This window comes from Pseudoalteromonas pernae (assembly GCF_039831865.1).
In the GTDB taxonomy this organism is placed as follows: Bacteria; Pseudomonadota; Gammaproteobacteria; order Enterobacterales; family Alteromonadaceae; genus Pseudoalteromonas; species Pseudoalteromonas pernae.
The window spans coordinates 57,672-115,342 of record NZ_JBDODM010000001.1; the positions used below are offsets into that span (position 1 = coordinate 57,672).

A 57,671-nucleotide genomic window follows, 5' to 3' on the forward strand; every position below is an offset into this window, starting at 1 on the left:
TGTAGGGCTCCAACTTGGCGACGATACGTAGCGTTTGTGCATTGCCCTCAAAACCACCGTGTTCACGCATCATGTAATTGAGTGCGATTTCCCCACCGTGTCCAAACGGTGGATGACCGATATCGTGTGCTAGGCACAGCGTCTCGAGCAAAGATTCGTCGGGTAAACACGTGACATCGGGGTGTTGCCTCAAGAGGTGACGCAACAAACCACTGCCGATTTGCGAGACTTCGAGAGAATGGGTTAAGCGAGTGCGGTGAAAATCATTGAGGCCAATACCCATAATTTGAGTCTTGGCTTGTAAGCGCCGAAACGCAGCAGCATGGATGATCCTAGAGCGGTCGATTTGCCAAGACGAGCGGTTATCATTGGGTCGAAATTTGTCTTCCCCAGTGCGTCGTTGTTGCCAAATATCACTCATAAACTGCCCACCTTCCACTTTGTGCTTTTAACAGTGTAAACAATAAATAAATCATTGTCTTGTCGACAAGGATTGATTTAGGAACAAGACATTTCTCAAAGTGGCTTGTTCGCGATATAATACCGCGTTTAGTTGACTGCCAAGTGCTCTGGTGGAGGCATTATGATGAAAAAATTAGGACTGTTGTTTGTTGTCGTCCTAAGTGTAACCGCTTTGCTTTACCCTTTTATTTGGGGCCAAGTAGATGTGGCTCAAACATCTGAAAAAGTGAAGGTGGTACCGCTTAAAAAGAAGGTTGTAGAGAAGCCGTTACATAACGTGGATCTTCCTCAATTTGCAAAAATTAAAGACGTAAAAGAAAAGAAAAGTCGATTCTTTGACTTTATTCGTGGACCTGTGGAACGCGCTAATGCGCGCGTTCGAGAGCAAAGAGCGAGCTTGGAAATTGCGCTAATGATGGTGCAAAATCAACAGCCGTTGACACAAACGCAACAAGATAAAGTTGTCGATATCTTTGCGGATTATGGGCTGGAAGATGAAGAAATCAGTGAGTTGTCATTGATTCATGCTTTGCGTCGAGTTGATGTCATTCCCAAAGAGTTGGTAATGATGCAGGCCGCAAACGAATCTGCCTGGGGCACATCACGATTCGCGCGTATTGGTTTGAACTTTTTTGGTCAATGGTGCTTCAGCGAAGGCTGTGGTCTTGTGCCAAATAGACGAAATGACGGCGCAAAACACGAGGTTGCTGTGTACCAATCGGTGCAAGAAGCCGTCGATTCGTATTTCTACAATATAAACACTCATAACGCCTATCGTGAGTTGCGAGATATCCGCGCGTCGTTGCGCGAAGCGCAGCAGCCGTTAAGTGCAAAAGAACTGGCGTATGGCTTGATGTCTTATTCAGAGCGCGGGGAAGCGTATATTGAAGAATTACATGCAATGATGGATCACAATGAGGCTTATTTTGAAGAGTAAATTTTTAGCGCTGTTGGCATTGAGTGCCTCTTTCGGTGCCTTTGCCGAGCCAGTAGTAATGTCTTATGACGGTTTTTATGATCGCATGGAAGTGATCAACGAGGGTGATTATCAATACGCTCGTGTCGGCTTTTATTTAAAAACCTTCGAAAGCGCTAAGGAATGCGAACTGGCTGATGGAAAAATCATGACTGAAAAGCAAACCTATCCGCTGACATACAATGAACGTGGGCAGTTGTTTCTACCGTTTGATAAAGAATTAGACACCCACAAAGCGGTTGTGGTGGCTACGCCTAAATATGCCAGTGGTTGTCAGCTAAGTATGCAGATTGAAGCGAAAATGCCACAGCAGCCAATCACAGCTGCTCAGCTATATAAAGTGCATCAAGAATTTGAAGAGTTGCTGCCTGATCTTTCAGGTTTCTTTGTTGGCAAGTTGATGTCATTTTTATTGCCAGATCAACACGGTATTCAACTGCATTTTAACACTGCAGTACCGACAGATGTTCCTTCTGACTGGCAGTGTGTTGAGATGCGCTGCAAAGTTAAAATTGATGATACGTGGCAAGCAAATGAGCGTAAGTTAGTCGACGGCAACAAACTCGCCCGTATCACACCTTGGATAGCTAAATAAGGCTTCAAAAGGTTTAAGAAAAGGCGCCGATTGGCGCCTTTTTTAGTTCAATTCTATTGCTTGGATATTAACTACCTTGTTTGCGTCATCCTCGTCAATTGCAGGCGCGCTGAATTCAGGTTTATCCATGGCAATATCGCCGCCGTCAATTACTTCACCGGTTTGTAGGTCTGCAAAGTTAAACAATTGCGTGTCAGCAAGGTGTGAAGGCACCACGTTTTGCATCGCGGTAAAAATACTCTCGATGCGGCCAGGATGCTGCTTATGCCATTGTTGTAACATCGCTTTCACACTTTGGCGTTGCAGGTTTTCTTGTGAACCGCACAAGTTACATGGAATAATTGGGAATTCCTTTTGCATGGCGTACGCTTCAATATCCGCTTCTTTACAGTAAGCAAGTGGGCGAATAACCATGTGTTGACCGTCATCGCTCATCAACTTAGCTGGCATACCTTTTAATTTACCGCCATGGAACATGTTTAGAAACATGGTTTCAATCATGTCATCACGGTGATGACCTAATGCAATCTTTGTCGCACCCATTTCTTTTGCAGTGCGATACAAAATCCCGCGGCGAAGGCGTGAACACAGCGAACACGTTGTTTTGCCCTCAGGGATTTTATCTTTAACGATAGAGTAGGTATCTTCTTCGACGATTTTGTACTCGATACCCAATGAGTCCAAGTACTCAGGCAGAATATGCTCGGGGAACCCCGGCTGTTTTTGATCCAAGTTAACAGCAAATAGCTCAAAACTTACAGGTGCTGAACGTTGCAGGTTCTGCAATATGTCGAGCATGGTATAGCTGTCTTTGCCGCCTGATAAGCACACCATAATGCGATCGCCTTCTTCGATCATATTAAAATCGGCAATAGCTTGGCCTGTGTTACGGCGCAAACGCTTTTGCAGTTTATTGAAGTTGTATTGCGCTTTGGCTTGAACTGAATGCGACACCTGGGCACCTATGTTACGGCTAAATTAAAGGCGCGTATTATAGGCGTACATGCTAATAGCATCAAGAAAAAGGCAGCACAGGCTGCCTTTCGTTAGGGGAAATATTGAGATCTAGCTTAATTATCGAGAGGGCTCTTATAACCGTCGGGCTTCAGCGCCAGTACATCACAATCTAGTCGGTCAATAACATGCTCTGCGGTGTTACCCATCAATGCTGCACTCAGACCTGTGCGTCCTACTGTGCCTATGACCACCAACTCACTGTCGAGTTTTTTCGCAATTCGCGGCAACACATCTTCAGGAAGACCTTCCTCTACGTGGAGGTGGTCTTGATTAATACCAAATTGCTCACCCAGTTGATGTGTGGAGGTAATGTGATGATCTCGCACCGTTTCATTGTATTGCGTTGGATTAAACTCAGGTATCTCAATAGCAATATTAACAGGTGTAGCAGGGTAGGCATTGACTAAATGTAAGTCGCCGTGGGCCATTTTGGCGATAAACTTAGCATCTTTAATAATACGTTGGCTCAGAGCTTGATGTTGCTCATCGTCACTTGAGGCATTAACAGCCGCTATGATTGCACCGCCTTCTAACCATTTATGATCTTTGACCAATAACAATGGAGTCGGGCATTTGCGGATAAGGTGCCAGTCTGTGGGAGTAAAAATGACCGACTTCAAGGTATCATGCTGGTGTGTACCCTTGATTACGATATCGTACTTGTCGTTGAGCACTTCACGAATGATGGCTTCAAATGGGCGATTATGCCACACCACTTTGGTATCAAATTCAATGTTATCCGCACCCTTCGCCAGTGAGGCAAGCCATTTTTCTTTGTCTGACAGCACGGCTTTACGCATTGCTTCTCGCTCATCAGCACTGAGCATGGTCGTCATTTCATAAGAAAAGTCGTAAATGGATAGGAAAGCGGTGATTTTCGCCCCCGTCGCACTGGCAATTTCAATTGCCCGTGAAAGGCTTTGCTGCTCTTGTGCAGATGGGTCGATAACCGCGAGTATTCGTTTGATTTTATCCATGATGCGCCTCCATGTTACCTGTAGTGAGAGTATAGATTACACTTTTGAGTGTAACCTATATCTTTGATACTTAAAGGCGCATTTAATTAAAGTTTGAGTGAGATCAAGAGGTTGGCAAAGACATTGCAGCAGCTTGTGCGAGTTCTTCGTGGTTGTTAATAGTAATGAATTTACCATCTACGCTAATAAAGCCTGCTTTTTGGAAGCGGCTCAATAAACGACTAATGGTTTCAACGGTCAAACCTAGGTAATTACCAATCTCGCCCCGAGTCATGGTGAGACGGAATTCACGCGCAGAAAAACCGCGTTCGCTAAAGCGACGAGAGAGGGAGAACAAAAACGAAGCAAGGCGTTGCTCAGCTGTTTTTTTGTTCAATAACAGTAACATCTCTTGATCGTAATTGATTTCATTGCTCATCAAGCGCATGATTTGTTGACGCAGCTTAGGTAAACGCCCGGCAAGCTCATCAAGTGTTTCAAATGGAATTTCACACACCATTGAGGTTTCCATCGCCTGTGCGAAACTTTGGTGCTGTAGATTGTGAATGCCATCAAAGCCCACTAAATCACCCGCTAAATGAAAGCCCGTGATCTGCTCTTCGCCTTGTTCGGATAATGTAAATGACTTAAACGAACCGCTGCGCACAGCGAAAATCGATTTAAGTTTATTGCCCGACTCGAATAGGTAGTCGCCTTTGTGCAGAGGCTTTTTGCGCTCGATGATTTCATCAAGGCGGTCCATTTCATCGCCGTTTAAGCTATAAGGCAGGCATAACTGAGAGATAGAGCAGTTGGTGCAGCTGATAGTGCAATTTGATTTGCCTGCAAATTTACCAGAAAGTTTTGTTTTTACGTCCATCGTACATTCCAAGGTAAGCAATGAATGGGGTTAAATCTACGTGTTTAGGGACACAGTTGCAATAACTAAACTATACAGGCCATACCAAAGTAATAGATTGCCAAGCACCAGCCTGACCCATGGATAGTTCATTGTTCGTTTAACCGCGTTAACGCCCAGTCCCAGAGCGAGTAAAGCGGGCATTGTTCCCAATGCGAATAGTGCCATAAATAGCGCGCCTTGTGCAGCACTCTGACTTAGTATTGACCAAGTTAGGGCACTGTAAACGAGGCCACATGGTAACCAACCCCATAACGCACCATATAGAACTGCTTTGGGGTAAGAATTAACAGGCATTAAGTGCTTATTTAGTTTTACTAGGTGACGCCAGATTGCCCAATTTCCGAGCTTTTCTACTTTGGCTAAGGTGTTAAACACGCGCATGACATATAGCCCAACGAGAATCATAAACACCGCACTGACAATACTGAGACTCTGGCTGATGATAGTGCTTTGTTTAGCAAACACAGCACTGAGACCACCAACAAGCGCGCCAGCGATGACATAACTCGTCAGTCGTCCGATATTGTAGGAAAGGGCACCACCAATGGGAGATAATTCCTTACTGGCGAGCTGAAAACTACCGGCTATACCACCACACATAGCCACACAGTGACCGCTACCAGCGAGCCCCATCAACAAGGCTGCAACAAAATTAATCTCGTTCATTGCTCTTATCGTGTTCCTCTTTGTCATCTTCAAAGAGAATGCTGTGACCTTGCTTTTCTAAGTCAGAAAATTGCTCACTACGGACCGCCCAAAAAAAGATACCTATGGCGATGAGTACAAACAAAATAGCAATTGGGATCAGAACAAAGATGATACTCATATGCGCAACAACCTTAGTGAATTCGTGATAACGATAATCGAGCTGGCAGACATACCAATTACTGCCATCCAAGGTGCAACCCAACCCATTGCTGCCAATGGTAAAATTGCACCGTTATAGCATAAGGATAACGCTAAGTTCTGGCGAATGATACGACGAGTTTGTTTGGCAACATTGATCAATTGCGATACTGAACGTAAATCGCTGTTAAGCAAGACCACATCGGCAGTGTTTTTGGAGATATCTGCGCCACTATCCATTGCAATCGACAGGTGCGCGGCGTTAAATACTGGGCTGTCGTTGACGCCATCTCCAACCATTGCACACACTTCACCTTGGTCATGCCACTGTTGCATCAAGCGGAGTTTGTCTTGGGGAAGTAGCGCTGTGTGATATGCGTCAAGTGAAAGCTCTCCAGCGAGTTTTTCACCAGCCTGAGACGGATCGCCCGTTAACATGATGCGTTTTAGACCTTGAGAGCGCAACGATGTTTGTAGTTCTTGGGCATGGTCACGAACTTGGTCTTGCAGATAGAACGCACACACGGGTTTTTCATCGATAAATAAAACGGCTTGCGCATTAAGGTTTAAATCGTTGGCAAACCAAGTAGCCTTGCCAATGTGCACAGTATGATTTTGCCACGTACCAGTAACGCCAAACCCTGTGATTACCTCGACATTCTCAGGCAATGGATGAATTTGGGTGATATCCATGAATGCTTTGGCGATTGGATGCTCTGAATACCGCTCTAAGCTTGCAGCAAGGCTGGTCATTTGCTCGATATCAAAGTCATCATTGAGCAGCTCTTTGTGACTGATAGCGAAGCGACCGAGCGTCAAGGTTCCAGTTTTATCAAAACCAACGGTGGTGAGTTTGGTCGCTGTCTCGAGGACGTGCGCTTCTTTGATTAGGACACCCCGTTTAGTGAGATTTGCAACAGCGCAAGTTAGCGCCGTAGGGATCGCCAAACTCAGCGCGCAAGGACAGGTAGCCACAAGCACAGCAATGGTGATCCAAAATGCATGTTCAGGGTCGATTTGATACCAAGATAGGGCGGTAATAGATGCAAAAACTAATAAGCAGGCAACGAACCACTGTGCGACTTTGTCGGTGATTTGTGCGATGCGAGGGCGTTTACTCAGTGCGTTGTGCTGCAGACGGATAATTTGGTTTACCAGCGTGTTCTGGCCGACTTTGTTAACGCGAATGGTAAGCACGCCGTCGTGATTGACTGTGCCGGCATGAACTTGTGAGCCAACTACCTTGCCAACCGGGTGATGTTCACCCGTCATCATCGACTCATCAACGCTTGAGCGACCCTCAATCACCTCTCCATCTGCCGCGATTGTTTCTCCGGCTTTGATGCGCACCACATCATCTAGTTTTAATAGCTTGGCGCTGACTAGTTGCTCTTCCCCGGAGCTTACAACTCTTGCGGTTAAAGGCAGAAGTTGTTGTAAGTTAGCTGTGAATTCACTGGCTTTAAGACGAGCTCTGAACTCCAAGTATTTACCGAGTAACAGCAAAAAGGTAAACATACAAATAGATTCAAAATACACTTCGCCGGTGCCTGTTAAAGTGGCATAGCAACTGGCGAAGTAGGCGCCAAATATCGCTAGAGAAACAGGCACATCCATATTTAGCTGTTTAGCTTTTAAACCGGTGATGGCGTTACTTAAAAATGGTAATGCTGAATAGAATATAACGGGGGTTGCAAGGGTGAGACTGATCCATCTGAAATACTCTTCAAATCCCTCTTCCATCCCCGAGAACATGCCAAAATACATGGCAAAGGCAAACATCATGACCTGCATGGTCATCAAACCCGCCACACCTAAGCGACGGATGAAACTCTTTGCTTTAACTTGCTTTTGCGCAGCTTCGTTATCAGCTTGAAAGGGGTAGCTCTTGTAGCCAATTTCAGCCAAGCTTTGAATTAAAGCACTGAGTTTTACTCGTGCGTCATCCCAAACAATCATGGCGCGGTGAGTGGAAGTATTCACGTCAACTCGTTTGACGCCACTATGAGCTAGTAACTGTTTCTCTATAAGCCAAGCACAGGCTGCGCAGCTTATACCTTCTACGCTCAGCAGCACTTCTTTATCATCACCATGGTGAGAGATAAATTCTTGTTGAATGGTTTCGTTATCATAGCTCTTAATTAGTGCAAGTTGCTCTGGAACGAGTTGTTGCACTTTGCCAGCCGATTCAGTGCGATACTTGTAATAGTCGCTCATACCTTGAGCAATGATAGTCTCAGCGACGGCTTGGCAGCCAATACAGCAAACGGGTTGCGCGTTGTTATTAAATTCTACAACTTCATTGAAGCCAGTGGGGACTGGCTCCAAACAATGAAAGCACTGCTTATTGCTCATTTATTTGTACTCAGGGCTCACTTTTACAAGGCTAGAAAGCGGAAGCTGAATATTTTCTTTTAACTTCCATGCGTCATCAAAAGGAGTAATGAATACAGTGTACGCACCAACAGGCACGGGCTCATCAAGAAGGGTAGTAAATTGACCTCGTGCATTTTTGGTCAAGCGAAAAGCGATGTCTTTATCACTAATTGTACGGTGATATAAGCCAATGTTTAATGCAGCAACAGCTGATGCATCACCTTTTGTGAAAGTGAAGCTGATACGCTCGTCGGTAATTTCTAAATCGCCATGTAGATAAAGCGCCTTGGCTTTGTTGAACTTGGTCAGTTCAAGGTTGATAGCTTTACCTTTTTTGTAATAGTCGTCGACGACCATGTCTGGGCCATTGCCAACAGCTAAAGTGATTAAACCGACACAGGCAATGATTGTTGCCAAAGGGAAGAAAATAAGAAACCAGGGCCAAAACTGCTTATACCAGGGAGTTGCGTTCATAATACCAATTAAATTGCCGTAGTGTGGGCGACATTTTACGGCATTGAGGAACAAAAACCTAAAAAAAAGCCTCCAAATAGGAGGCTTTTTTGATTTCGATTAAAATCGAGCGATTACTTGTCTTGAGACAGGCTATAAACGTACGCAGTTAGGATGTGAACTTTGTCTTCACCTAAGATGTCTTTCCATGCAGGCATTACACCAGCACGGCCATTACGTAACGTTTCTTCAACCGCACGCGCTGAACCACTGCCATATAACCAGATGTTATCGGTCAGGTTAGGCGCACCGAATGGTAGGTTATGAGCCAGTGAACCTTTACCATCCATACCGTGACATGCTGCACACATCGCGAATTTAGCTTTACCTGCTTCAGCATCACGCTGGTTAACTGTACGACCTGACAGGCTTAGGACATAAGCTGTCATTTCTTCGATACCTTGGTCACCCAACGCAGCTTCCCAGCTTGGCATCGCTGCGATACGACCGTGAAGTAATGTTTCCTTGATTTTGTCTGGTGTACCACCGTACAACCAGTCTTTATCAGTTAGGTTAGGGAAGCCATCACCACCACGTGCATCTGAGCCGTGACATTGTGCACAGTTTTGAAGGAACAAACGTTGACCAATTTCAAGCGCTTGTTCGTCAGATGCTAGGTCTAGCACGTCACGTTTAGCGAATGATTCGAAGATTGGACCAAACTTTTCTTCTGCAGCGCGGTATTCACCATCCAACTGGATGCGGTAACCGTTAGCATGCATCTCTTCTACTGCTTTTTTAGACTCTTCCAAAGATGTTACACCTTGGTTAGAGCTTTTCCATTTCAAGAACCCTTCAAAGTTACCTAAACCAGGATACATGGCAAGGTAATATACAGCCCAAACAAATGTTGCTAGGAACATGTATGTCCACCACTTAGGTAGCGGGTTATTTACTTCTTCAATGCCATCAAATTCGTGGCCACAGCTCTCGCCTTCTTTAACACCAACGTAGTTCTTTAAGTTCCACATTAGTAGGCCGAAGATCAGAACTAGACAGGCCAAAGTTAAGACGATGACCCAAATACTCCAAAAGCTAGTCATTTCTCAGACTCCTTTTCCTCATTAGTGATCGTGTTTTGGTGTTTGTTTTCGTCTTCAAACACAGCATTTGCGGCGTCGTCGAAGCGCTTTTTGCTACGCTTGCTGAATGCCCACAACACAATCACGATAAAAAGTACCATTATTACCAGAGTCAAAATGCCTCTGAATGTGCCGTAATCCATAATAATTACTTCAAGTGTGTACCAAGTTGCTGCAAATACGCGATAAGCGCTTCCATTTCAGTCTTACCTTTAACCGACTCTTGGGCACCTTGGATTTGTTCGTCCGTATAAGGTACGCCGAAGTCGCGGAAGACTTCCATTTTCTTAGCAGTTAACTCGCCATCAAGTACGTTTTCATCCAACCAAGGAAAAGCTGGCATGTTTGACTCTGGAACCACAGCTCGTGGGTCCATTAAGTGGGCGTAATGCCAATCGTCAGAATAACGTTCGCCAACACGTGCTAGGTCAGGACCAGTACGCTTAGAACCCCACTGGAATGGGTGATCCCATACACTTTCACCTGCTACAGAGTAGTGACCGTAACGTTCAACTTCGTCACGGAAAGGACGAATCATTTGTGAGTGACAGTTGTAACAACCTTCACGCACGTAGATATCGCGACCTTCAAGCTCTAGTGCTGTAAGAGGGCGTAGGCCATCTACAGGCTCAGTCGTGTCTTTTTGGAACATCAACGGAGTGATTTCCACAAGTGCACCGAAGCTAATAGCGAACACTGTTAGAATGGCCATTAGGCCAACGTTCTTTTCTACAATTTCGTGTTTATTAGTAGAGTTATTATTGCTCATCATCCTACTCCTTACGCTACTTGTGCTTGTGCATCGTCAGCAATTGAGCCTTTTTTAGCTGCAATAGTGCGATAGGTGTTGTAAGCCATTACAAGCATACCCGCTACGATGAATACACCGCCTAGGAAACGCATGATGTAGAAAGGATGTGAAGCTTCTAGTGACTGTACGAAGCTGTACATTAACGTACCGTCTTCGTTTACTGCACGCCACATTAGACCTTGCATAACACCAGAGATCCACATAGCAACGATGTACAGTACAACACCCACAGTGTGTAGCCAGAAGTGTGTGTTAACTAGTTTAACGCTGTACATACGGCTGTGACCGAATAGAGCAGGGATTAAGTGGTATGTTGCACCGATAGAAATCATCGCAACCCAACCTAGCGCACCTGAGTGTACGTGACCAACAGTCCAGTCAGTGTAATGTGAAAGCGCGTTTACTGACTTGATAGCCATCATCGGGCCTTCGAACGTAGACATACCGTAGAACGATAATGATACAACTAGGAAACGAAGTACTGGGTCAGTACGTAGTTTGTGCCATGCGCCTGATAGCGTCATGATACCGTTGATCATACCACCCCAAGAAGGTACGAATAGGATCACTGACATAACCATACCCAGAGACTGAGTCCAATCAGGTAGAGCTGTGTAGTGTAGGTGGTGAGGACCAGCCCAAATATAAAGAGAAACAAGCGCCCAGAAGTGAACCACTGACAAACGGTATGAATAAACCGGACGACCTGCTTGCTTCGGTACGAAGTAGTACATCATACCAAGGAAACCAGCTGTAAGTAGGAAACCTACTGCGTTGTGGCCGTACCACCACTGAACCATCGCATCAACTGCACCCGCGTAGATAGAGTAAGACTTGGTCATCGACACAGGCACTGCCATGCTGTTCACAATGTGTAGTACAGCAACGGTAATGATGAAACCCGCGTAGAACCAGTTTGCTACGTAGATGTGTGACACTTTACGCTTAATTAATGTGCCAAAAAATACTACAGCGTAAGAAACCCACACGACGGCGATTAAGATATCGATTGGCCACTCAAGCTCTGCGTATTCTTTAGAGGTAGTGATACCCATAGGCAGAGTAATGGCGGCTAATACGATAACAAGTTGCCAGCCCCAGAAGGTAAATGCTGCAAGTTTATCGGAGAAAAGGCGCGTTTGGCAGGTGCGCTGTACAACGTAGTAAGACGTTGCAAATAAGGCACTAGTACCGAATGCGAAGATAACTGCGTTCGTGTGTAACGGACGTAGTCGAGAGTAAGTCAGCCATGGGGTATCGAAGTTCAATGCTGGCCAGGCTAGCTGGGCAGCAATCAAAACACCAACACTCATGCCAACGATGCCCCAAATCACTGTCATAATAGCGAATTGGCGAACAACTTTATAGTTGTACTCAGTTTGTGATGCTACTGTTTGGCTCATTGTCAGGTTTCCGCTGCATTATTATGCGATTAGAAATGAAATACCTATTCATACGAATAGGGCCTACTGATGGTGCAAAAGCCGGCTACCTAAAACTCTCATATGACTAAGCGTTTCAGAAAGCAAACTCCATACACTCTTATTATTTGCGGTCGAAATGATAAAATTTTTGACCTTAAAAAGATAGCGCAAATGGCTAAAATAATGACTTCAATCAAATTATCAGCCGAAGTTGGAGATTTTTTAACTAATGCCTAGCCAGCTATCCAGCCATCCGTTAAGATCGGCCTTCACTAAACGCTCAATAATCAATCATGTTTCAGTTCAAACATACTCGCTTAGCTGTTAAATCCATACCTTATTTAACCGTGGCGTTTTTACTATCTGCTTGTGACGACGCAGCCATGAGTATAGACGATAATATGGCCAATGCGTGTTGCACGTATCATACCCAAAGCGATGAAAATGCAGTGTTTGCGTTGAGTGAGCAAACAGTTCACCCAGAGACTCCCTTCGTTGTTTCACTGAGTATCCCCCAAGACGCCAAGGTGGTTAGCGCTAAAATGAGCGGCGTAACAATGTATATGGGCACAATTCCTGTTATGTTTGAACAGCGTACTGCGACTAAATGGGTCGCCCAAATCATGCTCGGTAGTTGTTCAGAGCCGACCATGGTTTGGCATCTAGACGTTGCAGTCGTTAACCGAGACATCACCTCCCACTATGTGTATCCGGTCTCTGTAACTCATCCTTAATATCCGTAATCAATCGCTTCTCACTTCATTAAGCATCGGTTAGAGCTGATGAGTGCCGCGGCTCCCTTCTTTAGATTGGCTTTAATACATTCGCTATCGCCACCTGGCGGAGGCGCATGTGCATTACTCAAAGCGAATATAAATTCATCAATCTGATTATTAATTAATCTCAACTTGGTCTTTCTTGGGTTTGTTGGGGATCTCTAAAAATCCATAACCTATTAATTTATCCTGTGTATTTTTAAATGCATCACTAACCACCTGTGTATAAGTTGTAAATTTTCGATTAAGTAAATTCGCTAACGCATGATTACGTTTGATTACAAATATCGACACTATGGTTTCATGTATCAATTTGTGTGACATTTTTTGTCCCCATAGTCCCTATTTGTAAGTGTTGTAGGGTGAAACATTTATTACATCTATTTACATAAAATGGCTTTATACCCAATGGAATAATGCGCTGCTTGAATAGTGTTCTGTCATTCAGTTTTCATTCAGTTAATTCCGCCTAAGTTGCTGGTCGTTATGCAGAAGCTTCATATAAAAATGAACTGCATACCTACCTAAATAGGGTAAAAATTCAACAAGTAGGGTTTATTATGAAAAAGACACAACTAGGGTTAGCTGTATTAGCAGCGTTGCCTATGTTCTCAAGTGTTCAAGCAATCGCAGCAGATTCTTCAGCTGAAGCGATTGAAAAAATTCAAGTAACTGGTTCACGCATCAAGCGTGCAGACATGGAAACTGCAAGCCCAGTAACTTTGATCGGTGCAGACGACATCAAAGCGATGGGCGCAACAAGTATCGACAGCGTACTACAAAAAATGACTGCTACTGGCGGTGCGATGACCAACCCTGGTATCAACAACGGTTCTGGCGGTAACGCGCGTATCGACCTACGTGGTCTTGGTGCTCAGCGTACGCTAGTTCTTGTTAACGGCCGTCGTATGATCAACTCAGGTACTGGTGCAGCAGCAACAGTTGACCTTAACACTATCCCTGTTTCTATGATCAAGCAGGTTGAAGTACTTAAAGACGGCGCATCAGCTGTATACGGTACTGACGCGGTTGCGGGTGTTGTTAACATCATCCTTAAAGACGACTTCGAAGGTCTAGACATGAACCTTAACACGGCTATGTCTGGCGAAGGTGATGCAGAAGAAAGTTCATTCGACATCACTCTTGGTAGCTCTTTTGACCGTGGTAACGTAGTTATCGGTCTTCAGTACACTGACCGTGGCGACGCGTCTCAAGCAGACCGTGATTTCTCTAAATGTCCTCTAGCTGAAGGCGCAAATGGCCTTTACTGTGCAGGTTCTGCATACTCTGCAGGCGGCCACATCTGGAATGCAAACACCGGTACAGTTTTAGTTGACGGTGAAGAGGCGACTAAAGGTCTTGCTGTTGATGGCGGTATCTCAGGTCTAGGTGGCGAATACCACCGTTTCACTAACGCTGACCGTTACAACTACGCAGAAACTAGTTACCTATTCACTCCTATGGAGCGTATCAACCTAACTGGTCTTGCGAACTTCGAAATCAACAACTCAACTAACCTATTCTCTGAATTCACGTACACTAAGCGTTGGTCAGAGCAGCAGATGGCTCCACAGCCAGTATGGTTTGATTTCACATACACTGACGGCATGGACTCTTCACTACTGAGCCAAACATACGACCGTGGTGTTGACGTAGATGGCGACGGTTACGTTGACCTAGATGCTGATGGCAACTTCGTTCAAACTGAAACTGTAAACTACGCTTACGGTGATTCAATCTCATACGGTCGTCGTATGACTGACACTGGTACTCGTAACTTCTCACAAACTGTTGATACAGTACGTGCAGTTATCGGTGTTGAAGGTTTCGTAGGCGACTACGCTTGGGACGTTTCTGCAAACTTCGGTCGTAACGACTCTGTAGACCGTCTTGAAAACCTACACAACATGGGTTCAATCCAAGATGCAATCACTGCTGGTACTTTTGATCCAGTAGCTCAGTCTTCTTGGCAGTACGACAACATGCAAGAATTCCTATACACTGAGCAAAACTCAGGTGGTAGCCAATTATTCATTCTTGCAGCTTCACTTTCTGGTGAAATGTTCGAAATGCCAGCTGGTTACGCAGGTTTCGCAGTAGGTGTTGAGCGTCGTCAAGAAAAAGCATGGTACATTCCTGATTCACTAACAGCTCAAGGTCTTGCTAACGACCCTAAAGTTGAGCCTACTTCAGGTGGCTTTGACGTAAACGAAGCGTATGTAGAATTCGCAATTCCTCTACTAGCTGACGCGCCATTTGCACAAAACGTAGACCTAAGCGCTGCAATCCGTGCATTTGACTACAGCACGTTCGGTTCAGACGAGACTTGGAAAGTAGGTCTTACTTGGAAAGCAAACGACGAACTAATGTTCCGTAGCGTAGTTTCAACTGCGTTCCGTGCACCAACTGTTGACGAGCTTTACTCAGGTAACTCACCATCTTTCGAGCAAGTTACTTTCCCTGGTGCACAAGACCAAGCAGAAGTAACTGTTGGTGGTAACCAACTTCTTACTCCAGAAGAAGCTGACACGTTCACAGCTGGTATCGTATACGAGCCAGAGTGGTTCGAAGGCTTCAGCATGACTGTTGACTACTACGACATCGAAATCGAGAATGCGATTGCTTCTGTAAACGAGCAGTACATTGTTGACCAGTGTCTTGCTACTTCAGCAAACTCAGGTTCAGTTCTATGTCAATCAGCTAACATCAGCATGGACACAACTGGTCGTATCAAGTTCAACAACCAGCTTCAGAACATCGGTGCTGAGCAAACTTCAGGCGTAGATATTAACCTAGCTTACACATTCGAAGCAGCTGGCCTTAACTGGAGAACTGGTCTTGATACTACTTACCTAGATGAGTACGTAGTAACTGTACTAGACGATACAACTGACTACGCAGGCCTTATCACTGCTGGTATCGGTGGTTACGCTGATATCAAGTCTAACTTCACGCTAAACGTTGCAGGCGAGAAGTGGGATGCACAGTACCAAGCGCGTTACATCGCGGGTATGGATAGCTACAACTGTGTTGGTAGCTCAAGCTGCCTAGCTCCTACAACGCCAAGCGTTGTTTACCATGACCTAAGTGGCTCTTACATCATCAATGACGCAGTGTCACTAACTGGTGGTGTGAACAACTTGTTTGACAAGCAGCCTCCTTACTACTCAGGTAACAATGACTCAAACACTGACCCGTACACATACGATGTACTAGGTCGTCGCTTCTTCGCAGGCGTGAACGTTAAGTTCTAATTTATGCTTTAGCAAAAGTGTTAAAAAGCCCATCAGTTTACTGATGGGCTTTTTTTTTATCGCTACGAATGAGTTATACTTTTATTATCAACAAAATAAAGGACATCATTTTTGCACGAAATTGCCACGCTCAGAATCGACGAAGGCTTAAGATTGGCATTGAGTCAGTCTCTCTTACCCAAATCTCACACGCGTACAGAATTGTACTTTTGCATACCCAACGAAATGGGAATAAACCCAAATACTCTATCTGAAGAGCACTTTTACTTTAATCATATTAAAAGTCGTTTGGCGTACAACGCCAGTGGAATTCATTTACCGCTAGTGCGCAGCCGTTATGTAAGTAAAGTACGCGGTGATGAACAGGAATACCGACAAAACCTCAATTTATACTGTTACCAAGTACGTTTAGCAATGGATGCGGATGTTGCCGAAGCGATGCAAATAAAAGAGGATGATGCATTTTATGTTCGCGCATCTGCATTAATGCAAGAAGCGCAGCGGTTATTGAAGCGATTACGACGTTATAAACCTAAGCAAGAAAAGCTTGAATCATTTTTTCAAAACGCAGACAACTTTCTAAGCTGGCACACGGAGCAGGCGGTGTTACGTTTGCTGGACAAAGCCCCGAAATCATCCAGTTTTTCATTAGAGCGTAATCAGTTACTTGAATTTTGTGAGAATGAAAACGAGTACCGCAAAGAAAAACGCTATAACTCAGCGTCAACGCTAGACGACCCGAATCGTTTGGCAAATAAAATGCATTTGTTACAGAGGCTTATAGAGTATGGTGTCGTGCTTAAGAAAGACACCAAAAACCTCAACAGTGTGTTGAAGCGCTTTGTTAAAGGTTTGGTTACTGCGATTATCATGGCATTTGTGATGCTTCTTGTCTTAAACGCCCGCACTAATTTTACGCAAGTCACCGTCGGCCTCGTGGCTTTGCTCGGTACTATTTATGGCTTACGAGAAATATTCAAAGAAGATATAACCCGTTTTATTTGGCGGCGAATAATACGTGGACGGGCAAAATGGCAACACGTGTATTCAAATGCCACTAACCGCACACGCGTTGCCAAAGAAAAAATATGGTTGGAATATATTCACCCCAAGCGTATTCCAAAAGATATTGCCGCTATATTTTCACAACGACGCCAGCAAAATCGACAAGCTGCTCAGTGGCTGCACTTAAAGTTTGACAATGATGTGCTGGTCAACGCTTTCTTACCCGGTTACGACGCTTTGAATCTAACGAATAGCATCAGTATGGCACCGATGGTTCGTTATCTGCGTAAGGGTGAGGGCAGGGTGTATGAGTACACAGGCAAGAAAATACGTAAACACAGTGTCGAGCGTCGGTATCAAATCAACGTGGTGTTGGTGAGTTATACCAGTGTCGGGAATAAAAGTGCGCAGCGCTATAAGATTACACTTAATCGTTCACAAATTGTGGCCTTGGAACCAATTGGTGAAGTGCAGCAGTTATAGCAAAATGACTGAGGGGAACTATTCACTGAGCGGTGGATAGATACGAAAGGGTAAGCACTAAGCTTACCCTTTTGCGTGGTTATAAACCTTTTTCAGAATAAAGTGTCACTTTATCTGAAACCAGCGTTACCTGAATATTTTTGCTGTCAGAGCCCCATACACAGTTAGTATGAAGAGTTTTTTCTTCACATGCTGAAGGACTACCTAATAACGCTTCTACTTCAGCACGGTCCATGCCTACTTCAAGTTGCTCATAGTTTTCTAAGGTAACTTTTGAGCAAGCAGTTAACGTAAGTGCTGCAGCAATACCAACAAAAAGTGACTTTTTCATATTTTATAATTCCGTTAGTGATTAAAACGTCTAATTTGCACCAGCATACCGATTTGCGGGTGATCGAAATAATGGATTTCACCTGATATTACACGGCGAAATTGAGAAAACTCTGAGCTGACCCCTGTGTCTGTGTCTCCAGAATGCCGAGTGATTAGGTTCGATGTAATGTACAAATAGTGATTTAAATGCACCTTTAAAAAACCATCTAGTTCCCACACAGGATTATACGTAGTTTGATTGTTTTCAAAAAAGGTATTTTGAGTATTAAATTCGTGTGCAACTATATCTTTACTGGTTTGTTCAGTTAAATTTGACTGTAGTGTGTCGTCCATCTGTGCGCTTAGCGCGACTGAATTACCGCCAAAAAGTCGGTAGCTTGGTGCATTTCGTTTCGACTCACCAGGGAAGCGCCAACCAGTATGAAGAATAACTGTCCTACCATTACGCGCAAGATCAGCACGTTTATCTGTAAATTGTAACTGACTCGGGCTGAGTAAATAGGGGGTATCAGTGTGTTCTTGCTCTGGCACGTTAACTTCTATTGGTAAGCGCGATTCCTTTGCTAAATCAGACACAGAGAAGTCACAGGTGTTTGAGTGAGGAATCGTATTGTCTGTAAAAATACCTAAAGACTCTCGTTGTGGCGCCGTGATTTCTCCACTTAAACAACGTTCTGTGTAAGTTGATAGGTAAGCGGGCGTGAGTAAATCTTTAGTAAAAGCATATTTGCTTAAGTCCGCCTCTTCATTACGTAATGTTTCTGTTGAGCCATCAGCAGGTTGATTGAACACGATCACTTCAATCTCAAACCATCGTCCATCGGCGTAACTGTTGCAACTCAATACTGCTGCCAACATTACTAGTATTGTTCTTATCATTAACTTCCTACCTTGGTTTCGAATTCTTTGATCATTGCGGTTACGAGTTTTAAGCGCTCTTTACCATTGGCTTCACTTATCATGAAGCGTAACCGATTAGCGCCTTCCATTCTATAGTGTTGTGGGTCTGCTTGGATTAACCCGATGATAAACATTGGGCTGACTTTAGTAGACTCACTGAATTCAAAGTAACCACCCTTGGGGTTGGCTTCGATTTTCGCAATACCGATAGCGCCCGCACGAATTTTCAATTGTTGTAGTGCAAAAAGGTGTTTAGTCGCGTCGGGTAAAAGCCCAAACCGGTCTATCAATTCAACTTGCAACTCATCTAAGGTTTCAAAATCATTGGCACTGGCGATACGCTTGTATAAACCCAATCGTAAATTAACGTCATTAATGTAGTCGTTGGGCAGCAGAGCGGGTATTTTTAGATCAACTTCTGTGTGTGATTTAAGAAGTTTATCCAGCGTGGGTTCTTGGCCATTTTTGAGCGCTTCAACGGCTTGTTCAAGCATGTCCATGTACATGCTAAAACCTATGGTTTGGATTTGTCCGCTTTGTTCATCGCCTAGTAGCTCACCTGCACCTCGAATTTCTAGGTCGTGTGTTGCAAGGGTAAAGCCTGCGCCTAAGTCTTCTAAAGATTCGATAGCTTCTAGGCGCTTTTGCGCGTCCTTCGACATCGCCTTTGGTCCGGGTGTCAACAAATACGCATAGGCTTGGTGGTGGCTTCGGCCAACTCGACCGCGTAACTGGTGAAGCTGTGCAAGTCCGAGTTTATCCGCTCTGTCCATGATAATGGTATTGGCACTGGGTATATCGATACCCGTTTCAATAATGGTAGTACACACCAATACATTGAAGCGCTGATGATAAAAATCACTCATCAAGCTTTCAAGCTCACGCTCGCGCATTTGCCCGTGCGCTACTGCAACTGTTGCTTCAGGGACGATAGTTCGAATATCTTCGGCGGTACGCTCAATGGTCTCAACATTGTTGTGTAAGAAGTAAACTTGTCCACCACGCTTAATTTCACGCAGCACAGCTTCACGTATCATGTCATCATCGCGTTGGCGAACGAAGGTTTTCACTGCGAGGCGCTTCGCTGGCGGCGTGGCGATGATGGACAAATCACGCATCCCGCTCATGGCCATATTTAACGTTCGTGGAATAGGCGTGGCGGTTAAGGTAAGGATATCTACATCAGCACGCAGCGATTTAATTTTCTCTTTTTGGCGTACGCCAAAGCGGTGCTCTTCATCAACAATAAGCAGTCCCAGGTCAGCAAATTCAATATTCTCTTGTAGTAGCTTGTGAGTACCGATGACGATATCCACTTGGCCTTCTTTAATTTGTGCCAGCGTGTGATTTTGCTCTTTGGTGGATTTGAATCGCGAGAGCACATCGACGGTCACAGGAAAATCTGCAAAGCGGTCTCGGAAATTCTCAAAATGCTGTTGAGCGAGCAGGGTAGTTGGTACTAAGACGGCAACCTGCTTGCCATCCGCCACGGCCACATAGGCTGCGCGCATAGCGACTTCGGTTTTACCAAAGCCAACGTCACCACACACTAAGCGGTCCATGGCGTTTTTGCTTTGCATGTCATAAAGCACAGCATTAATCGCGTTTTGTTGGTCTTCTGTTTCTTCAAATACGAAATGGTCGCTAAACTGGCGGTAACCGGCATCATCAAGTGCAAATTTATAGCCAGGTTTCGCTTGGCGTTTGGCGTAGATATCGAGTAGTTCGGCGGCTACATCCCTAACTTTTTCAGCGGCGCGTTTTTTCGCCTTTTCCCATGCGTCAGAGCCCAGTTTGTGTAGTGGCGCGCTTGCTTCTTCCCCACCTGAGTATCGGCTAAGCATGTGCAGTGCTGCTACAGGGACATAAAGTTTCGCGTCGTTAGCATACATAATGGTAACGAACTCAGTGGCTACACCAGCAGCATCAAGGGTTTCTAAGCCGATATAACGACCTACGCCATGATCTAAGTGAACAATGGGTTGGCCTTCTTTGAGCTCAGCTAAATTGCGGATCAGTGCATCGCCGCTGGCTTGGTGCTTGTGCTTCCTACGTCGTCGTTGGGACACACGAATACCGAGTAACTCTTGTTCGGTGATTAAGCTCACGCGGCCTTTAGCGGTTAACACCACGCTTTGCTCAAATGGCGCAACGATTAAAGCAACGTCGGCTGAGCCGCACAGCGCCTTCTCGAGATTATCAAACTGAGTAATCTTTAGGCCACTTGGTTTGAGCAAGGTTAATAGTGCTTCACGGCGGCCATCAGATTCAACGCTCAGGACAATGCGTGCCTTTTGTTGTTTTTGCTCCAATGCGTAAGCTAAAAATGCGTCGAACGGAGGTTGCTTTGCATGGTCAATACGCACTTCAGGCAGTAATTCACAGGCTAAGTTATAGTGGCCGGCCTTAGTAGGCAGCGTCGCTTGAGACAACTCGATACGAGGGTAGTGTTTGAAGTGACTGTTTAGTTCTTCGATTGGTAAGTACAATCGATTCGGTTCCAACAGTGGTCGCAATGGATCAACACGGCGGTTTTCATAACGTGCATGTACATCATCTAAAAATCGTTGGGCGCTGTGTTGTAAGTCACCAATATTCATGAACACTGCATCAGATGGCAGATAATCAAACAAGGTGTCGAGGGTGTCGAAAAACAGCGGTAGATAATACTCAATACCTGGTGGTAAAGAGCCTTTACTTACCTGCATGTAGATTGAGTCTTGCTCGCTGGATGCACCAAAGGCTTCGCGATATTGGATACGGAATCGTTCAATGTCCGCGTCTGTGGTACCAAACTCATGGGCCGGTAACAGGTTAATTTGTTCTATTTTATCAGTGGAGCGTTGGCTATCGACATCAAAATGACTCATGGTATCGATTTCATCATCAAACAAGTCGAATCTGACCGGCGCATTTTGCCCCATCGCAAATAAATCAACGACAGAGCCACGAACAGCATACTCACCGTGCGCCATTACTTGTTGGGTGTGAATGTAGCCCGCGTCATCAAGTTGCTTTCGAAGTTTATCGATGTTGAGCGTGTCGCCAACATTATAGACAATGGCATTGCCGTAGATAAATTGCTTAGGCGCTGCACGCAGCATGAGCGTAGCCACTGGAACAATGAGTACGCCGTGCTGTGATTCTTTTAGACGACTAAGCGTACTTAAACGGGTGGAGACAATATCTTGGTGCGGGGAGAAGTGATCGTAAGGGAGTGTTTCCCAGTCGGGAAACACCATCACGTCTTTACGCGGCAGTAGCGCATGAAGTTCATGTTCAAGCTTGAGTGCGCTTGGGGTATCAGGTGTCACCAATACAACAAGTTGTTGGTGTTGGTTGATTGCTTCACCTACCGCGAGTGTCATCGCACTCCCGCTAAGTTGGCCCCATTTAATTTTATCTTGTTGCGTCTTTACCCAAGGCAATTCAAGGAACTGCGCTAACTGCATGGAAATCTCCGTATTAATCGCGATAAAGTTTAGTTAAGTCGCCGTAGTGGTCGATACGACGGTCGCGCAAGTATGGCCAGATGCGGCGAACATTCTCACCCCGTGCTAAATCAAGCGTCGCGCTTAGCACTTCCACTTCGTCATTGCTTGCCTTTGCAAGGAATTCACCTTGTGGCCCGGCAATAAATGAGTGGCCCCAAAACTGAATACCTGCACTGTGACCAGTTGGATCGCTTTCAAAGCCAGTGCGGTTGGCACTGATCACGTACACACCATTAGCTACGGCATGAGCACGTTGTGAAATCACCCACGCATCTTGCTGACGGGCTTGTTCATCCGCATCGTCATTCGGATCCCAGCCGATAGCAGTTGGGTAGATAAGGATTTCCGCACCTTTAGTTGCCATCAGGCGAGCTGCTTCAGGAAACCACTGATCCCAACATACCAACACGCCTAAGGTGCCGACTGAGGTTTTGATTGGTTCAAAGCCAAGGTCGCCAGGTGTGAAATAAAATTTCTCGTAAAAACCAGGGTCGTCTGGGATATGCATTTTGCGGTATTTACCCGCAATGCTACCGTCACATTCAAGTACAACTGCTGTGTTGTGATACAAACCCGCAGCGCGGCGCTCAAACAAAGACGCCACTATCACAATACTTAACTCTTTGGCGAGGGCGCCCAGCGTGTCTGTGCTCGGGCCTGGGATTGTTTCTGCCAAATCAAATTGGTTTACATCTTCACTTTGGCAAAAGTACAAACCGGTATGTAGTTCTTGCAACACAACCAGTTTTGCACCGTTTGCTACTGCTTCGCGAATACCTTTAATGGAATTTGTAAGGTTGTAGTCGCGATCGTCTGTATTTTTCTGTTGAACAAGTGCAACAGGAAGCGATTTGTTTTGAGCAGACATTATCAATTCTCCAAAAAGCCTTGCGGCAATTGCATCGTAATGCAATGTAAACTACCAAATTGTTCGATTAGTGCGCGGCAATCAACACCAATAATTTCGCGCCCAGGATACGCTTTCGCGACTTGGCTCAGAGCTACTTGATCGTGCTCGTCGTTATACGTAGGCACCAACACAGCATCATTAATAATCAAATAGTTGGCATAGGTTGCTGGGAGGCGATCGCCTTCGTCGTTATACGCAGCTTTTGGCCAAGGCAGGGCAATAAGTTCATATGCTTCACCTTGTGTACCGCGCAGTGTCACCAGCTCATCAGCCATTTTGCCAAGCTCTTGGTAATGCTCGTCTTCAGGGTCATCACAGCGAACGTACACAAGGGTGTTGTTTGGTGCAAAACGCACCAGTGTATCAATGTGTGAATCGGTATCATCGCCAGCAAGGTAACCGTGGTTCAACCATAAGATTTTCTGGGCGCCCAGTAGTGATGCTAGAGTCGAGTCTATTTCGTCAGCGCTCAGCTCGTTGTTACGGTTTTTGTTATGAACGCAGGCGCGGGTGCTTAATAATACGCCATGTTCATTGATTTCAATCGCGCCGCCTTCTAGGATGAAATCACTTTTAGCTGTCAGGGCATTCTTGTTCAATGCTTGGGCAAACAAATGGCCATTGATGGCATTGTCTTTGTCTGCTTGGTATTTGCCGCCCCACGCCGTGAATTGGCAATCAAGGGCTTTTAGTTGCTCACCGTTACTTAATGTCAGTGGGCCATGGTCTCGTGCCCATGTATCGTTACACGGTGCATCTACAAAAATGATGTTGTCTAAGTTTGCTTCGTGCTGAGTTAAGCGCTCTTTAATTGCTTGTTTAAGTGATTCGTTGTCAGCAACGATCACAAGCTTTTGGCGTTTACTAATGAGTTGGCTTAACTCCACATAAACGTTTTCAACAGCACTTAAATTAGGCGCCCAATCGGTGTCTTTGTGAGGCCAAGTTAGCATCACGGCATCTTGTTGATGCCACTCTGGAAGTAATCTAAAAGTCATCGTAGATAATCACTGAAAAACAAGCCGCTAGTTTAGCATTAATGAATTGAATGTCAGCTAAATATGCCCGCTTTAATGCATCCACAGTACTATTTACTGAGGAAAAAAGGTTACGATGTGGTGTTGTCGCCTTGTTGCTTTTCATGGCGCTTTTTAAGTTGGCGTGTTTGCGCATGCAAACTCGAACGTACTAACAACTCTTGGTCTTGGTCGCGAAGTACTGAAAACAAGAGTTTATGGCTGAACTTGTCATCCTTAGGGGTCACTTCAATCACTTCTGCGTAGCAATAAATAGCTGCGGCTTCTTGTTGTAAGAACAGTTTACAGCGCGCAAATTCACCTTTGTCCAACGCTTGCTCGCGCACAAGCGTAAAACCTGAACCACCATAACTTTGTGTTTTTTCAGTAGGTTGTTCAGTGTTTTCTTGCATGAGGATATGACTCAAAATGAGGTCAATTTTGCGCGATTGCAGCGATAAATAGTGGGCTAGTTCACTGGCTGTTTCGCCTAAGAGACGCAATGGTCGTAACGCACTTTGCTCAAGCGTGTTGACTTCATTTGCTAGTTTATAAAGAGCCGGGATATCTTGTTCAAGCTCCTCAGCACTAGCAGGAACTGCGTCTTTCGAGACTGGTTCTACAATGACACTGACACTTTCTTGAATCTGAAAAAATTCACCGAATAACTCTTCTTTATTCCTAGCCATACATATCTCTTAAACTGCTGATTTTTCAATATTAGCTGCCATCTTCTGATATTAAAAGGGTTTTGCTATTTTTAGCAGACATAAAAAAGGCGACAAAGGCGCCTTTTAAATCACTGTGGATATGAGAAGGAGTTAAACAATCCCTTCTTTGCAATCAACGTTCTCTTTTTTGTGATGTTCAGCTATTTCATCGGCAAGCTCTTTGCGAGAGCGTGACTCGCCTAATCGACGTTGTGTCAGCCAATAGAAGAACAGCGGCACAAAGAACACAGCCAAGAAGGTTGCTGCCATCATTCCGCCCATGACACCCGTACCTACGCTGTGACGCGCACCGGCACCGGCTCCTGAACTTAGCACCAAAGGCACCACGCCAAGAATGAATGCTAAGGATGTCATAATGATCGGACGAAAACGCAGACGTGCTGCTTCGAGTGCTGCAGTTGCTGCACTCCAACCTTGTTGGTGCTTCAGCAGTGCATATTCAACAATCAGGATGGCATTTTTACCCGCAAGACCCAGTAGGGTGACCAGACCAATTTGGAAGTAAACGTCATTGGTAAGACCTGCAATCCAAATTGAAATAAGCGCGCCAAAGGTACCAAACGGTAAAGCGAGCATGACAGATAATGGCAATGACCAACGCTCATACAGTGCAGCTAGAATCAAAAATACCATGACTACCGCAAGGCCAAGTGCCATGCCCGTTGTGCCCGAGCTACGCTTTTCTTGGAACGCAGTGCCAGTCCAATCGTAGGTCATGTCTGCTGGCAGTACTTGCTTGGCGATGCGTTCGATTTCTGCAATCGCTTGACCAGAACTATAGCCTGGCGCTGCTTCACCCAACAATTTCACCGCTGGCAAGTTGTTGTAACGTGACAAGCTGTCAGGGCCACGCGTAAATTTTACCGTGGTAAATGCTGACATAGGCACCATTTCACCGCTGCTGCTTTTCACATAGATACGGCCGATATCTTGAGGTTGCATTCGATACTGTGCCTCAGCAGACATCAACACCTGCCATGCGCGACCAAATTTGTTGAAATCATTCACATAGTAGGTACCTAAAGTGCCCGCCAAGGTATTGAATGCGTCGTTGATGTTCACACCCATAGCTCGCGCTTGTTCCCGGTCAATATCAACCTTAAGCTGCGGCGCATCTGGTCGCCATAGCGTTTGTACGCTACCCACAATCGGGCTCTTTTGCGCTTCGGCCATGACCAATTGCATACCTTGTTGCAGTTTTTCAGGGCCACCAGCGCCTTTGTTCTGGATGTAGAATTCAAAACCACCTGTGCTGCCTAAACCAAAGATAGCGGGTGGGTTGAATGCCAGAACCAAAGCTTCATTAATGTGCGCCGTTTTACCAAATAATTCGCCTACAAGGGCTTTGGTATCGACTTCACGCTCATCCCAATGCTTCTGGGTTACAAACAAGGTTGCAGCGTTGTTTTTGAAGCCACCACCGATGAAATCAAAACCGGTGAAGGCAGCAACTGCCTCGTTCGCAGGGTTCGATTTAACTGCAGCAACGACTTCATCAACGACCTCTGCTGTGCGCTCAAGAGATGCACCGTCCGGTAAGAAAATGGCAGTGATGTAGAAGCCCTGGTCTTCATCTGGCACTAAAGAGCTGGGGGTCTTCTGCCAAATACCTACAGTAGCGCTGACCATGGCAATCATCAAAATAAGTCCTAGTGCGCCACGGCGAACCATAAAGCCAACTGCACCTACGTACTTGTAAGTGATAGTTTCGAAGAACTTATTGAACCACACGAAGAAGCGGGCGGTTTGTTTGTGTTCATGCTTTAGAATCATCACACATAGTGCTGGTGTCATGGTTAAGGCAACCACACCCGACAAGCTCACAGCAATCGAAATGGTAATAGCAAATTGACGGAATAGTTCACCCGTTAGGCCACCTAAGAACGCAATTGGTACGAATACTGAACACAATACAAGAACAATCGCGACCACAGGGCCAGATACTTCTTCCATCGCTTTTATCGCAGCTTCACGGGCACTTACGTGCTCTTCATGCATGATACGTTCAACGTTTTCTAACACCACGATGGCGTCATCAACAACAATACCAATGGACAGCACCATACCGAACAAAGTGAGAGTATTAATTGAATAACCAAGCATGTACATGCCGGCGAATGTGCCCAGTAGTGATACTGGAACTGCAAGCGTAGGAATAAGCGTTGCACGCCAGTTTTGCAAGAATAAGTACACAACCAAGAACACTAATACCATGGCTTCACCTAGAGTAATCAGTACTTCACGAATCGATACTTCAACAAAGCGTGTTGTGTCGTAAGAGACAACGTGCTCTAAACCTGCAGGGAACTGGGGTTTAAATTCGTCCATAACCGCACCGACTTCTTCAGCCACTTCCAGTGCGTTAGCACCTGGCTGTAAGAAAATCCCCATAAGTACAGCTTCTTTGCCGTTGAAGCTACCTTCAAAGTTGTAGTTCTGTGAACCAAGTTCCACGCGAGCTACATCTTTGAGGCGCAATGAACTGCCGTCTGCGTTGGCGCGGATAATGATATTTTGAAACTCTTCAGGCTCAGACATGCGCCCACGGGCCGTGACGCTGTAAACCAATGACTGTGGTGACTCCAGCGTCGGAGTAGCGCCGATGTTACCAGCGGCATATTGCGAGTTTTGCTCACGAATCGCGCTGGTGATTTCATTAACGGTAACACCCAACTGGCTCATCAAATCTGGGCGCAGCCAAATACGCATGGCGTAATCTTTAGCACCAAAGATTTGTACGTTCGTGGTACCCGGAATACGCTTGATGCGGTCTAAGATGTTCAACGTTACATAGTTTGACGTCCACAGTGCTGAGCGGGTGTCATCAGGAGAATAGAAGGCGTGTACTTGCAAGAAGCTCGAAGAACCTTTTTGTACTACTACGCCTTGGCGTCTTGTTTCTTCAGGTAAACGCGCTTCTACCTGCTTAACGCGGTTGTTTACATCCACAGCAGCTTGGTCGGCATCCGTACCAATTTCGAACGTGACTTCGATGGTGGTGGAACCGGCGCTGCTTGATGTTGATGACATGTACATCATGCCTTCAACACCAGTGATAGCGTTTTCCAAAGGCGCTGCAACGGTTTGTTCAAGTACCTGTGCGGATGCACCTGGGTAGCTTGCTGTTACCTGCACCACAGGCGGCGCAATCTCAGGGTATTGTGCAATTGGCAGGGCACGCATTGCTGCCAGACCTGCAAGTACAATAACAATTGAGATCACGAACGCGAATATTGGTCTATCTATAAAATAGCGAGAAAACATAATGCGCTTATCCCTTCGCGTTGTTCACAGTAACAGGCATTCCTGGGAAGAAAATACGGGCCATGCCTTCAACGATTACTTGGTCGCCTTCTTGCAAACCACTGCGAATGATCCATAAATTTTCAACAGTGTCGCCGTCTTGTTTGCGGTACCATTCACCCACTTCCACGGGCGCTGGACGAGCAATCGTCATGCCTTGCTCATTTTGACCAACCACGTATACGAACTTACCTGTACCATTGTCCAACACTGCGCGTTGTGGAACGGCAAACGTACCTTTGCGTACTGCACCGATCAGCTCTACTTGCACAAATTGACCCGGGCGAAGGCTAAAATCAGGGTTTGGCACAATCGCCTGGAATTCAGAAGTGCCTGTGTTGGCATTGATACGCACGTCAGTAAAGTTCACCTCACCGATGTGTTCGTAGGCTGAACCATCTTGCAAGCGCAGCTGTGTTTGCCATTTACCATCTGCTGGCAGCGTTAACAGACCACGCTTTTGCTCTTGGCGCATAGTCAGCTGTTCGCGTTCTGACAAACCAAAACGCACACGTACTGGGTCAAACGCAGTCATTTGTGTAAGCAACACTTCTGGGCCTGACACATAAGTACCTTCTGATACCTGCTCACGACCCATGATACCGCTTACTGGAGCTTTTACCTGTGCATAGTCCAGGTTCAGCTTGGCTTCACGCAATTGTGATTCACTGGCGCTCAAATCAGCTTTGGCGATATCGACGCTCGAAAGTGCGTTGTCATAATCACGCTGTGATACAGATTTATCTTCACGAAGTTTGGCAAGACGTTTGCTGTCTCGCTGCGCCTGCTCTAAACGTGCTTGTGCCGCTTTTACTGCTGCTTGAGCTTGCTCATAAGCCAGTTGGTAAGGGGCTAAATCAATCGTGAATAAAGATTCACCTGCTGCAACTTTTTGACCTTCTGAGAAGTTACGCGATTCTATAACGCCGCTTACTCGGGCACGGATCTCAACCTCTTTTGAGCCCGACACAGTGGCAGGTAATGAAATAACGAACGGAGCGTCAACAGGTGTTGCTTCGAGGATTTCTACTTGTGCAGGGGGCATTGATTGTCCCTGCTGGGGGGCTTGCTCGGAACACGCACTTAGGGTAAGTGCACCCAGTAAGGTGACTAGGGTAGTGCGAGAAGACAAGTTGAATAAGTTACGGCGCATAATATAAGCGTTTCCCTGAGCTAATTAAGTCGTATTGTAGCCATAACGGCTGGCCCTGCTGATGTCATAGGGGGTAGCCGTGCTTGTTCTAGGGCGTAATGTTTTTTGCGTTAAGTGAAGTGATTACCACAAAAATCAACACGCTCTAGTATAGATTACAAGACTCAGTGTGGTTAGGAAGGTGGGTAACTGTGTAATCAATGTAACCCAACTGTCACTGAGTAAACGATAGTGTATACTTATTTTTAAAATAGGTATACTTTTTCGTTTACCTCGTGTCATTTTTTTTGACTTTCGTTATACTTCATCGTGTTAGCAAAGAGGCAAGAAATGAGCAGTTCTAAACAACAAGCAATTATGGTCGCGGCGATCGCCTTGTTTGCCCAACGCGGGTTAGCAGGCACAACGATGGAAGCCGTTGCCACTAAAGCGAAAGTGTCAAAGCGCACTTTGTACAAATATTACAGTGCTAAAGAGCAACTTTTTGATGGCGTTGTTGATTTGTTGTTGGAGCGTATTCGACCGCTGCATGACAACCCTTATTGTCCAACGACACCAATCAAAGAACAGTTACAAAAACTTGCTGATACCTCTTTAAAACTGACTCAGGATAAAGACTATTTAACTTTGTCACGCATCATTATTATTGAATCACTGCGCTCTAAAAAGCGTGCAGGTTTGCTCGAAGAGCGCTTTAAAAACTGCGAGCAAGGGATCAATAATTGGTTTGATGAAGCGCATGCAGCAGGGGCGCTGCATGATGTGCCTGCTGATATTGCCGCGGCGGTATTCTTTGGCAGTTTGAAAAAACTGGCATTTTGGGAGCAGCTCATCAAATGGCAACAACCAGCGGACAAAGAAAAGCTGGATCAACTTGTTGAATTGACGAGCCGCATGTTTACTCAGGCGCCATTAAAGTAATCAGGTGTGCCGTGGGCTTCAATGGCGTTACTTAAACGCTCCAAAGCAACGGCATAAACCGCATCACGAAAATCCAAACCTTTTTCTTGAACTAAAGTGTTTGCGCGTTTGAAGGCATTGCTCATGACTTCTTTGAGCTCTTCACGCACTTTTGTTTCGCTCCAGCGATAACCTGTTCGATTTTGCACCCACTCGAAATAACTCACAGTAACACCCCCTGCGTTGGCGAGAATATCCGGGATCACGATGACGCCTTTATCCTTCAAAACTGCATCCGCGTCGCTGGTTATGGGGCCGTTGGCGATTTCGACGATGTAACGTGCTTGGATATCTGATGCATTATCGCAGGTGATTACGCTATCCAATGCAGCAGGGATAAGAATGTCTACGTCTTTTGTGAGTAACTCAGAGTTTGACAAGGTGTCGTGGTCCACTGTTTCACATACAGAGCCATCACAATACACCGCCTTTAGTTCTCTATGGTCTTGTTTTTGTTGATATACACTTTTTACATCTAGCCCTTGTTGGCGATAAATACCGCCTTGCGAGTCACTAATAGCAACAACTTTGTAGCCATCATTCGCTAGTAAGCGTGCGACATGATAACCGCCATTACCAAAGCCTTGAACGGCAACTGTGGTTTCTTCTGGAGTAAGGCAATCCCGTTGTTCAAGCGCTTTAATACACAAATAGGCGCCGCGACCTGTCGCATCATCACGACCTAAACTGCCTCCAAGAGCGATGGGTTTACCGGTGATCACCGCCGGATTTTTCACTCGAGTAATCTTTTCATACTCGTCCATCATCCAACCCATAATACGCGCGTTGGTGTACACATCTGGTGCTGGAATGTCGCGCTCTGGACCAATAAAATCAGCCATTGCGCGCACGTATGATCTACTCAGGCGCTCAAGTTCCATTGGGGATAGCGCTTTAGGGTCGACACTGACGCCGCCTTTAGCACCACCAAATGGAATATCCACAACCGCACATTTTAATGTCATCCACAATGCCAAAGCTTGCACTTCCTGCGCACCCACATCGGGATGAAAGCGAATACCGCCTTTAGTTGGGCCAAGAATATTATTGTGTTGGCATCGATATCCGGGGAAATAACGGGTGTGGCCATCATCCATGCGCACTTCCACATGGACTTTGAGCATGGCATTGGCATGACTGAGGGCATCAATCACCAACTTGGAGCATCCCGTTTGCTCACCAATACGGCTTAGTCGGTTAACTGCGTCGTCAAATACTGTGCTACTCATCTGTCCTCCATTTCCTCAAACAGTGTCATGTTTAAGGTGAGATATTATGCTAGGGCGTGTTGACCTTTGCTGTGTGTTTTTGAACAAAATTCATACCTCAAAGGTCAACACGCCCAAGGGTGAGATATTTGTTACGTAAGGAATTGAAATTTAGTTTTTTGTACACATATAGAATAGGGTATATTGAACTTGGTTGTGTGTTTGTGCAGCTGTTATAGTTTTTTACTGGGGAATGGATCAGTGCGATTTTGGCTTATAGCTATGGTAGCGGTACTCACTGTACTTTGTGGCAGTGCAAGTGCTTATGCGCCCAAAACCAGCGCAAGCCACATGCAAATTTGCCATGTTCAATCCCCCGCTGATCAACTAGGTTGTGTTAGTTCAGACATAAACGTGCAGGGCGCGCAAAAGCATCACGCCCCGACGCCAAAGCCAGTGCAATTGCCAGAACGGGCAATGCGAACACATCCAAGCTATTTTATGCACCCTGAACAGCAACCTATGTATTTGCTTGCGTATACGTTGGCGCAAGACGCTCCTTTGTGTGAGCTTAGTCCTAAAGGTGAGCAAATTCGTGCTCAGGTCCCGTGGTTTATGGTTAATTCACAGCCTAACTCTGGGCTAATTGATAACTGTCAGCCAGCCAATCTTACCTACCGAAGTCGCCTGACTTACGAGCTTTTCCTGCTTAATCACACCGCTTAACTCTTCATTTCAGCGGTAAATCGCAAATTGTCAGTTTGTTGCCAGCACTTTGATGTGTTTGGCGTAGTTTGCGCGCTCGTGTCTGCGAGCGCTAAGTAGGAATTATGGAAAACAAAAAAATAGCGGCGCCTTTGATTACGTCGTCAACGCGACCAGATAAACAGAGTAAAAACCGTGGCTCATCGGTCTTAAAAATAGGTAGTGTGATAGTACTTATCATCGCACTGGCCATCAGCGCCTTAGGTAATCTTTACCCCAATACCAATGTGATTACATTGACGAAATTTAACGAGCACATTGCGGTTGCCGAGCTGCAACACACGCTGACTGCCAGTGGGTATAGCGTGCAAAGCATCTCGCAATCTGGCGGTGCGGATATGGTGGTGCAGCTCAACAGTCCCTCATTGAGTGCGCCCGCTGCTAGCTTGTTGCGGCAAACATATCCGCTAGGGGAAGTAAAAGTCACAAAGCAAGCGACCACACCGCTTTGGATGCAGCGTCTGGCTATTGCGCCTATCGATTTAGGACTGGATCTCGGTGGTGGAGTGCTTTTTGTATTGCAAGTCGACACCCAAAAGGCATTAGAAAACAGAGTGGGTAGTGTTTTTGAGCAAGTGAATAGCTTGCGCATCGAAAAGCGCTTGCGCGGCGTTAGCGTTCATAAAGAACAACATGGCGTGATCATTCGTGCTCAAGGGGCATACAAAGATAACGCTGCAGCGTTAAGTGATGAATTAAAAACGCTTTTTCCAGATATCTCTGCAAACCAAGAAACCAACAGTGCACTGTATCAGCAGCGGCTTTTTTACACTAACCAGCAGCAACAGCAATTTGCAAAAGCCGATATGGAGCAAGCCTTGTCAACACTTAGGCAGCGTATTGAAGAGTTAGGGATCACAGAAGCAATCGTGCAGCGTCAGGGGGAATTTGGTATTCGCATCGAATTACCAGGGGTCCAAGACCCAAGCGAAGCGAAACGAATCATAGGTGCTACGGCGAGTTTATCCTTTCATGGTTTGAGCGATATAGGTGGTAAAAGAGTAGTCAGCGAAGACGGTGGTGCGATTAATATCGACATCAAGGTTATCTTCACAGGAAACGATATCACTGGTGCACAGGCAGGGCGCGATGAAATGGGACAACCTATGGTGCAATTGCAGTTGTCGTCATTTGGCGGTGAGAAAATCAATCGCTTTTCGCGCACCCATATTGGCGAACCCATGGCGACCTTATACAGTGAATACGTGACTGATGCCCGTGGCGATGTACAGATGCAAGAGCGAGTCATATCAGTCGCTACAATCAATGAAGCATTAGGCACCCGTTTCAGTATTACTGGATTAGGAAGCTGGCAACGCGCACAAGATTTAGCGTTAATTTTACGAGCAGGCTCCTTAGAAGCGCCAATTAAAATTATCAAAGAGCAAACGATTACTCCGACACTAGGTGCACAAAACATCACCAATGGCTTTCAGGCTTTGTTATTGGGCCTATCAATAACGTTAGGCTTTATGTTGTTGTGGTATCGACGTTTAGGAGTTGTGGCTAACTTAGCACTGGCAATTAATCTGGTGTGTTTGCTTGGTTTGATGTCTTTGTTACCCGGTGTGGTACTAACCTTGCCAGGGATCGCAGGGTTAGTATTAACTATAGGCATGGCAGTGGATACCAATGTGATTATCTTTGAGCGCGTAAAGGACGAAATACGCTTGGGGAGAACACGCCTTCAGGCCTTACAACGGGGTTACAAACAAGCGATGAGCAGCATTATTGATGCGAACCTCACCACCTTTATTTGTGCGCTTGTACTCATTGGTATTGGCTATGGGCCGGTTAAGGGCTTCGCAATTACTTTAGCGCTGGGGATCATGACCAGCGTGTTTAGCGGTGTGATTGTGTCGTCCTATCTTTCTTCTTGGCTTTTCAAGGCTACTAAGGAGGTGGGCCATGCCTAATTCAATGAATGTCGTTCGTCGTATCGGTCTTATGTTGAGTGTGTTGCTTATACTAGTGAGCACCAGTGTCATTGTGATTGATGGCGTTAAGCTCGGGCAAGATTTTACGGGCGGCTATGTTAGTGAATTTTCTGTGATGCAGCCTATTTCGCACAACGAGCTCAAGGAGCGACTCAATGACTATATTCATAGCCCTTACAGCTTGCATGAACGCGCGCATAATCAATGGCAAGTATACCAAACGCCTGAAAATGGTCAGGCAGATGTTGATTGGTTTGAGCAATGGTTAGCGCAAACAAATGCGGTTAAACTCGATAGTAGTTTCTTGGGCGCAGCGGCAGGTGAGGAACTCATTGAGCAGGGCAGTATGGCTCTGTTGTTTGCAACGTTAGCCGTTATGTTTTATCTCGCGGTGCGTTTTGAGTGGCGATTAAGCCTTGCTGCGACACTGGCATTGGTTCACGACGTACTGTTAACGCTTGCGGTATTGAGCTTCTTCGATATTGAATTTACCCTCACCGTACTCGCTGCCATCTTGGCAATAATAGGGTATTCATTGAATGACTCTATTGTTATCGGCGATAAGATCAGGGAGTTAATTCAAGCTCAACCCAAGCGTAAAGTTGCGCAGTTGATCAATGAGGCACTAGCAGCATCCATGAGCCGTACGCTCATTACTTCTTTGACGACCTTAGGCACCATTGTCAGTATCTGGTGGCTTGCAGGCGCACCGCTGCGCGGTTTTGCGATTACCTTGTTTACTGGGGTGTTGGTGGGCACGTGGTCGTCCATTTTTATCAGCGCAACCTTGCCGCAATTTTTGGGTCTCAGTAGCCAAAACTACACTCGGGATGACTCTGAAGAGGTTAAGCGTCAGTTAGCCGAGCCATAAACTTGATAAAGAAAAGGGAGCCTGCTGGCTCTCTTGTTATTGCTATTGGTCATCTGACTTTACTTTTGCACCCAGCATACGAGCGAGGGTGCCATCTTTATCGAAAAACTGATGTTTCAATGCACCGATAACATGCAGCAATATGGCTGCAATTAACACCCAAGCTGCAGGCCCATGAATGTCGTGGCCTAAATTCCCCACCCATTCGATTTTGTCGGCTTTTGCGAAAATCTCGAAACCGAATACTGACAAGCCATGACCACCGCCCACGCTCATCATGATCCCTGAAATCGGCATCAGCAAGGTACCGATCAGTAGCAACATATGCGTACCTTTGGCGAGCATGTCTTGCCATGGCGTTAACTTAGCAACATGAGAAATTTCGCCCTCGAATAATCGCCAAAACAAACGCATGAGTGCAATAACCAAAACCGTAAAACCAAATGACTTATGCAGCGCTAACATTTCAAACTTTTCTGGGCCGCGTGGCATTTCTTCGACATACAAACCAAATGCCAAAACGCCAATAAATAACAGCCCTGTAAGCCAGTGCAGAATAATGGTTGGTTTCGAAAGTGACTTATCCATTGGCTAACTCCATATTTCTATATTAGGAACCAGTATGCGCAATCCCGACGGTAATTTCGAGATATAAAACAGTAAAGAAATGCAAATTTCTATGTGGAAATATGTGTCAGGCATGCTCTATGGGTGATTGGAATCATCTCCATTTGAGCACGCACAACGGACTTATTTGCTCAGTTGTTTTTTGCCAGAGAGGTCTCTCAAGCACAGTAAAATGATGACCGCGAAGAGATTAAAGAGAAGGGCTAGCACAAGCCACAATGCAGGGCGGCGGCCTTTGCCTTGTGCCAACAATGCACAAAAGCAGGCAAGAAAGATGATTGTCAAAGTCGTCAGTTCTTTGCTCTCTATTATTAAATTAATGGTTTTATTGCCATTATTCATGGCGTTTCCGCACACCTTTGTCGGTGGAAGCGATGTCATATTATCGTAACTATCCGCATCATTGTGCGCCTGTGCATCATGGCTAAATGGCAACAATAGCAGCGCTAATAAGAGTAAAAGTCTCTTCATTACTTCCCTCCTTTATTTGCGACCCACGAATGCACGCTCAAAACAACGAACATAAACCCAAAAACAAACAGTGGGCGATAATAGTCATAGGTGTGTGTACTTAAAAAGAGTACTTGGTAACAGGCGATGCCAACGCTTGTTAATAGAGCGAGCTTGAGATTACTGCGAGTAGAGTTAGTAGGGGGCATTTGTTTGTTCCTTCAAAGCAAATGTATTCTATTGGGTACAAAAGAAAGAGTAATAAAATGTCGGGTAATTAGCAATAAAAAAGCCGTGAAGAAGATTCACGGCTTTATAGACAATGAGATTAAACCAACTCCTCGTTCTCGACGCGGATCCAGTCTTTTTCATCCACCCAGTTTTGTTTGCCATCACCAAGTGTTCGAATCGGTACTATGTAATCACAGCTAATTTGTGGCTTCACCGAGGCAAATATCGGCACAAAACCAAAGCTCAGTGCGGTTTCGATAATCGCTTGCTGGTTTTGTGGGTCGATATCAGCCGCTTCATCGATGTATAGCGGCACACGGTACTGGCTCTTTTCTTTGTCTGATAACAGATGGCGAATAAACAACATGCCACACAGTAGTTTAATGGTGATACGCGTACCATTTGAGCCAGCGGAATCGATTTTATCGAAGTACTCAGTCTCGCCCGCGCGATTAATGACTTCAAAGCGAATATCAAACAGGTCGCTTAGCGTTAAGCCCGCTTTTTCTGAGGCCAATTTAATTAGCTGGTCCTTGGCGTCATTCACTTCGCTTTCACGTACGTCTTGCTCAGCAAGCAAATCAAGTGAGTCACCTTGTTCGTACAAATCAGACGTAGCCAAGATGGTATCTATGCTTTGCACCAACATATGGCGTGGCACAACATCAATCTTAAAGCCTTGTAAGTTAGAGATTTTATGCTCGCCAATGCCGTTGTTAAAGAGGCGCATTTCAGATGTGAGGCGGTTTAAATCTTGGCGTAAGCCCTTAATCGTCGCGGCAACATCGGTCAATGCCACACGGGCTTGACGGTTGACCGCCTCACGCTCGTTATCAATGTTGTGATATGCGCTGATCAGCTTTTGGTATTTGCTGAGTTCATCGTTTTCATTATCAAACTTGGTAATACCCGCATTGTAGATATGCAAATAGGTATTGCGGACGTTGATATCGAAGTTACGCAACTCTTGGCAGTCTTTATTGAAGCTGTGAATGGTGTCGGCAAGGGCATCCAAATCGAAATTGATATCGATAAGATACGGTGTCACCTTGCCCGAAATGAAATCTAGCGTGTGGTCCAAACGCTCGCTCTTAACCTGCGCTAGACGGGCTTTTTGGCGCTCTAATGCATCTTTTTTAGAGTTGATGATTGCACGTCTGTCAGCAATGCCTGCGGCATTTTGTTGCACTTCATTCAGGTGCGCGTCCACTTCTTCTTGTTCGCCTACAAGCGATTCTTGCAGGGCTTGCTGAGCATCAACACTGCGTTGCATCACCTGATATTGCTCAAAGCGTTTCAACGCCGCTTCTTGGCTCATCAATTGATCGTACAAGGCATCACGTTCAGCTTGTTTGCCAGCAACATCCGCAGCCACATCGCGCTGCGCTTTTAAGTCCTCTAATGAACGTTCGAGCGACTGCAATTGCTCGCTCAGTTGTGCTTTATCTGCGCCGCTTTGCATTTGCACCACAGGCAGTTTCTTTAACGAAATGGTTGCACCTGGCAACACGAGTTCTGCACCGCGAACCGCTTGGCTTAGCAAAGAGAGGAAATCACCAAAAGCGTCTTCATCGTCGATAGTAATTTCACCACCGCTGGTGGTCGCAAATGACAGCAAATCAGGATTGAGAATACGGGAAATCTCTTCCACTTCCTTGAGCGACAAGTCTTCACGCATGCGAGTGAAGAGGTTGTACTCTAGGTTCTTCAATTGCAGTTTTAGGCTCTTAATCTGCTTTTGCGTTTCTTTGATACGAAAATCAAGGGTATGCAGGCTTTGCCCTTCGGCACTTTTGAGTGAGTGCGTCAGCGTTTCATATTCATGTTTAAGCGCTTTGAGTTCACTTTGCAAGGTCGCTGCGTCAGCAAGTTCAAACTCATGGTGAAGAGCATCGAAATCGGTAAACCAGGCATTGAGCTCAGTTAGTTTACGCTCAATGTCGCGTGATTGTTGCACATACAAACGTTGCTTTTGTTCAAACTCTTCTTTCTCAGCGCTTATCTCTTCAAGTTGCTCGTGGAGCGTCGCATTTTGGTCATCGTAATAAGCGTCAAAATCGGCGAGGGCCAAGTCGATTTTCGGTGCAAATGCGCCTAGTTTCCCTTTTAGTGCACTTTGGTGTTCCAACATGCTCTCAAGTGCGGCGATAGGCTCTTGCATGGTTTCGAGGGCATTGAGTTCACGACGTGCTCGATTAACCTTATCAAACGCACGTTGCCACACTTCATAGAAATCAACGTTGGCATTAGACATATGGCGCTCAAACACGCGTAACATAAAGCGTTTTACATCTGATGCACCGAGCTTATGCAGGTTCAACATGCGTCGGAAAATTTCTTTATAAGTAGGTGCATCGCTCACATTGTTGAGCGGGATCATGCGCAAATTAATATCGCCATCAAATGGCGTTGCACCGCCAATGAGTAGGGCATTGAGTTCTTGCGCTTTGAGCTCAATCGGGTTGAAGCCTTTGTCTTTTAAGTGGTTAAACAAGCGCGTAAATTTAACGATGCGCTTGTTGTCGGTGAAATCTTCTAGATTTAAAGCACCGTTGTAACAAAAGAACTGATGGCCGTAACCAGCAATTTTGCCAAGCCCGGCAACCCCAATTACCACCTTACCATGAGGTAAATCGGCCTCAAGCAGGATGTATGACTGGTCAGAATTGAAATAAAACTTGCGCGTTTCTTCTAAATCATGGCCATCCCATTCAGTAAGACGTAGGTCATTGATAAGCGGAAATTGCAGGGCATTAATCACCGAGCTTTTGCCGGTGTTATTCGGCGCACAAATCGAGCTGCTTTTATCAAGCGGGATCACGCATTTTGCATAACCTGCAGTATTTAACAGCGCGAGCTTACTCAGTCCATGTAACTGTTGCATTTATACTTCCTCCGCGCTTTCAAAAGCGTCATCGTTAACTTCCAGTAGTGCGTCTAAATAGCGATGAATGGGTGCAAGAAGGCGAAATGCGCTGTCTTTATCCTTCGCTTTGGCCATACCCAAACGCACCATACGCATCAGCACATCTTTGCGTAAGTCCGAGCCTGAGAAAATCTCCAATTGATCAAACAACGCCTTGTTATTGAGCACGAGTTCTTGGCAAATTTCTAAATCAACGTCTTTGTCGAACAGCGCGCGCATTGGGTCTTGGCCTTTATTCGCGTAATGTTCGATAAGGGTGTAGATAAACAGGGCGATAGCGCGGGAGATTTTCCCCATATTGGCTGTCCCTTCGTCGGTAGCGAAATAGAAAAAGCCACGAGCGTCATGCACTAGGGCGTTACCCAAGGCACTAAATAAGGCGTCATATTGCTCTTGAAGTTGGTCCAGCTCCTGCCATGCAAGGTTATCTTGCTCACTGATGTGATAGCCGCTAACTAGTTTTTTATTGATGTATTGCAGCTGCGTGAGCTGAGTTAAATCGATTGTGCTCATAGCGCGTTGTTACTCTTATTTTGTTTACTGTCACTGGCATCAACGAAGGGGTATAAGGAGAATCGTTTACCAGCTAAGGTTTTATACACTGGTGCGTCGCTTTGTGACAACGTCATTGTTGGGTCATTGATAAGTTTTTGATAAAGATACAATAACTCATCTGATTCAAGGTCAGGGTAGTGGTCATTGAGCACGTCAATCACTTGCTGCTTCGCGGCTTTCCCCTTGGTTTTACTTGATTTAAATAGTGCGCGAACATCCTTAAAGCTTGGAATATGTGGCGCGTGATAAGGCTCAGCGGCGTCGGCATCGGGCATTTCAAATTCATGTTCTTCAAATTCACTCAAGCCCGCCATATAAGACACAAGCTGAGCATTGCTGCCAAGTTGGTGGTGCTGTGGCTCAGAGACAAAGAAAGGTTGATGCGCGCTCATCACGTTATCCAAGCCGCGTTTGCGAATTAAGCTGAGTACCTTTGCCGCTTGGCGAGTGATGAGAGTGTTTTGTCTTAGCTCTTCTCGCAACGGCATGAGCATGTCGGCGCTTTGGCGCAAGCTTTCGCGGCCAATATGGTGCATATCTAAAATACGAGTACGAAGCTGCTCAAGCATACGAATGGTGGTGCTACTTCGGCCCGTTTGTTTAAGCTCAATCAGGTGCTCAGTGAGCCTTGCCTCAATGCTATCAAAGCAGACTTGGAACGCGCCGTTGATGGCCAGCATTTCCAGCATTGGCTCAATATACTCATCGAATGCCTCAATAACAGCTTTATAACGTTTAGCCAGTGACATGCTGGAGTTATTCGATTTGGCTTGTTCTACTAGGTTGTAGATGGCGTTTTCGTTGTGTTGATAAAGTTTAACGATTTTTCGCACCCGTTCATCCATAATGCGGCTGTAACGGCTGATATCGCCATAGTCGTTATCCTCAACGGCGTCTTCTAGCTTGTTGCTCAAGCGCTCTAGGTCATCAACAAGCACATTTATTTCACCAGCAACCCCTAAACTTTCATCTTGAAGTAGGTAAGCGGCAAAGTCGCTAATTGCGCGATTGATTTCTAACTGTGACGATTTCGCAAGGGGAACCAGAATATCTTGGTTCATAAGGCGATTCGTTTCTTTGTATATTTGTGCGCCAGAATAATGAGGAAAATGCTGTTTAATTACGCTTTGCACTTCCTTGATGCTGAAATCCCCCATTTTAAAGCGTTTTATCAGTGTTTCTAACACTGGCCACAGCTCGTTGAGGGTATTAAGCACGCGTTTCGCTATTATCATTATGTTAGTTCTTTGTGCTTGGCAATAGGGCACGATTATAACGAAAGGGACAAGGTGGTAAAATAGCTTTTCAGTTGTTGCCTGAGCTTTACACTGCAAATGTAAAAAAAATGTCATTTACCACGAATGGGGAATAGCCGCGACGACCATGTGGTGATAGAATTCGCGCCGCTTGCAGGCTGTAACGGTCTGTTAATAACTCATGGTGCCACTAAGTTTGTTATTTGTACACCTGTGTGTGTTCGGGTGCGGTCAATAAACTTAGCTGTACATTTTTAGTTCGCTCGTCGCAAGGAATTTAACCCAAAATGGTCAGTGCGCTCATATTGACGCTCATTGCCGTGGCATTCGTGCTTATTGTTGTGGAAGACGTCATCCATGTAAATAAAGCCAAAACCACGCTGTTTTTCGGTACTCTGTGCTGGATTATCCTCTTTATCTCGCCGCTCCACGGTCATTCTGTTGACCACATCAAGCATGAATTGAATGAAAACATATTAGAAATAGCGACATTGTGGCTATTTTTAATGGCTGCAATGACTTTTGTTGCCTACCTCAACTCAAAAGGCTTTATCCAAAACTTGGTGCAGCGCGTACTACCTAGTGCGATAAGTGAACGTAAGCTCATGTTCCTCATCGCTGGCTTTGCTTTCTTGTTCTCTTCAATTTCCGACAATATCACGGCGACCTTAGTGTCTTTAGCGGTTGTGATGTCATTAAAGTTGGACGGCAGAAAGCTGGTTAAATATGCCACATTGATCATATTTGCGGTTAACTCGGGTGGGGTGTCGTTGATCACCGGTGATGTAACAACCTTGATGATCTTCCTTGCGGATAAAGTAACCATTGGCAACTTGTTGTTATTAGTCGCACCCGCCGCGTTTAGTGTACTGATTCTTGCGACTTTACTGTCGATGAAGATGAATGGCACAGTGACGTTCTCGTTGGGTGAGAAAAAGCGCATCGAGAAAACGGATATCACCATTGCTGCCATTTTTCTATCGACCATTGTGGGCACGTTAACGTTAAGTGTGATGTATCAAATTCCACCTTTGCTTACCTTTTTGTTTGGTTTGTCGTTGATGTTCCTTACAGCGCAGTTTTTAATGCGCAAAAAAGACGTGAACAAGAAGATCATCGACTTCATCCGTGAGATTGAGTACGACACCTTGTTATTCTTCGTTGGCGTACTCTTGCTTGTTGGCGCCCTAAAGGAAGTGGGTGTACTTGCGCAATTTACCCACTTGTATGAAGTGTTGGCGCCGAACCAAGCAAACTATTTGATGGGCTTGCTTTCTGCCGCTGTAGATAACGTGCCATTGACTGCGGCGTTGCTAAAAGCCGACATTCAAATGGATACACAAAACTGGCTGGCATTTACCTACGCAACGGGTGTTGGCGGTTCCATGTTAGTGATTGGTTCTGCTGCGGGTATTATCGCAATGAGCAAAGTACGCGACCTAACATTTGGCAGCTACTTACGTAATACCTTTTACTTGCTGATTGCTTATTCAGTCGGTTATGTAGGTTCTTACGCGATGGGCTCATTTGTGTAACTAAACACTATTCATTATCAATTTAAAAAGCCACTGAAGCCGTTCGGTTTCAGTGGCTTTTTACGTTTAAATGCAAAATAGTCGCTAACTGGCATTGCGTCATAGTTCACCTTTGCGCAATATTAAAGACACTAAGTTTCTAATAAGTATAAAGATATGCGTATAGCAGTATTTGGTGCAGGCTCAACAGGATGCTACTTGGCGGCATTACTCAGTGTCGCCAAACTATCAACGTCGATTGTGTGCAGAGAGCGAATAAAAAACGCTATTGAAGACAACGAAGGTATTCACATTACCGACTACCAAGGGTTTGATAAAAGAGTTATGCCCAACGCCTTACTGACTGATACGACAGGTCAACAGTTTGATGTGGTGTTTGTTACCGTTAAGTGTCACCAATTGCCTGAGGTAGCTCAGCAGTTATTAAATATCACGCATGCTCAATCAGAACTGATTTTTATGCAAAATGGGTTAGGCAGTTTCGATGCTATTGAGACGCAAATGGCGCAGCGTAGGTGTTTGTTTGGAATAACCCCCTTTAACGTGTTGCAAAATGGCGCGCATTTTCATAAGGGAACGCAAGGGGAGTTTTGCTTTGAGCAAAGTGATAACACGCAATTCATTGCTCAGAAACTTCAAGACAGTGGTTTTGGCTGTCATATATACGACGACATGAAACCTGTTGTGTTCGGCAAGCTGCTTTTAAATCTCAATAATGCGCTTAACGCCATAGCCGATATGCCGATTAAAGCTGAGCTTGAGAATCACGCGATTCGCCGCACCCTTGCAGGCGCGATGCGCGAATGGATTGCAGTAGCAAAGGCGATGGATTGTGAATTAGCGCAGTTTACCAAGGTGAAGCCTGCAAAAGTGCGGGTGATTTTAAGCTTACCTAATTGGCTATTTAAACGGGTGGCATCAGCGATGCTAGACATAGACCCCAAAGCGCGCTCATCGATGTGGGAAGATATCCAAGCGGGCAGAAAAACAGAAGTTGAGTTCCTCAATGGTGCGGTGGTTAAACTTGGCGCTCAGCATAATGTGCCCACTCCAATCAACCAAGCTATTGTTCAGAGCATCCATAAGCTAGAGCGCGGCGAAACTGTAGATATAACGCGACTCGCTGTTATGAAATCGTAACAAATAAGTTCATGACAAGTGCATTTGCACAATTGACATCCAGCCATCCAAACGTTACATTGCATGCTCGTTCTGGCGCATGATCGCTAGAGTGCTGTGCCAATGCTCTCAACTGTATTGGTATCAACAGAAGAGGTGCGATAGCTAGGTAGTAAACGCGAGGCAGACGAAGGCCGATGACCGTTTATGAGGGAGACTATCGCCGAGGGAGTCCATTGCTCGTCACAATGGCTCTCGGTTCTTGAGGCTGAATCCTCGGAACTGTCACCTGTTTTTTGGGTGGAGGGCTTCTGGCAATGGACACACTTCTTTTATCCTCTTGCCAAGTTCTCCTGATTGTATTTGAAAAATAAGCTATTTTTCATCTCGGAGAGAAAATGAATCAGGAATTTTCCGTCGCTAAGTTTGGCGGCACTTCAGTTGCAGATCATCAAGCAATGATGCGTTGCGCAGACATTGTGGCAGCTGACAACCAGGTACGTATTGTTGTAGTGAGCGCCAGTGCCGGCGTCACTAACCACCTAGTGGCGCTTTGCCAAAGCAATATTGATGATGAAACCCGTGAGCAACACATTGATGGTGTTGTTGCCATTCAATTGAATATCCTTGAATACCTCAGCCTAGATGCTGATTTGGCGCACGGCTTTGAAAATACCCTCAATGCTTTTCGTAGCGCAGCGATGAAGCCAATTCAAACTAATGCACAACGTGACGAATTGCTGAGTTTTGGTGAGCGTTTATCTTCTTACTTATTTACGCAAGTGCTCCGTGATAAAGGCGTTTCGTCGACGCGCTTTGATGTGCGTTCAGTACTTAAAACCGACAGCCAATTTTCCAAAGCATCACCGGATGTAGCGCAAACACGTACCCGCGCTCAAGCCGAGCTGGTGCCACTACTTAATGATTATGTGGTTGTGACGCAGGGCTTTATTGGTAGTGACGAATACGGTGATACCACAACGCTTGGTCGTGGTGGATCAGATTACAGTGCAGCATTAATTGCTGAGGCAACAGGCGCAAATAGCATTTATATTTGGACGGATGTGGTTGGTATTTACAGCACCGATCCGCGTGTGTGTGAAAAGGCCCGTCCGATTGCTCATCTCACGTTCGATGAAGCGGCCGAAATGGCGACCTTCGGCGCCAAAGTCTTGCACCCTGCGACTATTCTTCCTGCGGCGCGCAGCAGTATTGGCGTATTTGTGGGTTCAAGTAAAGACCCCGAAGGCGGTGGTACCTGGATTGAAAAAGTACCGAGCGCAGAAATTATCGCTGGGGTACGAGCCGTCACCCAACGTAAAAACCAAATTTTATTAACACTCAAAAGCCCTGAAATGCTGTTAGCCAGTGGTTTCTTAGCACGTGTATTCACCATTTTGAGCGAATATAAGATTTCCGTTGATTTGGTCACTACGTCTGAAATCAGTGTTGCTGTAACGTTGGACAACGCGCCCAATGCAAGCCGCCCAGAGCTTGACCAAGAGGCGCTCGATAGACTCGGCGAGTTCTGCCATGTAACGGTTGAAAATAACTTGGCATTAGTAGGGCTAATTGGCTCAGAAATTCAACTGCGCCAAAGCGAATTGAATCTGATGAAAGTGCTTTCTGGTTTTGATATCCGCCTCATTTGTCATGGTGCGTCAAAACACAACTTGTGCTTCTTGGTGGACCAATCGCAATCTGACGACGTGGTTAAAGCGATTCACCAACAGTTGTTGGAGCAAGGTCAATAAGTTGAACCTGCTCAGTGGCAGTGATTAACGACACATCGAATTGCTGCCGTTGTTCGCATAACACCTGCGCTTGTAGGTTGTTTAACAAGGGCAAAATTGGTTGGCTAAGTAGGGTGCTAATACTTTGCTTAGCCGCTTTAGCATAGGCTTCTTTAAGCGTCCATACGCGAAAGAAAGTGTCTACTTCATCACCAATCGCACTCGTTTCTTGCTGTGGGTAAAAGTGCGCTGCGAGCTTTTGAAACGGGCGTTTCTCGTCAATTTTTTCTATGTCTAAGCCCAACACAGTTTGCGCGTTCAAAGTTGCCGCAACGCCCACATGCTGCTGTGAGTGGCTAATGACTACGTTGATATCCAGTAGCCGTTCATTAGCATAGACCTGAAGCTGTTTCAGTTGTTCGTTAAAGCGTGTTTCAAACTGATTGTGGGGCAGCGACGCGTATTCCGGTTTTAGTATTTTAACCAATTCTTTGATACACCAACGACTTACCAAATATTCTTGCTTCGCTTTAGGTTGTTTTCGACGCGCTAGCACGGCTAATTCGTTCTCATGCAAATGGCTGTTATGCATGTCTTTCGCCTGCGTCAGGGTCAATAAAGTGGTGCCGGTCTTGAGTGACTGGCTCTTAATACTTTGACCGATTGGTAAAGGTTGAAATTGATAGTCTGGATGTAGCATAAAGTGTTGGTTCGATATCCGTCGCAGCGACTACTTTGTTCACACTAAGTGTGGTTTAATAGACGCAAAACAATAACAGAAATTCCTACGAATGACGAATAAGCGTGACGGCTTCCAAAGCCGTATTGGATTTGTGCTGGCTGCTGCCGGCGCAGCGGTAGGCCTCGGAAATATATGGGGTTTTCCTACCCAAGCGGCTAACCACGGTGGTGGTGCCTTTTTACTCGTATACTTTATCGTAATTTTTGCTCTAGCACTGCCAGCGCTCTTTACCGAGCTTTATATAGGCTACAGTGCGCAGGCAAATCCGGTTGTTGCCCTTAAGCGCGCGTGGCAAGACAAAGCCCCTAAACTAGGTGCAGGTGCAGGTTATTTGGGCTTGGCAGGCGCGATTGTAATGCTCAGCTTTTACTCCATAGTTGCAGGATGGATGCTATCCCACGCCTTAGCGCCCGTCGCTCAATTAGCGGGAATGCAGAGCCTCGCTGATTTCCTTAGTAACGACTCAACCACTCGCAACCTTATTTTTACGCCGTTGATGCTGTTGCTTACCGCCAGTATTATCCTCAAAGGCGTGAAGTCGGGGATTGAAACCTGGTCTCGTCGTTTGATGCCTTTACTACTTGTACTTTTAATCGGTCTAATTTTCTACATTGGCTCGCTTGACGGTGCGAGCGAAGGTTTCGCTAATTACTTGAAACCCGACTTCACCAAGGTATGGGATGCCGATTTAATCATCGCCGCCATGGGCCAAGCGTTCTTCTCATTGTCGCTTGGTGTGGGCTGTATGATGATTTATGGCTCTTACCTACAACCAGGCGCGAACTTAGGTAAATTAACTTTGAGCGTAGCTGCGCTAGATACCTCAGTGGCGTTCTTGGCAGGCTTGTTAATCGTGCCTGCGATATTTGTGGCAAACCACAACGGCGTGCAGGTATTTGCCGATGGCAAGTTGATAGGCGAGGGGCAATTGATTTTCGCTGTATTGCCACAATTATTTGAAGCTATGGGTTCTATCGGTTTGTTTGTGGCGTTGGCCTTCTTCGTGTTGATGTCGATTGCATCAGTGACTTCAACGATTTCATCCACTGAAATCCCCGTGGCCTTTTTAGTCGAAAACCACGGCCTGAGCCGTAAGTTGTCAACGTGGTTGGTAACGCTGGTTGTGTTTATTGCTTCAGCGACCATTATCGCCAATTTTGATTGGTTATTTGGTTTGGTGATTCAAGTGTTCACTCAGTACCAACTGCCGCTGATGGGGTTATTCTATTTCCTCACCTTGGGTTGGGTGTGGAATCGAGGTAACAAACTCGCGCAATCAGAGCATAAAGGAATCAAGCTATTACTTTGGTACATCCGCATTGTGTGCCCGATACTGATGAGCGCTGTGTTTATTAATGTGGCTATCAAATAGTGGTGATGAAATAGCGGCAATCAAATAACTGCATAAACAGAAAGGGCTTTTTTTACAGCCCTTTTTGATGCGTAGCAGGGCATTGAGTCACTATCTTCAGGCATTGTCTAAATGGGTTTTAATTATTTCTCGATCAACTGGGCTGATGGTGTTGCAAAATCTCGAACCCACTACATGAGTGTATATCTCAGTTGTTTTTAAATCTGTGTGCCCTAGCAACTCTTGGACTGTTCTAATATCGCAGCCATGCAGCAATAATTCAGTCGCAGACGAATGCCTAAAAGTGTGTGCTTTAACACGTTTTGGGATATCCGCCGATATAACTGCTTTTCTCAAATTCTTTCTAAAGGCAGATTCGTGAATATGATGACGACATATATAGCCATCGTATGGGTGAACGCATCGCGTTGTCGAAGGAAATAGGTATTGCCAAGAAAAGTCCTTAATCGCATTACCATATTTGCGCATTAAAGATGGAGGCAATGAGGTAAGTCCGAAACCTTGGCTCAAGTCAAAAGAATGGAGGGCTTTTACTTTTTCTATCTGTCTTTTTATTGGCTCATTGAGTGATTTCGGCAAAATTGAGTACCTATCTTTTCGGCCTTTCCCTCTAAAAACAAACACAGTATTGTTGGAAAGATTTACATCTTTAACTCTTAAACTGAGTGCTTCATTTATTCTTAGCCCACTACCATATAATATGGATGCGATTAGCCAATGGATCCCACTCATATTAGCAAGCACTCGAACAGCTTCTTGATGTGAAAGCACCGTCGGCATACTTTGTTCCTTTTTCGTAAAGGAATAATTGAGCCCTTTAACCTCTTGCTTGATCACATAGCGATATAGAAATATAAGTGCACACAAAGCTTGGTTTTGTGTAGCGGGACTGACTTGTCGATTCATTGCCAAATGGTTTAAAAAACGTTCTATCTCTCGGTTTCCCATGTTATTGGGATGTCTTTTATCGTTAAATAAAATAAACGACCTAATCCAACTGAGATACACCTTTTCAGTTTTTAGGCTATAGCGACGAGTCCTGAGCTCCGCTCGGACTGTTTCTATAAATGGTGAATGGCCCATTATGCATTCCTTGATGGGTGCTGTATATATATACAGTTACAAGTGGTCGTCTGCTATTTTGCAAGCAAATGGCACGTTATGTGATGAGTTATTTTGGCACGATTATGTAGCTCTCATTTGTAATTAATTGATTATATAAATAAAATTTTACGAAACTGAATAGTTTAACGAGCCTTGTATGGCTCGAATAAGTAATGGCTCGAATAAGTAATGGCTCGAATAAGTAATGGCTCGAATAAGTAATGGCTCGTTTTTATCGAACGTTTATTAGCTTGCTCAACAACAAACCACTTGATAACTTATTGCTATTATTAAATAAAAAACTTATTTGTTAAGAGTTTTGGGCCTGTGGATAGATTCCTTTATCCGAAATTCGCACTAATAAGCTGTTAGCTATAGGTACCTAAATGATCGAAGCCCGAGATTTCACTTCAGCTGATGAAATGTTCGATTTTTTTTCACCATGGGGTGAAAGCTCCAATTTAGAGGGTTTCATTTTTAGGGGGCACAGTCAGGACTCTTATGAGTTGGTGCCAACTGCATTGAGGCTAAATAATGTAGATTGGTTTTGGAAAACTTGTGGCTTAGGAAGGCCTATTGAACCCCAGCATAATTGGCAAACTTGGCAGGTTAAAGGTGAGTATTCTGTTCTAAGGGCTTTTTATCGTTTAGCCGATCAAAGGGGGTTAGAAGTTCCTGTTTCTGAGCGAGTGAGGCTTAATCTTGCGCAAGAATTTGATTTCCACGGCCTAAACAACCCACATGAAAGTGACACTTGGATTCCTAAGGATCTATTGGAGACTGCTGCTTTAGCACAGCATTATGGCATTCCAACACGGCTTCTGGATTGGACGTATGACATATTTGTCGCACTATTTTTTGCAATGACTGGAGCCATTGAAAAAGATGGAAAGCTCGAAATATGGGCATTAAATAAAGAGCATTTATCTTTCCTAAAACCAACAGTTAACCGAGTTAATGTTGATTTTATTACCCCTCATTATGCTAACAACCCAAATTTGAACGCTCAAAAAGGTCTTTTTACTCATTGGCCAGTTCAATTACCATCTATGGTCAATGAAATGCACCTTTTACAAAGTGGGCAGGTTGTCCATGTTGATCGAAGACCGTTAGATGCTCTAGTCGCTGAAAACTACAGTGGTGAAGAGAATATTTTTATATTCAAGCGTTTTACATTGCCATGCTCAGAGGCAAAAAAAGGGTGTAACATTCTAGCTAAGCTTGGGTACGACGCTGCAAGAATATTCCCTGGATACAGTGGTGTGGCTAAGCATTTGTTGAATCAACATAACTATAGCTAACAATCCATTGTAACGGACTCGGAAAAGGCAACTCGCCGTTAAATAGCGGCGTTATGTTTTAGGAAGTCCCAGTTTAAATTTATGAAAGGAATTAGGTTATAAATATGAATGTGTTAAAAGTAATTGGAGTTGCGCTCTCCATTATATTTTCCTTTGTTTTTTTAGAAACTTCAGGTGTGGATATTACAAAAGCTAACATTCTAAAATTTGAAAACTTTTCAATTTCAGTTTTTAGTTTACTCGCAATTTGCATCTACTTTTTTGAAAAGCTCATAATTAAATCTATTGAGCTTGTGTCTATATTCTTTTCTAGTGATACTAGCCATAGTAAGTAAAAACATAACAAGCCATTTCAGTGCGGGACTTTTAACAGTTAGCTTTCCTCACTGCGTTCGTTATTTTAGCCAACTGTAAAAAAGCCCCTGAATGGGGCGTTATATTTTACAAGGAGTATGTATGAAATTTTTGAGCGTTTTATCAATTGCTATTCTAGTGCTGGGTGGCTGTAAGTCGGCCCCTCAGCAATACCTTACAAAAACTCCCATAACAATAGAGCAATCTGAGTTGCAAAACTATTGGATTCAAGAAGCTAAAGAGTTCAGTTTTAAAGTTAGTAGATTGCAGCCACCGAAAAGCAGTGGCGTCGTAAAAGTTAAGTATTTAGTAGATTCTAATGGTCAGATATTTAATCCAATAGTTGTTGAGTCTTCCCCCAATGGAGCATGGGATAAATTTGCTCTACAAGCCTTAAGCAATATTCACTATGTACCTGCTAAAGCTAATTCGTCAAATGTACCAGTGTACGTTACAACAGAATTTACTTTTGGGCACAAGTAAAATATAACAAGGTGCTAAAACGGAAAAATTACAGTTGGCTGCGCTCGCACCTCGCACATTTTAACCAACTGCACTTTTCCGCTTAGCACAGCGTTATGTTTTCAGGTGAGCATGTTTAGCATTTATCAAAGAGCTATATTTTGGCGATTCGTGATGGTAATCGTTTTAGTCGGTGGGTTTGTTGCAGGTAATGTGATAATTCAGGCTAGTAACGGTAGAATTATATTTAGTATTTTGTGGTTTGGTATTGGTTCAATTTTAGCCATGATAATTTATGCATTTTCAAGTTATCAAAAATGTAATCATTGTGGTCACAAAATCGCAATTGGTATTAACAATTTAGGACTCACAGAAACACCAAATGCTTGTCCAAAGTGCAACAAGAAAACATAACAAAAACATCATGGTGGGAATTTTACTCGCTGAACAAGCGCTCCTAAAATCCCCATATGTTAAGCGTTAAATGGCCACAAGGAAGAAAAGTGCTAAAGCTCGAGATCAATAAGATATTTGCGCTAATTATTGGGGCCGTGGCTTTTTACTCCGGCTATATAATTCTGCCAGGGTTGCCAGAAGCCTATGCTGGCTGGCAGTCGTTTTTCGATCAGCGTAATTCAGTCTATCCAATATTAATTATTGGTCTGTATTCTGCCGTTCCTTTTGGTTTTCTCTCGGTTGCCGCATTGGTTTATCTCAATAAACGTAGTTATTTTATCTTTCCAGTGCTACTGGTGGGTTGGTTTGTCTTTATCAGTTACACGGTTTATTTAGTATTAATTTTGGTGCTTTTCTGGTGGTTAAAACAATCATTAAGTCACCATTTAACAAGGCGCTCAAGCAAAGACGCAGCATAGCTGCGCCGCTTAGCTTGGCGTGAAGTTTTCATGAGAGTCTGAATACTAGTTTCTATTTTCATTTTGCTCTGTGGTTGTGGAGAAGGGCGTAAAACACCTGAAGGCTATATTGAAGAATGTTATGGCGGAGATTTCTCAAAAAATATGATAGGGAGAACTCCAAGCTATTCAGTTGTTCTTGATCTAGAAACATCAGAGTGGGAAGAATTAAGGATTACCTTAAAAACTTTGCTACTGAAAAAGAGCTCCGCTTTTTTGAGGATATCAGGCGAGACGATTCGCTAAATATGTTTAATGTTTCTTTATGTTCAAAAGATGAGTTATGGATAAATGCAGACAAAAGAATTTGGGCAGTTGGAGATTCACCTGAACATATTCCAGTGCCGTTAATGATAAGGGTTCAGGTTTATAAAAATGACGAAAAATGGACTTCAATATCAGAAAGTTTAAATAGTATTCTTATTAATAAATGGCCAAATGATATAAACACAGAGCATGGGTATACATCTAGTTATAAAAATTCGTTGTATTAAAAACCTAGCAAACAATTTATTTGGGACTGCTAAAGCTTGGCGCAGTTCCGCTTCGCTGTACACTTTTAGAAAGCAATTCTCAGCCACTTTTGTGGGGTATTATGTGAAAAATAGGGATTATCATGAGTGGAAATAAAAAATTATCAATACTTGTATTTTCTGTTGTTACGATATTGGCAATAGGTGCTATTGCGAAGAATCTAAATGAGAAAAATCATTATAAAATGGCGCTAGAAAAGTGTGGTTCTGAAAATAATGTGAAGCACTTTGATTCAAAAGGCTTTGAATGCGTCAAAAGTGAAACTGCAACTGAAAAACAATAGGTAGTTTTAGTTGTGCTATTCAAAAACCAAGTTTCATCTAACAAATTGCTAAACTAGGGCAAAATTAAATAAGCTCGTCGTTTCACTCGACCCTCGCTTTTTCAATTTTGCATCGTAGCTAAGCGTTAGCAAAGAAGCCTTCATTTCTAAAGGAAAACAGATGCAAAATACTAACTTCACCATCAAAACGATGACCAAAAAGGACATGCACATCATGATTGATTGGGCGGCAGAGGAAGGGTGGAATCCAGGCCTGCATGATGCTGATTGTTATTTTGCTGCTGATCCACAGGGGTTTCTTGTTGGTTATCTTGGTGATGAGCCTATTGCCACCATCTCTGCGGTCAAAAATCAGAATGCGTTTGGGTTTATTGGCTTCTACATTGTTAAACCAGAACACCGTGGCAAAGGTTACGGAATCGAAATCTGGAACGCTGGGCTCAAACGTTTGCAAGGCTTAAATATAGGGCTTGATGGGGTTGTCGCGCAGCAGGAAAACTACAAAAAGTCTGGGTTCAATCTCGCTTATCGTAATATCCGCTATGAAGGTGTTGGCGGCGGCACTCCACCACAAAACTCAAACATTGTTAAACTCGCGACGTTACCTTTTGAGGCTATAGAAGCCTATGAGCAAGCGTTTTTTCCAGTAAATAGGTCTGCTTTCACCAAAGCGTGGGTTAATCAAGCTGATAGCCAAGCTCTGGGAATTATGCACAATGGTAATTTGGCGGGTTACGGCGTTATACGTAAATGCCGTAATGGCCATAAAATAGGCCCGCTGTTTGCCGACACGCCAGATTTTGCTGAGTCTTTATTTCTTGCCTTAAAAGCGCAAACGAGTGAATTTGAGCCTATTTTTCTTGATACACCTGAAATTAATCAAGCAGCGGTTGCATTGGCTGAAAAGCATAATATGCAGGTGTCATTTGAAACCGCCAGAATGTATACCCAAGCCGCTCCTGACTTAGGGTTAAATCGTGTGTATGGTGTGGCGTCTTTTGAAATTGGATAAGCTAGGTTTGTCGTAAACAGGCAATTACTTTAAAAGGATTATCTAGCTAAGCAACTAGGCGTTAAGGGCTAAGAGGCGTTTATGAAAGTAGAAATGATATGGATACTATCTGCTGTTTACTTGCTGCTAAACTTTTTGGTGACGATAATTGTCTTCAAACGAGATGACTTAGAGACATTTCAAAAAGTAGCGCAGGCTATCATTATTTGGTTAATCCCATTTGCTGCGGCGATAGGAATTTGGTTGTTTTATTGGTCGTCAGATAAGAATAACGTTCGCGTTCATTCGTTTGCCAAAAACACGGCTGGCGACAGTGCGGTTTCAAGCAATATTACTGGCTCTGGTGCGGCTGAGTAACAGCCAAATCTCCGCCATATTGGTATCTAATTATGTTTTCTAACAGGCCAATATCAACGCGCAGCTAAGCTAAACTCCACACAGTTCTAGGAAGCGCAGATGCTCAACCTTTTATAATTGCGGTTAGACATTTGATCACTTAACTTCATTCTCAAGCGGTTCGCATTTGCCAAATTGTTCGAGATTGAAATAGGTAGTTTGCACAATTTCCGCGAGCGCTTCTTGGGTGAAAAACCCTTGATGGCCTGTGATTAACACATTTTTGAACGTAAGTAAGCGTGCGAATACGTCATCTTGGAGAATTTCTTCCGATCTATCTTTGAAGAAGAGTTCCGATTCTTGCTCATACACGTCTAGCCCTAAGTATCCTAATTGACCTGTTTTCAGCGCGTTGATACACGCTTTGCTATCGAGCAGGGCACCGCGACCTGTGTTGATCAACATTACGCCTGGTTTCATTGCCGCTAACGTGGTCTCGTCGATGATGTGATAGGTTTGTTCATTCAAAGGGCAGTGAAGACTAATAATATCAGCACGTTGCAGTAGCTCTGGTTGGCTTACCAACTCAAAATTCCCTGATGGTGACGCTGGATCGCTTACTAACACTCGGGCGCCAAAACCATTGAGTATACTAACCAACGCCAAGCCGATTTTGCCACAGCCAATTAACCCGACGGTTTTTCCGTGCAAGTTAAAGCCAAGTAACCCATTTAAGTCGAAGTTATCTTCTCGTACGCGATTATACGCTTTGTGAGTTTTACGCGAGAGTGTGAGCATCAATGCGACACAATGTTCGGCAACTGCCTCTGGGCTATAAGCAGGGACGCGTGCAACGCGAATACCGTGCGTTTTGGCAGCATTGAGGTCTACATTATTAAAGCCTGCACAGCGCAGCAGAATGAGTTTAACGCCATGGCGCGCTATTAGGGCAATTGTTTGTGCATTTAAGTCATCGTTAACGAATACGCATACCGCATCAAAACCGTCGCTCAGCGATGCAGTTTGCGCGTTAAGGCTTACCTCAAAAAAACGAACGTCTGTGCCTGCAGGGCAATGTTGCTCAAATGCGTGTTGTTCATACCTTTGCGAGCTGAATAGGGCTAATTTCATTAAGTTGACTCTCTATAACAGAACGCAGCGTATCAGGCTTAGTTCTTGGGGCATAACGATTTACCAACTGTCCCTGAGAGTTTATGAGAAATTTAGTGAAATTCCATTTTATTGCTCGATTTTGAGCAATTCCCCGCGTGTGTCCTTTTAGATAATTGAACAGCGGGTGAGCGTCAGGGCCATTGACCATTACTTTACTAAACATCGGAAAAGTAACATTAAATGTACTTTGGCAAAAGTGTTTAATGGTGTTGTTGTCGGCTAATTCATTACGCCCAAATTGATTACAAGGGAATCCTAACACCACAAACCCTTGGGATTTGTAATCTAGGTATAGGCGCTCAAGGGCACTGTATTGATAGGTGAAATTGCACGAACTTGCCGTGTTAACTATCAGTACTACTCGTCCTTGTAGTTGTTTAAATGAATAGGATTGGCCGTCTATTAGTGTGGCATTAAAATGATAAATACTATCCATGGCGTACTCCGAGGCGTTAAACAAGGCGTTTTTAGTCCTTGGCTTTGTTATACTTTGTGCGTTTTATCGAGGTTAGCAGGGAAATAGGTCAGAAATATGTCAAAAAAATGTACCTTTATCGGTTTAGGCGTCATGGGCTACCCAATGGCGGGTCATCTGCAACAAGCAGGTCATGAAGTATGCGTGTATAACCGCACACAAGAAAAAGCGCAAAAGTGGGCTGAGCAATACGGTGGCCAATGGGCGCCTACCCCAGCACAAGCAGCAAAAGATGCTGATTTTGTATTCGTGTGTGTAGGTAATGACGACGATGTGCGCAGCGTCATTTACGGTGATGATGGCGTGTTAGCGGGTATGCGCGAAGGCACTTACCTTGTTGATCACACCACGACATCAGCGGATTTAGCTCGCGAATTGGGTGTTGCAGCTAAAGCTAAGAACATCGCATTCATCGATGCGCCAGTATCTGGTGGCCAAGCAGGTGCTGAAAATGGTGTATTAACTGTGATGTGTGGCGGCAATGCTGACGCCTTTGCTGCGGTTCAACCTGTGATGGCGGCATTTAGCCGTTTCAGTGAGCTACTTGGTGATATTGGCAGTGGCCAGCTGTGTAAAATGGTTAACCAAATCTGTATTGCAGGGGTGGTGCAAGGTCTGGCGGAAGGTCTTCACTTTGCGAAAAAAGCAGGGCTTGATGGCGAAAAGGTGATTGAAACAATCTCAAAAGGCGCGGCAGGTTCTTGGCAAATGGAAAACCGCTATAAAACTATGTGGCAAGGCGAATACGAGTTTGGTTTTGCTGTAGATTGGATGCGTAAAGACTTAGGCATTGCTCTGCAAGAAGGTCGTAACAATGGCGCTACTTTGGCACTAACGGCCCTGGTCGACCAATATTACGCCGATGTGCAAGCGATTGGCGGCAATCGTTACGATACCTCAAGCTTGTTGGCGCGTTTAGAAAAGCTAAACCCAAGCAAATAAGCGAAGGCGTGTTGACCTTTAAGGCATGAATTTTTCTTAAATCAAAGGCGTTCAATGCTAGGAATAGGTTATGTTGCATAGCTAGCTGTGCCAATAGCCTAAAACACCGCAGTGCGCGCCTTTGGTTGAACCCTTGGGGCATGCCATTGGCATGTGTTTTCTGCGTTATCGCCTGACTAACATAGAGTCACTATGCGACGCAGGTTCAGCCTTGGCAAAATACCCTAATGACTGCTGCAACAACACACAGCAAGGTTCAATGCGCCTTAGTTACGCCCAGAGTTATAAACTTTGGGCGTAATGATAAAGCGCTTTAAGCACAGCCATATTGCGCTCATTTCCTTCATTTTCATGAACCAAGTTTTCTAGGTTTAACATAAAGTCTTCGGCACCGATTGACGGGCTGTCTTCGCCATGCATCAACTTGTTTTGGCAGTATTTACGCCATGATTCCAGTTCATTTGGGCTTAAGGTCTCGGGCCAGTTACGCGCACGATAACGAAATAGCATGGCATTGTATTTAGGGTCTTCAAAATCTAACTCTAAATTAGCCAGTTCAATTGGTTGTGTGCTGCGAATAATATCAAACTTGGCTTTGTCGCTGTTGCTCGTAAAGCCACTATAAAGTTGGTAATCAGGATTCGTCGTGCCGCCAAAATCACGTTCGTCGTTGAACACTTCAGCGACTTTGTCTCTGAGTTCAGGGTGCGCTTGTAAAAACTTTAAATGTTCTAAACATTGCTCGCGGTCTATACCCAAACGCTCTGCGTTTTCAGGTAGCAGTGTTTTTGCTGGCGCTAAAATAGGGCACTTGTTCACATGAATCAGTTTCAAACCTATGGGAGCTTGGCCCTCAGGCAGTTCATCATGGCGGGTGTAGAGATATTCTCTCAATTGCTCAACCGATAAATCCAGCAATGGCTGTGGATCTTGAGTAAGGTTAAAACACACCACGGCATTTTTGTTCGTGGGATGAAAGCTCATTGGCGCGACCCAGGTAGTGCAACCTTGGCTTGCAGGAATGCGAGAGGATGTGTGCACGAGCGGCGTCATATTGAACACGTCAACAAGTTGCAATAACGCCTTTTTATTGCGCAAACCAAAGAAGAAATGATAAAGCTTAGGTTGCTGATCTTTGATGATTTTTGCTAAAGCA

General features: G+C 44.8%; 53 protein-coding genes and 1 riboswitch (2 of these 54 cut by a window edge). Of the genes, 22 read left to right on the top strand and 31 right to left on the bottom strand.

Going from position 1 to position 57,671, the window contains the following annotated elements:
• Positions 1-421 carry the beginning of an anti-phage deoxyguanosine triphosphatase gene (locus V1358_RS00265; protein WP_347391866.1) on the bottom strand. Its footprint begins 872 nt before the window's first position, so only the first 421 of its 1,293 coding nucleotides appear in the window; the start codon lies at positions 419-421; the stop codon falls past the left edge of the window.
• A 162-nt stretch (positions 422-583) separates the two neighbouring features.
• Here V1358_RS00265 and V1358_RS00270 point away from each other — a divergent pair, with 162 nt between their 5' ends.
• Together V1358_RS00270 and V1358_RS00275 are read left to right on the top strand one after the other, a co-directional pair.
• Entirely contained in the window at positions 584-1,399 is an 816-nt protein-coding gene (locus V1358_RS00270) for a glucosaminidase domain-containing protein (RefSeq protein WP_347392214.1), read from the top strand.
• Positions 1,389-2,033 (top strand): DUF2987 domain-containing protein, encoded by a 645-nt coding sequence (locus V1358_RS00275; protein ID WP_347392215.1) that lies wholly within the window; start codon positions 1,389-1,391, stop codon positions 2,031-2,033. The genes V1358_RS00270 and V1358_RS00275 overlap by 11 nt, the downstream gene beginning before the upstream one ends.
• Positions 2,034-2,075: 42 nt before the next feature.
• On the opposite strand, the gene ttcA is transcribed toward V1358_RS00275, so the two are convergent.
• From ttcA to ccoN, 11 genes are all read right to left on the bottom strand, one after another.
• Positions 2,076-2,987, bottom strand: a complete 912-nt coding sequence (ttcA, locus tag V1358_RS00280; RefSeq protein ID WP_347392216.1) for a tRNA 2-thiocytidine(32) synthetase TtcA — start codon at positions 2,985-2,987, stop codon at positions 2,076-2,078.
• 116 nt (positions 2,988-3,103) lie between these two features.
• Positions 3,104-4,027 carry a universal stress protein UspE gene (uspE, locus tag V1358_RS00285; protein ID WP_347392217.1) on the bottom strand — a complete coding sequence of 308 codons (924 nt, stop codon included), beginning with the start codon at positions 4,025-4,027 and terminating at the stop codon, positions 3,104-3,106.
• Positions 4,028-4,130: 103 nt separating this feature from the next.
• Positions 4,131-4,886 (bottom strand): FNR family transcription factor, encoded by a 756-nt coding sequence (locus V1358_RS00290; RefSeq protein WP_347391871.1) that lies wholly within the window; start codon positions 4,884-4,886, stop codon positions 4,131-4,133.
• Positions 4,887-4,922: 36 nt separating this feature from the next.
• On the bottom strand, positions 4,923-5,594 hold the full coding sequence (locus tag V1358_RS00295) for a sulfite exporter TauE/SafE family protein (RefSeq protein WP_347391872.1): 672 nt from the start codon (positions 5,592-5,594) through the stop codon (positions 4,923-4,925).
• Positions 5,581-5,754 (bottom strand): cbb3-type cytochrome oxidase assembly protein CcoS, encoded by a 174-nt coding sequence (ccoS, locus tag V1358_RS00300; protein WP_347391873.1) that lies wholly within the window; start codon positions 5,752-5,754, stop codon positions 5,581-5,583. The genes V1358_RS00295 and ccoS overlap by 14 nt, the downstream gene beginning before the upstream one ends.
• Positions 5,751-8,129 (bottom strand): heavy metal translocating P-type ATPase, encoded by a 2,379-nt coding sequence (locus tag V1358_RS00305; protein ID WP_347392218.1) that lies wholly within the window; start codon positions 8,127-8,129, stop codon positions 5,751-5,753. Before V1358_RS00305 ends, ccoS begins: the two co-directional genes overlap by 4 nt.
• Complete coding sequence (locus V1358_RS00310) at positions 8,130-8,624, bottom strand: FixH family protein (RefSeq protein WP_347391875.1); 495 nt, start codon at positions 8,622-8,624, stop codon at positions 8,130-8,132.
• Between the two features lie 113 nt (positions 8,625-8,737).
• The gene (ccoP, locus tag V1358_RS00315) at positions 8,738-9,706 is read right to left on the bottom strand and encodes a cytochrome-c oxidase, cbb3-type subunit III (RefSeq protein WP_347391876.1); all 969 of its coding nucleotides are present in this window, start codon (positions 9,704-9,706) and stop codon (positions 8,738-8,740) included.
• Positions 9,703-9,888 carry a cbb3-type cytochrome oxidase subunit 3 gene (locus V1358_RS00320; protein WP_347391877.1) on the bottom strand — a complete coding sequence of 62 codons (186 nt, stop codon included), beginning with the start codon at positions 9,886-9,888 and terminating at the stop codon, positions 9,703-9,705. The genes ccoP and V1358_RS00320 overlap by 4 nt, the downstream gene beginning before the upstream one ends.
• 5 nt (positions 9,889-9,893) lie before the next feature.
• Positions 9,894-10,514: a cytochrome-c oxidase, cbb3-type subunit II gene (gene ccoO, locus V1358_RS00325; RefSeq protein WP_347392682.1), complete on the bottom strand. Its 621-nt coding sequence runs from the start codon at positions 10,512-10,514 to the stop codon at positions 9,894-9,896.
• An 11-nt stretch (positions 10,515-10,525) separates the two neighbouring features.
• A complete protein-coding gene (gene ccoN / locus V1358_RS00330; RefSeq protein WP_347391879.1) occupies positions 10,526-11,959 on the bottom strand; it encodes a cytochrome-c oxidase, cbb3-type subunit I in 1,434 nt (477 codons plus the stop codon).
• A gap of 404 nt (positions 11,960-12,363) precedes the next feature.
• Here ccoN and V1358_RS00335 point away from each other — a divergent pair, with 404 nt between their 5' ends.
• The 3 genes from V1358_RS00335 (at position 12,364) to V1358_RS00345 (ending at position 17,498) form a co-directional block, all read left to right on the top strand.
• On the top strand, positions 12,364-12,714 hold the full coding sequence (locus V1358_RS00335) for a hypothetical protein (protein ID WP_347392219.1): 351 nt from the start codon (positions 12,364-12,366) through the stop codon (positions 12,712-12,714).
• Positions 12,715-13,316: 602 nt separating this feature from the next.
• On the top strand, positions 13,317-16,010 hold the full coding sequence (locus V1358_RS00340) for a TonB-dependent receptor (RefSeq protein ID WP_347391881.1): 2,694 nt from the start codon (positions 13,317-13,319) through the stop codon (positions 16,008-16,010).
• Between the two features lie 111 nt (positions 16,011-16,121).
• A complete protein-coding gene (locus V1358_RS00345; protein ID WP_347392220.1) occupies positions 16,122-17,498 on the top strand; it encodes a hypothetical protein in 1,377 nt (458 codons plus the stop codon).
• Between the two features lie 79 nt (positions 17,499-17,577).
• Here the strand turns inward: V1358_RS00345 and bamE are convergent, their stop codons facing one another.
• The 8 genes from bamE to V1358_RS00385 form a co-directional block, all read right to left on the bottom strand.
• On the bottom strand, positions 17,578-17,829 hold the full coding sequence (gene bamE / locus V1358_RS00350) for an outer membrane protein assembly factor BamE domain-containing protein (RefSeq protein WP_347391883.1): 252 nt from the start codon (positions 17,827-17,829) through the stop codon (positions 17,578-17,580).
• 14 nt (positions 17,830-17,843) lie between these two features.
• Entirely contained in the window at positions 17,844-18,710 is an 867-nt protein-coding gene (locus V1358_RS00355; RefSeq protein ID WP_347392221.1) for a CsiV family protein, read from the bottom strand.
• Positions 18,710-22,183 (bottom strand): transcription-repair coupling factor, encoded by a 3,474-nt coding sequence (gene mfd, locus V1358_RS00360; RefSeq protein ID WP_347392222.1) that lies wholly within the window; start codon positions 22,181-22,183, stop codon positions 18,710-18,712. The genes V1358_RS00355 and mfd overlap by 1 nt, the downstream gene beginning before the upstream one ends.
• A 13-nt stretch (positions 22,184-22,196) precedes the next feature.
• Positions 22,197-23,093: a carbon-nitrogen hydrolase gene (locus tag V1358_RS00365; protein WP_347392223.1), complete on the bottom strand. Its 897-nt coding sequence runs from the start codon at positions 23,091-23,093 to the stop codon at positions 22,197-22,199.
• Between the two features lie 2 nt (positions 23,094-23,095).
• The gene (locus tag V1358_RS00370) at positions 23,096-24,133 is read right to left on the bottom strand and encodes an agmatine deiminase family protein (protein ID WP_347391887.1); all 1,038 of its coding nucleotides are present in this window, start codon (positions 24,131-24,133) and stop codon (positions 23,096-23,098) included.
• 110 nt (positions 24,134-24,243) lie between these two features.
• Entirely contained in the window at positions 24,244-24,840 is a 597-nt protein-coding gene (locus V1358_RS00375; protein ID WP_347391888.1) for a PilZ domain-containing protein, read from the bottom strand.
• Positions 24,841-24,972: 132 nt separating this feature from the next.
• Positions 24,973-28,146 (bottom strand): efflux RND transporter permease subunit, encoded by a 3,174-nt coding sequence (locus V1358_RS00380; protein WP_347392224.1) that lies wholly within the window; start codon positions 28,144-28,146, stop codon positions 24,973-24,975.
• A 7-nt stretch (positions 28,147-28,153) separates the two neighbouring features.
• Entirely contained in the window at positions 28,154-29,338 is a 1,185-nt protein-coding gene (locus V1358_RS00385) for an efflux RND transporter periplasmic adaptor subunit (RefSeq protein ID WP_347392225.1), read from the bottom strand.
• Positions 29,339-29,668: 330 nt separating this feature from the next.
• On the opposite strand from V1358_RS00385, the gene V1358_RS00390 reads away from it, so the two are divergent.
• A complete protein-coding gene (locus V1358_RS00390) occupies positions 29,669-30,259 on the top strand; it encodes a TetR/AcrR family transcriptional regulator (RefSeq protein WP_347391891.1) in 591 nt (196 codons plus the stop codon).
• On the opposite strand, the gene V1358_RS00395 is transcribed toward V1358_RS00390, so the two are convergent.
• Positions 30,241-31,527 (bottom strand): Glu/Leu/Phe/Val family dehydrogenase, encoded by a 1,287-nt coding sequence (locus V1358_RS00395; RefSeq protein WP_347392226.1) that lies wholly within the window; start codon positions 31,525-31,527, stop codon positions 30,241-30,243. The genes V1358_RS00390 and V1358_RS00395 overlap by 19 nt on opposite strands.
• A 240-nt stretch (positions 31,528-31,767) precedes the next feature.
• Here V1358_RS00395 and V1358_RS00400 point away from each other — a divergent pair, with 240 nt between their 5' ends.
• From V1358_RS00400 to secF, 3 genes are all read left to right on the top strand, one after another.
• Positions 31,768-32,232, top strand: a complete 465-nt coding sequence (locus V1358_RS00400; protein ID WP_347392227.1) for a hypothetical protein — start codon at positions 31,768-31,770, stop codon at positions 32,230-32,232.
• Between the two features lie 104 nt (positions 32,233-32,336).
• Positions 32,337-34,187 carry a protein translocase subunit SecD gene (secD, locus tag V1358_RS00405; protein ID WP_347392228.1) on the top strand — a complete coding sequence of 617 codons (1,851 nt, stop codon included), beginning with the start codon at positions 32,337-32,339 and terminating at the stop codon, positions 34,185-34,187.
• Positions 34,180-35,079 (top strand): protein translocase subunit SecF, encoded by a 900-nt coding sequence (gene secF, locus V1358_RS00410; protein WP_347392229.1) that lies wholly within the window; start codon positions 34,180-34,182, stop codon positions 35,077-35,079. Before secD ends, secF begins: the two co-directional genes overlap by 8 nt.
• Positions 35,080-35,121: 42 nt before the next feature.
• On the opposite strand, the gene V1358_RS00415 is transcribed toward secF, so the two are convergent.
• The 5 genes from V1358_RS00415 to V1358_RS00435 form a co-directional block, all read right to left on the bottom strand.
• Complete coding sequence (locus V1358_RS00415) at positions 35,122-35,667, bottom strand: cytochrome b (protein ID WP_347392230.1); 546 nt, start codon at positions 35,665-35,667, stop codon at positions 35,122-35,124.
• 162 nt (positions 35,668-35,829) lie between these two features.
• Positions 35,830-36,177 carry a hypothetical protein gene (locus V1358_RS00420; RefSeq protein WP_347392231.1) on the bottom strand — a complete coding sequence of 116 codons (348 nt, stop codon included), beginning with the start codon at positions 36,175-36,177 and terminating at the stop codon, positions 35,830-35,832.
• Positions 36,178-36,484: 307 nt separating this feature from the next.
• A complete protein-coding gene (locus tag V1358_RS00425) occupies positions 36,485-39,271 on the bottom strand; it encodes an Mks condensin complex protein MksF (protein ID WP_347392232.1) in 2,787 nt (928 codons plus the stop codon).
• The gene (locus tag V1358_RS00430; RefSeq protein ID WP_347392233.1) at positions 39,272-39,826 is read right to left on the bottom strand and encodes a condensin complex protein MksE; all 555 of its coding nucleotides are present in this window, start codon (positions 39,824-39,826) and stop codon (positions 39,272-39,274) included.
• Positions 39,823-41,103 carry an MksB family condensin complex protein gene (locus tag V1358_RS00435; protein ID WP_347392234.1) on the bottom strand — a complete coding sequence of 427 codons (1,281 nt, stop codon included), beginning with the start codon at positions 41,101-41,103 and terminating at the stop codon, positions 39,823-39,825. The genes V1358_RS00430 and V1358_RS00435 overlap by 4 nt, the downstream gene beginning before the upstream one ends.
• Positions 41,104-41,411: 308 nt before the next feature.
• Here V1358_RS00435 and nhaD point away from each other — a divergent pair, with 308 nt between their 5' ends.
• The 3 genes from nhaD to lysC all read left to right on the top strand — a co-directional run bounded on the left by nhaD (position 41,412) and on the right by lysC (position 45,532).
• On the top strand, positions 41,412-42,659 hold the full coding sequence (nhaD, locus tag V1358_RS00440; RefSeq protein WP_347392235.1) for a sodium:proton antiporter NhaD: 1,248 nt from the start codon (positions 41,412-41,414) through the stop codon (positions 42,657-42,659).
• A 156-nt stretch (positions 42,660-42,815) separates the two neighbouring features.
• Entirely contained in the window at positions 42,816-43,799 is a 984-nt protein-coding gene (locus V1358_RS00445) for a 2-dehydropantoate 2-reductase (protein ID WP_347392236.1), read from the top strand.
• A 122-nt stretch (positions 43,800-43,921) separates the two neighbouring features.
• A riboswitch (Lysine riboswitch) is annotated at positions 43,922-44,097 on the top strand.
• A 79-nt stretch (positions 44,098-44,176) separates the two neighbouring features.
• On the top strand, positions 44,177-45,532 hold the full coding sequence (lysC, locus tag V1358_RS00450; RefSeq protein WP_347391903.1) for a lysine-sensitive aspartokinase 3: 1,356 nt from the start codon (positions 44,177-44,179) through the stop codon (positions 45,530-45,532).
• Here the strand turns inward: lysC and V1358_RS00455 are convergent.
• Complete coding sequence (locus tag V1358_RS00455) at positions 45,492-46,211, bottom strand: 4'-phosphopantetheinyl transferase family protein (RefSeq protein ID WP_347392237.1); 720 nt, start codon at positions 46,209-46,211, stop codon at positions 45,492-45,494. The genes lysC and V1358_RS00455 overlap by 41 nt on opposite strands.
• Positions 46,212-46,302: 91 nt before the next feature.
• Between V1358_RS00455 and V1358_RS00460 the strand changes: the two genes are divergently transcribed.
• Positions 46,303-47,625, top strand: coding sequence for a sodium-dependent transporter (locus V1358_RS00460; protein WP_347392238.1), 1,323 nt, complete (start codon positions 46,303-46,305; stop codon positions 47,623-47,625).
• 96 nt (positions 47,626-47,721) lie between these two features.
• Here V1358_RS00460 and V1358_RS00465 read toward each other — a convergent pair whose 3' ends face one another.
• Positions 47,722-48,708, bottom strand: coding sequence for an integron integrase (locus tag V1358_RS00465; protein ID WP_347392239.1), 987 nt, complete (start codon positions 48,706-48,708; stop codon positions 47,722-47,724).
• 407 nt (positions 48,709-49,115) lie between these two features.
• Here V1358_RS00465 and V1358_RS00470 point away from each other — a divergent pair, with 407 nt between their 5' ends.
• The 8 genes from V1358_RS00470 (at position 49,116) to V1358_RS00505 (ending at position 53,946) form a co-directional block, all read left to right on the top strand.
• Positions 49,116-50,030 (top strand): FRG domain-containing protein, encoded by a 915-nt coding sequence (locus tag V1358_RS00470; RefSeq protein ID WP_347392240.1) that lies wholly within the window; start codon positions 49,116-49,118, stop codon positions 50,028-50,030.
• Between the two features lie 456 nt (positions 50,031-50,486).
• Positions 50,487-50,867 carry a TonB family protein gene (locus V1358_RS00475; protein WP_347392241.1) on the top strand — a complete coding sequence of 127 codons (381 nt, stop codon included), beginning with the start codon at positions 50,487-50,489 and terminating at the stop codon, positions 50,865-50,867.
• A gap of 150 nt (positions 50,868-51,017) precedes the next feature.
• Positions 51,018-51,260, top strand: a complete 243-nt coding sequence (locus V1358_RS00480; protein WP_347392242.1) for a hypothetical protein — start codon at positions 51,018-51,020, stop codon at positions 51,258-51,260.
• 89 nt (positions 51,261-51,349) lie between these two features.
• Positions 51,350-51,721 (top strand): hypothetical protein, encoded by a 372-nt coding sequence (locus V1358_RS00485; RefSeq protein ID WP_347392243.1) that lies wholly within the window; start codon positions 51,350-51,352, stop codon positions 51,719-51,721.
• A gap of 197 nt (positions 51,722-51,918) precedes the next feature.
• Positions 51,919-52,254 (top strand): hypothetical protein, encoded by a 336-nt coding sequence (locus tag V1358_RS00490; protein WP_347392244.1) that lies wholly within the window; start codon positions 51,919-51,921, stop codon positions 52,252-52,254.
• 122 nt (positions 52,255-52,376) lie between these two features.
• On the top strand, positions 52,377-52,577 hold the full coding sequence (locus V1358_RS00495) for a hypothetical protein (RefSeq protein ID WP_347392245.1): 201 nt from the start codon (positions 52,377-52,379) through the stop codon (positions 52,575-52,577).
• Between the two features lie 160 nt (positions 52,578-52,737).
• Positions 52,738-53,589 (top strand): GNAT family N-acetyltransferase, encoded by an 852-nt coding sequence (locus V1358_RS00500; RefSeq protein WP_347392246.1) that lies wholly within the window; start codon positions 52,738-52,740, stop codon positions 53,587-53,589.
• Between the two features lie 81 nt (positions 53,590-53,670).
• Positions 53,671-53,946 carry a hypothetical protein gene (locus V1358_RS00505; RefSeq protein WP_347392247.1) on the top strand — a complete coding sequence of 92 codons (276 nt, stop codon included), beginning with the start codon at positions 53,671-53,673 and terminating at the stop codon, positions 53,944-53,946.
• Between the two features lie 135 nt (positions 53,947-54,081).
• Here V1358_RS00505 and V1358_RS00510 read toward each other — a convergent pair whose 3' ends face one another.
• Both V1358_RS00510 and V1358_RS00515 read right to left on the bottom strand, forming a co-directional pair.
• Positions 54,082-55,056 (bottom strand): 2-hydroxyacid dehydrogenase, encoded by a 975-nt coding sequence (locus V1358_RS00510; RefSeq protein ID WP_347392248.1) that lies wholly within the window; start codon positions 55,054-55,056, stop codon positions 54,082-54,084.
• Positions 55,022-55,534 carry a glutathione peroxidase gene (locus tag V1358_RS00515; protein ID WP_347389492.1) on the bottom strand — a complete coding sequence of 171 codons (513 nt, stop codon included), beginning with the start codon at positions 55,532-55,534 and terminating at the stop codon, positions 55,022-55,024. The genes V1358_RS00510 and V1358_RS00515 overlap by 35 nt, the downstream gene beginning before the upstream one ends.
• 96 nt (positions 55,535-55,630) lie before the next feature.
• On the opposite strand from V1358_RS00515, the gene V1358_RS00520 reads away from it, so the two are divergent.
• Entirely contained in the window at positions 55,631-56,515 is an 885-nt protein-coding gene (locus tag V1358_RS00520) for an NAD(P)-dependent oxidoreductase (protein ID WP_347392249.1), read from the top strand.
• A 282-nt stretch (positions 56,516-56,797) separates the two neighbouring features.
• Here the strand turns inward: V1358_RS00520 and sbcB are convergent, their stop codons facing one another.
• Positions 56,798-57,671, bottom strand: partial view of an exodeoxyribonuclease I gene (gene sbcB / locus V1358_RS00525; RefSeq protein ID WP_347389490.1) — the 3' portion only. Its footprint extends 566 nt past the window's final position; the window shows 874 of its 1,440 coding nt (coding positions 567-1,440); its start codon lies beyond the right edge, outside the window; it ends in the stop codon at positions 56,798-56,800.

What these genes read in the sequence shown, in the direction of transcription:
- V1358_RS00335 (WP_347392219.1), top strand. Translation starts at nt 12,364, where the DNA reads ATGAGTATAGACGATAATATGGCCAATGCGTGTTGCACGTATCATACC.
- ccoS (WP_347391873.1), bottom strand. Translation starts at nt 5,754, where the DNA reads ATGAGTATCATCTTTGTTCTGATCCCAATTGCTATTTTGTTTGTACTC.
- V1358_RS00375 (WP_347391888.1), bottom strand. Translation starts at nt 24,840, where the DNA reads ATGGCTAGGAATAAAGAAGAGTTATTCGGTGAATTTTTTCAGATTCAA.
- V1358_RS00515 (WP_347389492.1), bottom strand. Translation starts at nt 55,534, where the DNA reads ATGGATAGTATTTATCATTTTAATGCCACACTAATAGACGGCCAATCC.
- ccoO (WP_347392682.1), bottom strand. Translation starts at nt 10,514, where the DNA reads ATGAGCAATAATAACTCTACTAATAAACACGAAATTGTAGAAAAGAAC.
- V1358_RS00320 (WP_347391877.1), bottom strand. Translation starts at nt 9,888, where the DNA reads ATGGATTACGGCACATTCAGAGGCATTTTGACTCTGGTAATAATGGTA.
- V1358_RS00510 (WP_347392248.1), bottom strand. Translation starts at nt 55,056, where the DNA reads ATGAAATTAGCCCTATTCAGCTCGCAAAGGTATGAACAACACGCATTT.
- V1358_RS00270 (WP_347392214.1), top strand. Translation starts at nt 584, where the DNA reads ATGATGAAAAAATTAGGACTGTTGTTTGTTGTCGTCCTAAGTGTAACC.
- secF (WP_347392229.1), top strand. Translation starts at nt 34,180, where the DNA reads ATGCCTAATTCAATGAATGTCGTTCGTCGTATCGGTCTTATGTTGAGT.
- V1358_RS00470 (WP_347392240.1), top strand. Translation starts at nt 49,116, where the DNA reads ATGATCGAAGCCCGAGATTTCACTTCAGCTGATGAAATGTTCGATTTT.
- V1358_RS00355 (WP_347392221.1), bottom strand. Translation starts at nt 18,710, where the DNA reads ATGATAAGAACAATACTAGTAATGTTGGCAGCAGTATTGAGTTGCAAC.
- V1358_RS00305 (WP_347392218.1), bottom strand. Translation starts at nt 8,129, where the DNA reads ATGAGCAATAAGCAGTGCTTTCATTGTTTGGAGCCAGTCCCCACTGGC.
- lysC (WP_347391903.1), top strand. Translation starts at nt 44,177, where the DNA reads ATGAATCAGGAATTTTCCGTCGCTAAGTTTGGCGGCACTTCAGTTGCA.
- V1358_RS00310 (WP_347391875.1), bottom strand. Translation starts at nt 8,624, where the DNA reads ATGAACGCAACTCCCTGGTATAAGCAGTTTTGGCCCTGGTTTCTTATT.
- V1358_RS00370 (WP_347391887.1), bottom strand. Translation starts at nt 24,133, where the DNA reads ATGACTTTTAGATTACTTCCAGAGTGGCATCAACAAGATGCCGTGATG.
- secD (WP_347392228.1), top strand. Translation starts at nt 32,337, where the DNA reads ATGGAAAACAAAAAAATAGCGGCGCCTTTGATTACGTCGTCAACGCGA.
- V1358_RS00460 (WP_347392238.1), top strand. Translation starts at nt 46,303, where the DNA reads ATGACGAATAAGCGTGACGGCTTCCAAAGCCGTATTGGATTTGTGCTG.
- V1358_RS00425 (WP_347392232.1), bottom strand. Translation starts at nt 39,271, where the DNA reads ATGCAACAGTTACATGGACTGAGTAAGCTCGCGCTGTTAAATACTGCA.
- V1358_RS00500 (WP_347392246.1), top strand. Translation starts at nt 52,738, where the DNA reads ATGCAAAATACTAACTTCACCATCAAAACGATGACCAAAAAGGACATG.
- V1358_RS00495 (WP_347392245.1), top strand. Translation starts at nt 52,377, where the DNA reads ATGAGTGGAAATAAAAAATTATCAATACTTGTATTTTCTGTTGTTACG.
- V1358_RS00445 (WP_347392236.1), top strand. Translation starts at nt 42,816, where the DNA reads ATGCGTATAGCAGTATTTGGTGCAGGCTCAACAGGATGCTACTTGGCG.
- V1358_RS00290 (WP_347391871.1), bottom strand. Translation starts at nt 4,886, where the DNA reads ATGGACGTAAAAACAAAACTTTCTGGTAAATTTGCAGGCAAATCAAAT.
- V1358_RS00465 (WP_347392239.1), bottom strand. Translation starts at nt 48,708, where the DNA reads ATGGGCCATTCACCATTTATAGAAACAGTCCGAGCGGAGCTCAGGACT.
- ccoP (WP_347391876.1), bottom strand. Translation starts at nt 9,706, where the DNA reads ATGACTAGCTTTTGGAGTATTTGGGTCATCGTCTTAACTTTGGCCTGT.
- nhaD (WP_347392235.1), top strand. Translation starts at nt 41,412, where the DNA reads ATGGTCAGTGCGCTCATATTGACGCTCATTGCCGTGGCATTCGTGCTT.
- V1358_RS00390 (WP_347391891.1), top strand. Translation starts at nt 29,669, where the DNA reads ATGAGCAGTTCTAAACAACAAGCAATTATGGTCGCGGCGATCGCCTTG.
- V1358_RS00365 (WP_347392223.1), bottom strand. Translation starts at nt 23,093, where the DNA reads ATGTCTGCTCAAAACAAATCGCTTCCTGTTGCACTTGTTCAACAGAAA.
- V1358_RS00385 (WP_347392225.1), bottom strand. Translation starts at nt 29,338, where the DNA reads ATGCGCCGTAACTTATTCAACTTGTCTTCTCGCACTACCCTAGTCACC.
- V1358_RS00505 (WP_347392247.1), top strand. Translation starts at nt 53,671, where the DNA reads ATGAAAGTAGAAATGATATGGATACTATCTGCTGTTTACTTGCTGCTA.
- V1358_RS00520 (WP_347392249.1), top strand. Translation starts at nt 55,631, where the DNA reads ATGTCAAAAAAATGTACCTTTATCGGTTTAGGCGTCATGGGCTACCCA.
- V1358_RS00295 (WP_347391872.1), bottom strand. Translation starts at nt 5,594, where the DNA reads ATGAACGAGATTAATTTTGTTGCAGCCTTGTTGATGGGGCTCGCTGGT.
- V1358_RS00430 (WP_347392233.1), bottom strand. Translation starts at nt 39,826, where the DNA reads ATGAGCACAATCGATTTAACTCAGCTCACGCAGCTGCAATACATCAAT.
- V1358_RS00455 (WP_347392237.1), bottom strand. Translation starts at nt 46,211, where the DNA reads ATGCTACATCCAGACTATCAATTTCAACCTTTACCAATCGGTCAAAGT.
- bamE (WP_347391883.1), bottom strand. Translation starts at nt 17,829, where the DNA reads ATGAAAAAGTCACTTTTTGTTGGTATTGCTGCAGCACTTACGTTAACT.
- V1358_RS00435 (WP_347392234.1), bottom strand. Translation starts at nt 41,103, where the DNA reads ATGATAATAGCGAAACGCGTGCTTAATACCCTCAACGAGCTGTGGCCA.
- uspE (WP_347392217.1), bottom strand. Translation starts at nt 4,027, where the DNA reads ATGGATAAAATCAAACGAATACTCGCGGTTATCGACCCATCTGCACAA.
- V1358_RS00395 (WP_347392226.1), bottom strand. Translation starts at nt 31,527, where the DNA reads ATGAGTAGCACAGTATTTGACGACGCAGTTAACCGACTAAGCCGTATT.
- mfd (WP_347392222.1), bottom strand. Translation starts at nt 22,183, where the DNA reads ATGCAGTTAGCGCAGTTCCTTGAATTGCCTTGGGTAAAGACGCAACAA.
- V1358_RS00415 (WP_347392230.1), bottom strand. Translation starts at nt 35,667, where the DNA reads ATGGATAAGTCACTTTCGAAACCAACCATTATTCTGCACTGGCTTACA.
- V1358_RS00475 (WP_347392241.1), top strand. Translation starts at nt 50,487, where the DNA reads ATGAAATTTTTGAGCGTTTTATCAATTGCTATTCTAGTGCTGGGTGGC.
- ccoN (WP_347391879.1), bottom strand. Translation starts at nt 11,959, where the DNA reads ATGAGCCAAACAGTAGCATCACAAACTGAGTACAACTATAAAGTTGTT.
- V1358_RS00380 (WP_347392224.1), bottom strand. Translation starts at nt 28,146, where the DNA reads ATGTTTTCTCGCTATTTTATAGATAGACCAATATTCGCGTTCGTGATC.
- V1358_RS00420 (WP_347392231.1), bottom strand. Translation starts at nt 36,177, where the DNA reads ATGAAGAGACTTTTACTCTTATTAGCGCTGCTATTGTTGCCATTTAGC.
- V1358_RS00340 (WP_347391881.1), top strand. Translation starts at nt 13,317, where the DNA reads ATGAAAAAGACACAACTAGGGTTAGCTGTATTAGCAGCGTTGCCTATG.